This is a genomic window from Sphingomonas paucimobilis NBRC 13935 (assembly GCF_000739895.2).
GTDB classification, from domain to species: Bacteria; Pseudomonadota; Alphaproteobacteria; order Sphingomonadales; family Sphingomonadaceae; genus Sphingomonas; species Sphingomonas paucimobilis.
In genome coordinates this window covers 1-42,251 of sequence record NZ_BBJS01000009.1, presented here as the reverse complement: position 1 = coordinate 42,251, position 42,251 = coordinate 1, and the positions used below count along the sequence as shown (strand labels likewise).

Here is a 42,251-nt window from a genome sequence, read left to right as displayed (position 1 = left end):
ACAGGGGAGGAATAAGGGTCAGGCCGCCATGGTGAACGGCTCCAGCCCGGCGAGGCGGGTGACGACCGGCGGGGTCGGGATGGTGCGGGGCTTCATGCCCTTCACCTTGTCCGCGATCGCCTTGATATGCGCGGGCGTCGAACCGCAGCAGCCGCCGAGCACATTGACCTGCCCCTCGACCGCCCATTCGCCGACCAGGCCCGCGGTGGTCACCGGCGCCTCGTCATAGGCGCCCAGCTCGTTGGGCAGCCCGGCATTGGGGTAGATCATGATGAGCGTGTCGCAAATCTCCGACAGCGTCTTGACGTGCGGGCGAAGCTGCTCCGCCCCGAACGAGCAGTTCAGTCCGATGGTCAGCGGCTTGGCGTGGCGCACCGCGTGCCAGAAGGCCTCGACGGTATGGCCCGACAGGTTGCGGCCCGACAGGTCGGTCAGCGTCATCGACAGCATGATTGGGATTTCGCGGCCGAGCGCCTCGCCCGCCTCGATCGTGGCCATGATCCCCGCCTTGGCGTTCAGCGTGTCGAACACCGTCTCGATCAGGATGAAGTCCGCCCCGCCCTCGACCAGCGCATCGATCTGTTCGCGGTACACGTCCTTGAGGTAATCGAAGTCGATCTCGCGATAGCCGGGATCGTTGACGTCGGGCGACAGCGACAGCGTCTTGTTGGTCGGCCCGATCGCGCCCGCGACAAAGCGGGGGCGCCCGTCCTTGGCCTGGAACTCATCGGCGATGCGGCGGGCGAGCTTGGCGCTCTCGACATTGATCTCCCGCACCAGATGCTCCGCGCCGTAATCGGCCTGGCTGATCCGGTTGGCGGAGAAGGTGTTGGTCTCGGCAATGTCCGCCCCCGCCTCGAAATAGGCGCGATGAATCGCCTCGGGCACCTCGGGCTTGGTCAGCGCGAGGATGTCGTTATTGCCCTTCTGGTCATGGGTCAGGCCCAGCGTACCCGCATAGGCCGCCTCGTCCAGCTTCCAGTTCTGGATCTCGGTGCCGAACGCGCCGTCGGTGATGAGGATGCGCGTGGCGGCTTCGGCGAGGAATATGTCGCGGGTGGTCATGGTCTACTCCTGCCCCTCCGGCGAAGGGCGTATTGGCATTCGTCTAGGGCGGAGAGGTTACGCAGCCGCTACCGTCTCGGCCTTCTTGCCGCGCACGCCCAGCATATGGCTGATGGCGTAGGCCAGCTCGGCGCGGTTGAGCGTGTAGAAGTGGAACCCCTTCACCCCGCCCGCGTAGAGGCGACGGCACATCTCGGCGGCGATCGTCGCGGCGACGAGCTGGCGCGCGGCGGGATGATCGTCCAGCCCTTCGAACAAACGGTCCATCCAGTCGGGGATGCTGGCGCCGCACATGCCGGCGAATTTGCGCGTCTGCGCGACGTTCGACACCGGCAGGATGCCCGGCACGATCTCCGCCGCGATCCCCGCCGCGGCGGCGGCATCGCGGAAGCGGAAATAGGCTTCGGGCGAGAAGAAGAACTGCGTGATCGCCCGGGTCGCGCCCGCGTCGATCTTGCGCTTCAGATTGTCGATATCCGCCTGCTGATCGGCCGAGTCCGGATGGCATTCGGGATAGGCCGCGACCGAAATCTCGAATGGATGCAGCTTCTTCAGCCCCGCGACCAGATCGGCGGCATTCTCATAGCCGCCCGGATGGCTGACGAAGCGTGCGCCCTCGGCGGGAGGATCGCCGCGCAGCGCCACGATATGCCGCACGCCCGCCGCCCAATATTCCTGCGCGACCTGATCGATCTCCTCGCGGGTTGCCTCGACGCAAGTCAGGTGCGCCGCAGCCGCCAGCGTGGTCTCACGCTGGATACGCGCCACCGTCGCATGGGTCCGCTCACGGGTCGAGCCGCCGGCGCCGTAGGTCACCGAGACGAAGCGCGGATCGAGCGGCTCCAGCGTGCGGATCGCGTCCCAAAGCTGCGCATCCATCTTCTCCGTCTTGGGCGGGAAGAATTCGAAGCTCACCGCGATATCGCCGCCGACATCGGCGAACAGCGGTTCCTCATGCGCCAGCGCGGCCTCGGCCTGCGTCAGGATCGTGTTCGTCATGCCGCCTTTACCCTATTCGTCTCGACGGGCCGAAGCCCCTTCTTCACACCCAGCCAGAGCTTGACGGTCAGTTCGCCACCCTCCAGCGTCTCGGTCTGCGCCAGCGTCAGCCCGGCGGGACCGAACCAGCCCGCAATCTGCTCATCGGCAAAGCCCAGACGGCTATGCGCCGCCTTTTGCCGCAATTCCTCGCGATCGTGCGGCGCGAAGTCGGCGATCAACAACCGCCCGCCCGGCCCCAGTACCCGCGCCGCCTCGGCGATCGCCGCGCCCGGCTGCTGTGCGAAGTGGAGGACATGGTGCAGGATCGCGATATCGGCCGCGCCGTCGCCCATGGGAAGCGCATAGAGGTCCGCCTGGCGCAACTCGGTATTGGCGCGCCCGTGCAGCTTGGCCCGCGCCAGTCGCAGCATCTCCGACGAGCGGTCGATGCCCAAGGCCGCGTCGGCACGATCGCCAAACAACTCCAACATGCGACCCGTACCGGTACCGATGTCGATCAGCGTGCCGAGATGGCCTTCGCCGATCACGCCCGTCATCGCCTCTTCGATCTCGCTGTCGGCGACATGGAGCGAGCGGATCGCATCCCACTCGCCGGCATGGTCCTCGAACCACGCCGCCGCGCTGGCCGCCCGGTCCGCGCGCACCGCCGCGAGGCGCGCCACGTCGGCGACGACCCAGGGGTCGGGCGTCTCCGCCGTCCAGCGGTCGAGCGCCGCCATCACCGGCTCCACCGCGTCGCGATCACCCAGCGCGACGAAGACCCAGCTACCTTCCTTGCGCCGCTCGGCCAGTTCGGCGTCGACCAGGATCTTTACATGGCGGCTGACCCGTGGCTGGCTCTGGCCGAGCACCTGCGCCAGCTCGCCCACGGACAGCTCCATCGAGCGGAGCAGCGCCAATATGCGCAGCCGCGTCGGATCGCCCAGAGCGCGAAAGATTTCGAGCGCATTCGCCATGGATCACGATATAAAGATATCTTTATATGCGGTCAACGGAAGGAAGAGATTTCGGCCGACACGGACCCGAAACGGATAATCTGCGTTGGCACGCCGATCATATGTTTGAAACGGGAGTGTTTGCCATGAAGAAGGCCCTGATCCTCGCCCTGACCGGTGCCGCCGCGATCTCGCTGGCCGCGTGCAGCGAAAACAGCCGCACCCAGACGGAGCAGGCCGCCGACGCCATCGCCGCCGATGCCAAGGCAACGACCCAGAACGCCTCGGACGATGTCGAGGCCGCGACGGCTCGCGCGCTGAACTCGGCAGAGAACACCATCGACCGCGCGGGCGACAAGCTTGACCGGGCCGGTGATCGTGCCGCTGTCCAGGCCGATCGCGCTGGCGACAATATCGATCGTGGCCTCGACCGGGCCGGCGACAAGATCGAGCGGGGCGCGGACAATGCGCGTCAGGCGACCGGCAACGCGCTGGTCCGCGCCGGCGAAGACGTCCGCCGCTAATCGCGCCACTGCATGAAAAAGGGCCGGTCGTGGAATGCCACGACCGGCCCTTTTTTGTGATCGAAACCGATCGACTTACAGCGCCAGATCGGGATGGCGGTTGGGGCTGACCCGCGTTGCCTCGGGGCGCGGGGCCTCGGTGGTCGCAGGGCTCGACACGGCCGGCGGGGCCATGGCGAGTTGCAAGGTCTCCGCCGTCGCCGCCCATTCATGCGCCAGCAGATCGCGATCCTCATTGAGCGCGGTGCCATAGCTCGGCACGATCTCGCGGATCTTCGCCTGCCAGGCGGGGGTCGCCAGCCGGTCGGGGAAGACCTTCTTGATCAGGTTCAGCATGATCGACGGCGCGGTCGAGGCGCCGGGCGAGGCGCCCAGCAACGCGGCGATCGACCCGTCCTTCGACGCGACGATCTCGGTACCGAGCTTCAGGACGCCGCCCTTATCGGGATCGCGCTTGATGATCTGCACGCGCTGGCCCGCCTGCCATAGCCGCCAATCGCCGTCCTTGGCATTCGGGAAATATTCCCGGAGCGCGTTCATCCGGTCTTCCTGGCTCATCATCAACTGGCCCGCCAGATATTCGACCAGCTCGAACTCGTTCCAGCCGACCGACAGCATCGGCCGGAAATTGTCGAGCGTCACCGACTTGGGCAGATCGAAGTAGGAACCTTCCTTCAGGAACTTGGTCGAGAAGGTCGCAAAGGGCCCGAACAACAGCACCTGCTTGCCGTTCAGATAACGGGTGTCGAGATGCGGTACCGACATGGGCGGCGATCCGGTCGCGGCCTTGCCATAGACCTTGGCCAGATGACGGCGCGCGATGGCGGGATTCTCGGTCACCAAGAACGATCCGCCGACGGGGAAGCCGGCATAATCGTCGCCTTCGGGGATACCCGATTTCTGCAGGATGGGCAGCGCACCACCGCCCGCCCCGGCGAAGACGAAGCGTGCGGTGATGATCCGCTTGTCGCCCGTCTTCATGTCGCGCGCGGTCACGCGCCACGTGCCGTCATTGTTGCGCTCCAGCGAGCGGACCTCGTGACCGGTGGTCAGCGTCACGCCGGGCTTGCCCTGCATCGAGCGGATATATTGGCGCGTCACCTCGCCCCATTCGCAATCAGTGCCGAGCTGGGACCGGGTCGCGGCGAGCTTCTGCCCGCCCTTGCGCCCTTCGATCATCAGCGGCACCCATTGCGCGATCTGGCGCGGGTCGGTGGTGAACTCCATGCCGGAGAAGAGCGGGCTGGCGAGCAGCGCGGCGTGGCGCTTCTGCAGGAAGGCGACATTCTCGTCGCCCCACACCAAGTTCATGTGCGGGGTCGAGTTGATGAAGCTGCGGGGGTTCTGCAGCACCCCGGTGCGGAGCTGGTGACTTAGGAACTGGCGCGTGACCTGGAACTGCTCGTTGATCTCGATCGCCTTCTTGATCTCAACCCGCCCGTCGGCCTCGTTGACCGGCGTATAGTTAAGTTCGCACAGCGCCGAATGGCCGGTGCCGGCATTGTTCCAGCCGTTGGAGCTTTCCTCCGCCACCTTGTCCAGCCGCTCGACCATCTCGATCGTCCAGCCGGGCTCCAGTTCGCGCAGCAGCACACCCAGCGTCGCGCTCATGATGCCGCCGCCGATCAGCAGCACGTCGACCTTCTGCTCGGACGCCGCCGCCTCCGCCACGAACGGCGCGACCGAAGCCGTGCCCGCCGCCAGCGCGGAACCCATCATGGCCCGCCGGGTGATCCCGTCCTGGCCAACAGGTTCGGGAGCACGCGCCCGGCCCCGCTGGTTTCGATCGTCACTTCGCATGTTCGACGCCTTTTCGATTGGGGTCATCCGCGCTGTCAGCAACCTATGGTTGCCACGAACGGCATGACCGCGATGTCCAAAATCGGGCGCAGCCCTTCCGCCAGCCGCGATCACGCGAGCGGAAAAGCGGCCGCAACCGGCCTTCCGTTCCTCACCCAAATGTTTGATTTCATGTACCAGCCATTCGCATAGCCGACTCTTATCGGCTGTCCATGCCGGCCAAAGCCGCTGTTCGACGGCTTTGTCGGGGCAGTCAACAGAGCGACCTTTCCCAAGTCTGCATGAGCTTATCGATAATGCATTGCAATATATGCAATGCTGTCAATGGTGTGCAATTTTCCGCTCACCGCTTTGGACGATTGCCGCACCGTTGTTCGGCAAACCGCTCAAAAAGCCGCTTGTGCCCGGCTTGCGCGGCCGATTTTATTGTCCTACAAATCGGCTTATAAAAATTTCAGGAGAGGCCGTGCCCGCCGTGCCAGCAGACGTAACGCCCGCCTATCTTGCGATCGACTGGGGTACGACCAACCGCCGAATCTATGTGATCGCCAACGATGGCACGATGCTCGACACGATCCGCGACGACCGCGGCGTGCTCGCCATGGCGGCGGGAGAGTACCCCTCGGAGATCGCGGCCATCCGCGATCGGCTGGGCGATCTGCCGATCATCGCGGCGGGCATGGTCGGGTCGACCCGCGGCTGGCGCGAAGCGGCCTATGTCCCCGCCCCCGCCGATCTGGCGACGCTGGCCGGTGCCGCCACCCGGATCGAGGAACAGCGGGTCACCATCGTCCCCGGCGTCTCGCTGCTGACCGACACCCGTGCCGATGTGATGCGCGGGGAAGAGGTGCAGGTGCTGGGCGCAATCGTCGCCGGCTTGGCCCCGGCCGACGCGTTGTTCGCGCAGCCGGGCACGCACAATAAATGGGTCCATACCCAAGGCGGCAGGATCGCCGACTTCGCCACCACCATGACGGGCGAACTGTTCGCGCTGGTCAAGGGGCACGGCATCCTTGCGGGCATGCTCGACGGCCCCGTCGCCGACGGCCCCGCTTTCCGCGACGGCCTGTCGCGGGGCAGCGGCGCGTGCGATCTGACGGCGGCGCTGTTCGGGGTACGCGCCTCCGTCCTGCTCGGCCGGATCGCCGCGGAGGACGCCGCCGCCTATGCCAGCGGGCTGCTGATCGGCAATGACATCGGTGCGGTGCCCGACATGGAGGGGCAGACCGTCTATCTCCTGTCAGGCGGCTTGCTCGCCGACCTTTACACCATCGGGATCGAACAACGCGGAGGCCGCGTCGTCGCGCTCGACAGCCATGCCGGTTTCCTCGCCGGCCTTCACGCCATTCGGGAGCATTTGTCATGACCGACCCAGCCGCACGGTTCGCCGCCGCCTTCGCCGCCTGCCCGCTCGTCGCGATCCTGCGTGGACTGACCCCCGCCGAGGCGATCCCCGTCGCCGATGCGCTGGTCGAGGCTGGCTTCACCCTGATCGAGGTGCCGCTCAACTCGCCCGATCCGTATGACAGCATCGCCGCCATCACCGCCCATGTCGGAGACAAGGCGATCGTCGGTGCGGGCACCGTGCTGACCACAAACCAAGTCGACCAAGTGAAGGCGGCCGGCGGCAGCCTGATCGTCTCACCCAACACCGATACGGATGTGATCGCGCATAGCGTGGCCGAGGGGCTGATCTCGCTGCCCGGCTATTTCACCCCGTCCGAAGCCTTTGCCGCTCTGAAGGCCGGCGCACATGGCCTGAAGCTGTTCCCGGCCGAAGGCGCCTCCCCCACCTTCCTCAAGGCGCAGCGCGCCGTGCTGCCGCGCGATGTCGCGGTGCTGGCGGTCGGCGGCATCACCCCCGACAACATGGCCGAGTGGCGCGCCCACGGTGCGGACGGCTTTGGCCTGGGCTCCAATCTCTATCGCGCGGGCAAGCCGGCGGCGGATGTCGCCGTGTCGGCGCGCGCTTATGTCGAAAAGGCACGCTGATACCGATGACCGACACGATCCGTCTCGCGCTGGTCGGCATGGGCAAGATCGCCCATGACCAGCATGTCCCCGCCATCGCGGGGAACCCGGCCTTCGAACTGGTCGCGACCGTCAGCCGCTCGCCCAATGGAGTCGAGGGCGTGCCGCATTTCCACGACATCGACGAACTGGCCAAGAGCGACATCACCGTCGATGCGGTCGCGCTGTGCACCCCGCCGCAGGTCCGCCACGCCATCGCCGCCGCCGCGCTGGAGAATAACTGGCACGTCTTCCTCGAAAAGCCGCCGGGCGCGACGCTGGCCGAGGTGGCGGTGCTGGAGGAACTGGCGGCCGAGGCGGGCGTGACCCTGTTCGCGAGCTGGCACTCACGCTACGCGCCGGGCGTCGAGCCGGCACGCGAATGGCTGTCCGCCCGCAGGGTCACCTCGGCTGCGATCACTTGGCGCGAGGATGTGCGCCAATGGCATCCGGGCCAGGCCTGGATCTGGGAAGCGGGCGGCTTCGGCGTGTTCGATCCGGGCATCAACGCGCTGTCGATCGCGACGCACATCCTGCCCGAGCCGTTCTTCATCGAGCGCGCGACGCTCGACTTCCCCGCCAATCGCGATGCGCCGATCGCCGCCGATGTGGCGTTCCGCACGACCGACGGCACGCCCGTCACGCTCGACCTCGACTGGCGGCAGGAAGGCCATCAGAGCTGGGACATCGTCGTCGAGACGAGCGACGGTACGCTGAAGCTGGCCGAAGGTGGCGCGGTGCTGACCCTGCCCGATGGCTCGACCCCGCATCATGAGGAAGGGCTGCACGGCGAATATCCGGGGCTCTACGCGCACTTCGCCGAACTGGTGCAGGGCGGCCGCTCGGACGTGGACATCGCTCCCTTGCGCCATGTCGCCGACGCCTTCATGCGCGGCAAGCGGCGTGAGGTCGAGGATTTCGTGGAGTAATTCGCCGTTCTAAGGTCATTCCCTTGGCCTTCGACTTCGCTCAGGCTGAACGGATGGGGGAATAGTAGCAGCCTCCGTTCGCACTGAGCGAAGTCGAAGTGCACGCCACGTCCAAGCCAAAAAATAAGGCCGGTTGTCCGCAGGCACGACCGGCCTTTTCAGTTCGAGGATTGGCGGGATGCCGAAGCACCCCGCCGGGGGAAGGGTTAGAAGTTGATCGTCGTCCCGATCGCGATCTGCCGGCCCAGCGCGTCGTAGCGCTGCGGCGCGGTGTTGGTGCGCGACAGGGCGACCTGGTACGAGTTCGGGATGATCGGCGGCGTCTTGTCGAACAGGTTGTTCGCGATGATCCGGAAGGCGAACTTGCGTGCGACATTCCAGGTCAGCGCCAGGTCGAAGAAGCTCTGCGGCGCGATGCGGGCGAACGTATTCTGGAACCGCTCGGGCGTGCCGCCGATATCGGCGTTGCCCGAATTGTTCGCGGTCGTCAGCGACCCGATGTAGCGCCAGTTGAACGACACGTTGAAGTCGCGATCCGGCGTGGTCCAGGTGGTGCGCAGGGTATGCTGCCATTTCGGAACCAACTGGCCGCACGAGATGCCGTTCGAGAAATAGCCCGCGCAGTTATACTGGCTGCGCAGCGGCGAGTCCTGGCCACCGGCCAGCGTCGACAGCGAGCCGTTGAAGCTCCAGTCGAAGCGCCCGGCCTTGTTCAGGTCGAGTGAATACTGCCCCTGAAAGTCCCAGCCATAGGCCAGCGTCCGGTAATAGTTGGTCGTCCCCTGCCGCACGAAGCCCGACGAGGGATTGCCCGCTGGCGCATTGCCGATCGACCCGGTGGTCGGATCGCGGACGATGCCGTTGCAGAAGAACGGGTCGCCATTCGACGCCAGACAGCCCTGCAGATAATAATCCGCGCCGTTATAGCCCAGCGAGTTGACGATCCGCACCTGATAGCGGTCGGCCGAGAAGACCAGGCCCGGAATGAAGCTGGGCTTCACGACCAGACCATAGGTCAGCGTATAGGCGGTTTCCGGGTCGGCGGTGAAGCCGCCGCTCCGCGTCGTGCATCCCTCAGTCGGGCAGAGCAGCGAGGCGCTGCCATACAGATTGTCCGCCAGCCCCGTCTTGCTGCACAGCTCGCGCGAACCGATCGGTGCGGTGGTGACGGTGCCGTCCGCCTGCGTCCGCGGAACGGGGGCGCAGAAGTCGGTCAGCGTGGTGTTGCGGCCAAAGTTGATCTGCGTCGCCTGCCGGATCTCGATCACCGTCGGCGCGCGCTGCGCCTTGTTATACGAGGCGCGGAAGGTCAGGTCGCTGACCGGCGCGTACAGGCCTTCGATCTTCCAGGTCGAGAAGGTCTTGGGGTTGGAGCTGTATTTGGACACGCGGAAGCCACCATTGGTCTGCAGCAGATGCGCGAACGGCTTGTTCTGGATCAGCGGCGCCTGAAGCTCGATATTCGATTCCCAGACATCCTGGCTCAGCCGCGCGTCCTGGTTGCCGAACTGCTGCACGAACCCGGCATCGGCGGTCGAGATCAGGCGGTCCTTGCGATATTCGGTGCCCAGCGACACCGCCAGACCGTCATCGGCCCAGGGCGTCTTGATGCCATAGGTCGTCAAATCGCCATTCACCACGGCAATGGCGTCGAACAACTGGGTTACCTGACGGCGCAGGCCCGTCGCCCCGTCCGTGAACAGATAGTTGGTCAGCGCATTGCTGCCCGACCCCGCCCGGAAGGCATCGAAGGGAATGCAGGACGGATCGGTGCCGTTGACCACCGAGCGGCAGGTCGGCGTGCCGTTGACGGACACGACATCCAGCGCGCGGTTGACTCGGTCATTCTGCGACGTCGGCCCCAGATACCATTCCTGCTGGTTGCGGGCATAGACGCCGCCCACATCGTACGACCAGGCCTCGCCGATCTTGCCCCGCACGCCACCGGTCGCGCGGAAGCCCATATTGACGAAGCGGTCGGCCTGCGACGGCTGTCCGTCGAAGCGATAGCGCACGTCGAGCGGCACATAGCCGGTGGTGCCGGTGCAGCCCAGCGCACCCGCCTGTCCGGCCGACAGGAAGGGGTTGTCGCAATTCACCTGATAGGGCGTCGTGCCCGCAACGGTGTAGGAATAGACGCGACGCGGCGTCGGGTTCTCGGAGGTATCGCGGAACCAGATGCCGTCGCCATAGATCTCGGCCTCGGGCGCGATCTTGAAATTGACGAAGCCGCCGGCCGTGTAGCGCTCGTTGGCGCGCTGGAAGGAGACGTCGTCATAGGGGTTGGCGGCCAGACCCGGCCCCGGACCGAAGGGCACGAAGCTGCGCGTGCCATCGGGATTGTTGACATATTGCGCATTGGCGTTCGGCCCCGAGATGGGCGAGACGAAGCCGCTGCGCGAATAGGTCGACAGCGGCGAGCAGGACAGCGCCGAGTCCTTCGACAACTGCGCGATCGGGCAGGCCGCATAGGAGCGCGCGCCGTTGCGGACGAGATCGGCCTGACGATAGTTGAAGAAGCCCGAGATGTTCAGCCGGTCGTCGAGCAGCTTCTTGCCGGCCGTCACCGTGATGTCCGAACGACCACCGTCATTGGTCAGGCCGCGCGGGCTGCTGAAGCCGGCCGCCGCCGCGATCGGCGTGACGATGTTGCTCGTATTGTTGTGGTTGTAGAAATTGTAGTTGCCGTCGACGCGCAGCCCTTCGAAATCCTTGCGCAGGACGAAGTTGACCACGCCCGAGATCGCGTCCGAACCATAGACCGACGAAGCGCCGCCCGACAGCACGTCGACACGCTCCAGCAGGCTGGCGGGGATGATGCCCGTGTCCTGGCCGTTCTGCGTGCCCAGACGCTTGCCGTCGACTAGCACCAGCGTGCGCTCGAAGCCCAGGCTGCGCAGCTTGATCCGCTGGCGGCCGTCGGAATCGGCATAGTTGGACTGGGCGTCGGGGGCGACCTGCGGCAGGCGATTGAGCACCTCTTCGACGTTCAGCGGTGCCTGCGCCTGAATGTCCTGACGCGTGACCGAGGTGATCGGCGCGGCGGAGGCCAGATTGGGGCGGGTGATGCGGGTGCCGGTGACGATGACCTCACCCCCGCTGGACGCCTGCGGCGTGCCGGTGATCGCGGCGGAGCGGGTGGCGGCGGCGTTCGCGCTGATCGACGCGTCGCGATCCTGATCGGTGCCACCCTGTGCGGCGGCGTCCTGGGTATCCGTCCGGCCGACCTGCTGCGCGAAAGCGGGTGCCGCGAACATCATGGTCGCGGCCGAAAGCGCCAACCAGGATGAGGATTGATGGATCTTCATAAATCTCCCCTTTGCCCCGAATGATCTCGTGTCGGGCTTGGGGAAAAAGACAAATCAGTTACGTTAATAGGTCAATACCTAAACCATACCTATTTGCGGCCAAGGCATACATTGCTGACCGACGTGACCAAAAAGCCACATAAGAAAACGATTTCAATATCTTGGATCATAGTGCCGATAGCCAATAGAGGCCGCCCGACGCTCGGAGCACCGCTGGAACGCCGGTGGGCAACGAGCGGATAATCGGATTGGTTCGCAATCGGTCTATGCCCCGCTTGCGCTCGGCCCAGCGTGGCCGCACTATCGGCGTCGAACAGCAATATCGCAGTCGGGACATGACGGGATGATGAACGGGACAAAGGATGGGCGGCGGGCATTCCTGCACGGGGCGGGTATCGTGGCGGGACTGGCGGCGGCGCCGGGCCGCGTCTTCGCGCAGGCCGCCGCTCCACGCGCGACGATCCTGTCGACCTGGGACTTCGGCGCGCCGGCCAATGACGCCGCCTTCGCCGCCGGTCGCGCGGGCGGCTCGCTGATCGACATGGTGGAAGCGGGCGTGAAGGTGCCCGAGGCCGATCCGAACAACCACTCGGTCGGCTATAGCGGCTATCCTGATCGCGACGGGCATGTGACGCTCGACGCCGTGATCATGGACGATGCCGGCGGTGTCGGCGCGGTCGCCGCGCTGGAGGATACGGTTCACGCCATCTCGGTCGCACGCGCGGTGATGGAGCATACGCCGCACACCTTCCTGGTCGGTGAAGGCGCAACGCGCTTCGCCCGCGATCGCGGCTTTCCCCACGTCGACCTGCTGACGCCCGAGGCGGAAAAGGCCTGGCGCGATTGGCTGAAGACGCAGAATTACAAGCCGGTCGCCAATAGCGAGACGGGCACCTATGGCGCGGGTCGCCCCGGCACGCCCGGCGGCGCGCTCGACCATGACACGATCGGCATGCTGGCACGCGATGCCAAGGGGCGGATGGCGGGCGCCTGCACGACCTCCGGCATGGCGTTCAAGATGCGCGGGCGGGTCGGCGACTCGCCGCAGGTCGGCTCGGGGCTCTATGTCGAGCGTGGGGTCGGCGGCGCGACCTCGACCGGGCTGGGAGAAGAAGTAACCCGGACCGTCGGCACCGCGCGCGTCGTCGCCTCGATGCGGCACGGGATGAGCCCGCAAGCGGCGTGCGAGGAAGCTGCCAAACATATCGCGGCTTTACGCGGCGACGCGATCAAGGGCGTGCAGGTCGGCTTTCTGGCGATGGACACGGCCGGACGGATCGGAGCCTTCTGCCTGTTGCCGGGCTTTACCTATGCGGTGACGGATAGCGTCGGCCGGACGCGGGTGGAAAAGGCGCCGTCGCTGTTCAAGGCGTAAAAGCTCCTCCCCGGCACGGGAGGTGGCAGGGCGTCAGCCCTGACGGAGGGGGGCTTCCCCACAGGAGGGCCATTGCGGAAAGCCCCCTCCACCACCGCTGCGCCGCGGCCCCCTCCCCGTACCGGGGAGGATTTACGCTCCCTCACCCCCATCAGCGATCAGCGCGTTCAGATCGCGCAGCGCCTTAACCAGCCCAAGCCCACCCGGCCCCGCAATGTAGCGCGGTGCCCATTCGGGCTGGAATTTCTCCTTATAGGCCCGCAGCCCCCGAAAGCCGTAGAAGCGCTCGCCATGGCGGAAGACCAAAGCCGCGACCTTGGCCCAGGTCGGGGCCATGCGCTGCCCGCCAATCCCGGACAGCGGGGCCAGTCCCAGCGCGAACCGGCCATAGCCCTCCGCCTGCCCCCATAGCATCAGTTCGACGAACAGATAGTCCATGACACCGCCCGGCGCGTCCTCGGCATGGCGCATCAGGTCGACCGACAATTCGCGCTTCTCGCCCGCCTTCCACAGATTGGCGAAGGCGACGATCCGCCCCTCCACCCGCACCACCGCACAATCGGTCAGCGCCAGATAGGCGGGATCGAACCGGCCCAGGCTGAACCCCTTCTCGCCATGCCCCTTGGCCATCAGCCAATCGTCGGACACCGATTTCAGCTCGGGCAGGATGGCCGGCACCTGCGCGGCGGGGATGATCGCGAAGCTGGCATTCTCGCGCGTGCGGAAACGGTTGAGCGTCTGGCGAAGGGTGCGCATCCGTCCGCCCTCCAGCGCGAAGCCGGGCAGATCGATCAACGCTTCCTCGCCATATTTTATGATCTGCAGCCCCATCTCGATCGCGATTTCGAGTGTGTCGGGGGTGATCTGATAGAGCATCAACCGGCCTTGTCCGGCGTCGGCGAGCGAACGAAGCTGCCACAACAGGTCCGCCCAGGCCGGGCGCGGACCGACGGGATCCCCCATCGCGATCCAGCTCGTGCCCCGCACCTGATACATGACGAAGGCATCGCCTTCGGGCGAGAAGAGGAAGCGTTTGTCACCCAGCAGAGCGAGCGAGGCATCGGTGCGCTCGGCCTGTTCGACGACGCTCAGCACCTGTTCGATCGGGGGATGATCCGCCTCCCCCGGCGGCGCCGCCAGGAACAGCCGCCACAGGCCGGCGCCGGCCAGCATCACCGCCACGCCCAGCCCGGCGCGCAGGAAGCGCGAAGGGTCGTCGGACAGCGCGAACCGCCACCAGAGCGATTCCTGATAATCGACATGCTTGTACGCGAAAAAGCCGATCCACCCCGTGCCGACGACGACCACCGCGACGCTGAACAGCCAGGCCGGCGACAGCGGCCGCGCGACAAGCGAGGTGCGGCGGTAAAAGGCCTTGCGGCTCATCTGGAGGAGCAGCGCGATCGTCAGGCAGACCGCCGCCTCCTCATAATCGATCCCTTTGGCCAGCGAAAAGATCGCGCCGGCGACCAGCAGTGCACGCGCGGCCAGGCTCGCCCCGTCGAGCCGCCGATACAGCCCCGGCGCCAGCAGCAGCAGCCCCGTGCCGACCAGGCTGGCGGCGAAATGCGATGCCTCGATAAAGGGTAAAGGAACGATATGAACCAGTTGGTGCACGCGCTGCGGAATGGCGGGCAGCGATCCCGACAGCAGCAGGATCGCGCCGCCACCGAAACAGGCCGCCGCCAGGATCGTCGGCGCGATGCCGAGCAGAACGCGGCGGATATCGCGCAGCGCCTTGATCGGCCGCCGCCGTGCCTCGTCCCAGGCCAGGAGCGCGATGCCCAACGCCAGTGGCAGCAGGTAATAAAGGACACGGTACGCGATCAGCGCGGCGAACAGCTCGGTGCGGTTGGCGGGCACGGTGGCCAGCACCACTGCCTCGAACACGCCGATGCCGCCAGGCACATGGCTGATCAGCGCGACGATGATCGCCAGGGCGTAGGCCAGCACGAAGGCGGGCAGCAGCGCCGGCGAGGCGCCGGGCAGCAGGACGAACAGCGCCGCGCTGGCGCAGGCGAGATCGAGCGTGGCGATACCGATCTGGGCCAAGGCCTGTCCCGGTGTCGGCAACGGCACGCTCCAGGCGCGCCAGCCGACTCGCTGCCCGGGCCGGAGCGCGCATAGCAGGATCAGCAGCAACGCGCCCGCCACCACCGCCACGCCCAGCCAGCGCACCACATCCTGGCTCAGGACCAGCGCCTCGATCGTGACCGGCCCGTCATGCAGCGCCAGCCCAATGCCGGTGACGGTGAAGACCCCGAACCAGAAGGTCGCGCTGGCGATCGCCACCACGCGCGCAATGTCCGGCCCGTCCAGCCCCGCCGCGGCATAGACGCGGTAGCGCGCCGATCCGCCGGTCAGCAGTGCGAGACCCAGATTATGGCTGAGCGTGTAGCTGGTGAAGGAGGCCATCGCCGCCGTCCGCCAGCGCAGTGGTCGCCCGATGACGCGCAGCGCGATGACGTCGTAAAAGGTCAGGGCGATATAGCTGGCGATGGTCAGCAGGACCGACAGCCCGATCTGGTGCGGATCGATCGCATAGAAGGCGGCGCGGACATCGGCCAACCGCACCTGCCGCGTCAGATGATGCAGCGCCGACAGGCCCAGCGCGACCAGCAGGATGACGGTCCCCACCGCCAGATAGCCACGCCGGGCCTGGGCATAGGCGGTGATCCGTGCCACCCATCCGGCGATGCCGGTCCGCTCAGCCATGAAGGACAACCTCGGCCTCGCGACGTGACGGTTCGGCCGGCGCAAGGGCCGCCCTTGTCCACCATCCTGTCGAAGCCGTCTTCCTACCCTTCATCACCACGCCCCTCTCCCGCTTCACCGCCCCCGCAAAGCCGACGGTCCGGCCATAGGACCGGCATCGCCGCTGAGGGATTTCAGCAGCATGACAAGTTCGTCATCCGCTATAGGCGCCAATGATGACAGAAGCGTCATGCACCGCCCACGCTTCGCTCAGGTCGTGTCCGGTAGAGAGGCAGGGTGAAAGGATGGATGATGCCCGCCGTGACCGACAAGCGATCGTCGCACCGAGCCGCCGCTCCGCTTCGCCCGTGAAGGGGTTGCGGATCGTCGGCTGGAGCGCAGCGAGCGCGGCGTTGCTGGGCTGCGCGGCGATGGCGATGCTGGTCGGGCATATGCCGCTGCACGCCGGCGGCCAGCAGAAGCCGACCCTCTATGGCGCGACCTTCGCTCCCGCCGGCGGGGATCGGCCGGGGCTGGTCGTCACCAGCCTGCGCAGCGATATGGCCGATGGCAAATCGCATGTCGCTCAGCCGCCGCTGCGCGTCGGCGATACCGTGCTCGCCATCGATGATCGCCCCGCCACCTCCTTTTCCCTGTTGCGCGACGAAGCCGTCCGCCATTCCGATTCCCCCGTCCGCCTTCGCATCGCGCGGGACCATGGTCTCGTCACGATCACGCTGCTAAGGACCGGATCGGGAGGACTTCGTGGCCAACAGGATCTTATTGATTGAGGATGATCGCTCGACGGCGGATTACATCGCCAACGGGCTGCGGGAGGAAGGTTTCCTCATCGATCATGCCGCCAACGGGCGCGACGGCCTGTTCCATGCGACCGATGGCAGTTACGACTGTATCATCCTCGACCGGATGCTGCCGGGTATGGATGGCATGGCGGCGCTGGCCGCGATTCGCGCGGCAGGAATCGCCTCGCCGGTCCTGATCCTGTCCGCCCTCTCCTCGCCCGAGGACCGGGTGGCGGGGCTGACCTCGGGATCGGACGATTATCTGACCAAGCCCTTCGTCTTCGCCGAGCTACTCGCACGGGTCCGCCTGTTGATCCGGCGCGGCAGCGTGACGACCAACGCGCCGCAAACCAAGCTGGTGTGCGACGACCTGGAAATGGACCTGCTCGCCCACCGCGTCCGCCGCGCAGGCAAGCCGATCGACCTGCAACCGCGCGAATACCGGCTGCTCGAATATCTGCTCCAGCATGTCGATCAGGTCGTGACGCGTACCATGTTGCTGGAGGGGGTCTGGGATTTCCATTTCGATCCCAACACCAACGTCACCGACGTGCATATCAGCCGGCTGCGCAAGAAGATCGATGAGGGCTTTGCCCGCCCGCTGCTCCATACGGTGCGCGGCTCGGGCTATAAGCTGGGCGTCGAGAAATAACGCCGGGCTTCCTCCGTTCGACCACGCTGCGCTTCGCGCTGCTGGTCTTCGCCCTGCAACTGGTCGGGGCAGGCGCCATGGTCGCGACCGTCCGCCATCTGACCCGCAGCGAGATCGCCGACCAGGCCGAGGACGCGGCCAGCGACCTGCGCGATGAGCTGGCCGGTGTCTGGCTCGCCGGCGGGCGAGAGGCGGTGCGCCAGGCGGTCGTCCGGCGGCTGACCACCGACCGGGTGCCGTTGTCGGTCATCCTGCTGACCGATCCGAATGGGCGATTCGTCACCGGGAATATCGCCGAATGGCCGCCCAATGTGCCGCTGCCGGGTGCCGCGACGATCGAGATCTTCCGCATCGGCCATTCGCAGCCCGAGCGGATGCGCGTCATGTCGCTGCGCCTGCCCGATGGGTCGCGGATGCTGGCCGGCCATGTCGTCGAGAGCGAGCTGCGCGTCGCGCTGGCGATGGAAGAGGCGATGGCGGTCGGCATGGCGGCGGCGATCATCCTCGCCGCGCTCGCCGCCTGGATCGCGGCGCGGATGATCGAGCGGCGGCTGGAGGATACGGTCGCGACCGCGCATGCGGTGGCGGCGGGCGACCTGTCGCGCCGGGTGATCCCGAATGGCGGCGACGATGCCTTCGACGCGCTGGCGCAGGCGGTCAATGCCATGCTCGACCGCATCGCGCTGTTGATGACCGAGCTCAAGATCGCGACCGATGGGCTGGCGCATGACCTTCGCTCGCCCCTTACGCGCTTACGCGCCACGCTGGAGCGTGCGCTGGCCGAGTGCCAGGATGAAGCCACGCGGATCGGCGTCGCCCGCGCGTTAGACGAAGGCGACCGGTTGCTGGCGATGCTCGACACCGCGCTGCGCATCAGTCGCGCCGAGGCGGGACTGGGCCGCGACGCCTTTGTCGAGGCCGATCTGGCGGCTATGGTACGCGATGTGGCGGACATGTTCGAGCCATTGGCCGAAGATCGCGGCATGACGATCCGGGCGGATGCCCCCGATACGCTGGTCGCGCTGGTCCACCGCGAATTGCTGGGCCAGGCGATCGCCAATCTGGTCGACAATGCGCTGAAATACGGGTCGGGACTGGTGACCATCCGGGTCGAGCCGGGCCCGGTGCTGATCGTCGCCGATGACGGCCCCGGCATCCCGCCCGAACGACGCGAGGAGGCGCTCAAGCGGTTCGGCCGACTGGACGCCGCCCGCACGGAGAGCGGCGCGGGCCTGGGCCTGTCGCTGGCCAGCGCGGTGGCGCATCTCCATGGCGGCACGCTGATACTGGAGGATCATGCGCCGGGATTGATGGTGCGGATGACGTTGGGTGGCCAAGGCTGAAGGGGCATCACCGCAACCGGTGACACCCCTCCGTCAGCCCTATGGGCTGCCACCTCCCCTTACAGGGGAGGAAATATATCCCTCCCCCGTTCAGCCTGAGCGAAGTTGAAGGCCACGCCCGACCTTCGACCCATGCGCGTCCCTCATCACGCCGCGACGTTACCCGTCCGCTCCAGCTTGCCCCAGCCGACGATCCACCCGCCGATCGCCGAGGCGATGGCGCGGATCACGACCCAGTACATGATCTGGCGATAGACCAGCCGCTGCGCGACCAGCAGATGCGCCGGATAACGCGCGCGGTTGCCATCGAGGCGATAGGCCAGCCAGCCGCACAATATGTCGACCGAGGTGAAGATCAGCCAATAGGCCGCCATCTGCCACACATCGGTGCTGGTCTGGGCCCAGCCATGCTGACCGACGCGGACCGCCGTGCCGATGATCGACAGGATCAACGACAGGTCGATCAGCGGTGAGATGGCGGCGAACAGGATTTGGAACAGCCAGGCCTGTGGCAGACCGATCCGCGCTAGGCCGGCGGGCTTGCCGGTGCGCAGCACACGGCGATGCTTCCACAGACATTGCAGCGTCCCGAACGCCCAGCGGTACCGTTGCTTGGCCAGCGCCTTGAAGCTCTCGGGCGCTTCGGTCCAGGCGACCGCGCGCGGATCATAGGTGACGCGCCAGCCGGCCCGCTGGATGGCGATGGTCAGGTCCTGATCCTCGGCCAGCGTATCCTCCGGATAACCGCCGACCGCGTCGAGCGCCGCCCGCCGCCATGCGCCGACCGCGCCCGGCACCACCGTCATCGCATCGAAGCCGGCAAGCGCACGGCGTTCGAGATTCTGCGCGGTGATATATTCGACCGCCTGCCAGCGGGTGACCAAGTTCACCCGGTTACCCACGCGCGCATCGCCCGCCACCGCACCCAGTTTGGGATCGGCGAACCAGCGGGCGAGCTTGGCGATCGTCTCCGGCTCGAACTGGGTATCGGCGTCGAGCGCGATCACCACCTCGCCAGTCGCCTCGCGAAGCGCGCGGTTGAGCGCCGCCGCCTTGCCGCCATTGGGCAGGGTCAGCAACCGAACGCGATCCTCGCCGGCAAAGGTCTCGCGGACCACCGTGCTCGTCGCATCCTTCGATCCGTCATCGACCACGATGACCTGCAGTCCCGGATAATCGCTGGCCAGCACGCGGCTGACCGACTGGGCGATCACGCGTTCCTCGTTGAAGGCGGGGATGATCACCGACACGCTGGGCGTATATTCCGGCGGCACCGGCTTCGACCGACGGCTCTGGAACCAGGCGAGACCCGCCATCACCACCGCCCGCGCGATGCCGAGCGCGATCGCCAGATAGAAGATCCAGGCCAGCGTCTTGGACAGGAAAGCGAGGATGACGAAGATCGCAACGTCGGTGCGCACCGCCAGCAGGTCGCGGCCCTCGACCCGGGGCATCGCCTGATCCCGGCTGATGCCGACCAGTTGCGAGGAGGGAACGAAGCGATAGCCTTCAGCGCGCAGCGTCTGGATGATGCGTGGCAAGGCGTCGACCGTCTGCTGGCGATCACCGCCGCCATCGTGGAGCAGGATGACATTGGCCGAATTCTCGGACGTGGCGCCGTGCACCTGATCGATCACCTGCTGAACGATTTCGTCGGTGCCGGGCCGCTGCCAGTCATTGGGATCGACGTGCAGGCCGACGACCGTATAGCCCAGATTCTGCGCGAGCAGCGCCGGCCCGATTTCGTCCGCCGTGGTCGGCTCCGCGTCCCCGAAATAGGGCGCACGGAACAGCGTCGTCGAGCGGCCGGTATAGGCCTGGATCAACCGCTGGGTCGCGTTCAGTTCCAGCTTGGTCGTCCGCTCCCCCGTCGTCGCCAGATTGGGGTGGGTATAGCTGTGATTGCCCAGTTCGCTGCCATCGGCCACGATCCGGCGCAGCAACTGGGGATGCTCCAGCGCATTCTCGCCGATGACGAAGAAGGTCGCGGGCACATGCTCACGCTCCAGCACGTCGAGGATCTTGGGGGTCCATACCGGGTCGGGCCCATCGTCGAAGGTCAGCGCCAGCGTCTTCGGAACGGCGCCCGCGCGCTGCACGACATAGGGGGTCGGATAGGCCTCATAGACCTCGTTCCGGATGATCGCGTCCTTGTCATATTGCAGGGCACGGCGACCATCGGTCGGCTGCGCGGTGATGCGCAGGATCTCACCGGTGCCCTCGACATCGACGTTCAGCGGCTGGGCGATGGTGTTCAGCCTGGGGATGACGCCGCGCGCCATGCTGTGAAAGGCGGCGAAGTCGTTCCACAGGCCAGGGTCCTCGGTGCCGAGACGCCAGAAGGCGACATCGTCGATCCCCAGATGCTTGAGCGCCTGCAACTGGTTCCAGCTCGTCGCCGCATCCAGCATCCAGACGGCATGATGCTCGCCATCCTCGTCATAGGCGAAACCGGCATTGCCGCTGGCCTGGTCGAAGCTGATCTTCGCCTGGCTGTCATGCGCGATCAGCCACGCCTCTTCGATCGACAGCGCATCGGCGCCCTGCCCGTGCCAGTCATAGGCATAGCTGCCCAGCGCGACGATCAGGCGGTCGCGCCCCACGCGGCGGATCGCATCCTCGACCGCATGGAGGAACCAGGGCTGCGACGCGATCGGTCCGGCGGGGCCGGTCTCCCAATGCTCGTCATAGGCCATCAGCATGACGCGATCGACCACCTTGGCCAGCCGGTCGAGCTGCCAACTTTCGTCATCGGCCGGTACGGTCACGGCCAGCACCGCCCCCTTGGGCAGGTGCGCCTTGATCCGCTGGAGCAGCCGGGGATAGCCCGCCATGGCGCTCGCCGGCAGGTTCTCGAAGTCGATGACCAGGCCCGACTGGCGGTTGGCCGTCACCGACTGGCCGAGCTGGGTTGCCAACCGCTCCGAGGCGGCCGGGCTGGCGATGATACGCGCTATCGTGGCACCGTCCCAGTGATCGGTGGCGAGATTCTGGACCATCGGCAGCAGGCGTGGCGGCTTGGCAGCCCCAGCCAGCAGGCTGGCCAGCTTGGGATCGTTGCTGACCTGAAGGTCCGCCTTAGGCCCGGTCACATTCATCAGCGCCGGGACCAGCCAGTCGATCTGGCCCATATGCGCGTGCAGCGAGCCCAGACCCGCCTCGTCGCCCGGCTGATAGAAGGCGACCGTCAACGGGGTGTGCGCCGGTGCCGCCGCCTTGCGCGGCAACCAGTCGCCGCGCCGTCCCTTCAACTGGGCGGTGGGCTCCAGCGTCATCGCCTGACGCCGGGCGAACGGCAGGGGCAGCAGGCCCGAGCGCGGCACCGCGACCAGCGTCGTGGCAAAGGCGATCGCCGCAACCACCACCGCCAGGATCAGGACCGCGACGGCCCGCCGCGCCCAGGCGCCCCGACGGCCGGTCGGATCGAAGAAGATCGGGTTGGTCACAGTATCAGTCCCCGGCAATGATATCGATGCGGGGGCCGGCCGAATGGCCCGCCCCTTGCTCCACCATCCCCCGATGGCAGATGATGCGCGTAAAACGCGTGTGCGCCGCATTACAGATTTTTCATGAGCAGTTCGTAAACCGAATGCCTGTGGCATGGCAGAAAAGGTTTCCCTCTTCAGGATTGGCCATGGCAGCTCTTCTTTCCCATCTTCATCGACAGCGCCGCCGTATCCTTGCCGGACTGATCGGCATGCTCATTCTAGCGCCAGTCATCATCCTGTATTCCGGCAATTATTTCGCACGTGACCCGATCGTCCGCTTTCCTGCCCAAGGCCGACCGGCGCCGATCCTGGTCCTGTCCTTCTCTGGCGACATGGGACTGCGCTATGGCATGGGCGGGGTGATCGCGCGGGCGCTGAGTGCCTCGGGAATCGCCGTAACCGGCATCAACTCGCCCGTGCTGTTCCGCACCAAGCGCTCTCAGGCGGAAATCGACGCGATCGTCGCCGACTTCGTACGCCGCGCGGCGATGGAGGCGGGTGATCGCCGGCTGGTGCTGCTCGGCCAATCCTATGGCGCCGACGTTCTCCAGACCGGGCTGGCGCATCTGCCCGAAAGCCTGCGGGCGCGGGTGTCGGGCATCGTGCTGGTCGTACCGGGCGAGACGGTCTTCTTCCGCTCCGACCCCAGTGGCCTGGCCTATATGGGCAAGCCCGACAGCCTGGGCATCACCACCGCGCGGACGATCGACTGGGCGCCCTTCACCTGCATTTACGGGATGAAGGAGAAGGACAGCCTGTGTCCGCTGCTGAAGGGCGGCCCCGCGCATATCATCGGGCTGCCGGGCGGTCACTATCTGGACCATGACGATGCCGCCTTGGTGTCGCGGGTGGAGGCGGCGGTGAGCGCCGCCCCCTCCCCCGTTGCGCATACGCGGTGACGGGGGAGCCGCGACCGGTCAGGCGCTGACCGGCGCGATCGGCGCGCGGCCGCCAACCTCGGTCCGCCAGATCGCCGCGATACCCTGGCTATAGGGCTTGGCCAGCACGGTCGACACGGTCATGAACCGTGCGGTCGCGGTGTCGCGCGTCAGCGTCAGGTGGAGATAGCCCTTGGCATCCTGATCGCAGAAGCGGACGACCTTAGGATTGGCGGCCGCGATCTCGCGGCCGATGCCGGGCATCAGGTCGCCCCAGGACGGGCTGGTGATCGCGGTGCCGCCAAATTCCGCCGCGACCAGTTCGCCCTTGGCATTATAAAGGTCGTTGGCCCAGGCGGCATGGCTGTCACCCGACACCACCACCGGATGGCTGCCCGCGCGGGCGAACGCCGCGTAGAGCCGCTCGCGCTCGGCCGGATAGCCGTCCCAGCTATCGAAATTGAGCGGCAGGCCGGCGCGATAGGACGCCTGCGCTTCGTGCAATTGCCCGCGCTCCGCCTCTGACAGGCGCTCGGTCAGCTTGGCATAGCCGGCCGGCCCCATCTGCTTTTCCAGGTCCGGGCCGTCGATCCGCGCCATCACCACCTGATTGCCGATCACTTGCCATGGCCGCCCCGCCTTGACCGAAGCGCCCAGCGTCCGCTCGACCCAGTCGAGTTGGCCGGGGCCCAGCAGCGCCCGGTCGGGCCGCGCGCGCTCGGCCATCATTGCCGCATATTCGGACGGCTCGGGTGCGTCGCCCTTGGCGCGAACCTGTTTCGAGCGGGCGAGCAGCCGCGATTCCAGCATGACGATCGTCGCCAGATCGCCAAAGTCGAAGCTGCGGTTGATCGCTTCCCAGGGCTGGCCGGGGCGCGGGTCGCGGATCGGCATCCATTCGAAATAGGCCTGCATCGCGGCCGCCTTGCGCTTGCCCCAATCGCCTTCGGTGGCGGGCTGGTGATTTTCTGCACCACCGATCCAGTCGTCATTGGCGACTTCGTGATCGTCCCAGACGCAAATGAAAGCGGCGCGGGCATGCGCGGCCTGCATGTCGGGATCGCGCTTCACCTGCGCATGGCGCTGGCGATAATCGGCGAGCGTCACGATCTCATGCACCGGCTCGGGGAGACGGCCGAGCTGATGGCCGATCTTCGTGCCATAACCATCGGCGCCATATTCATAAATATAATCGCCCAGATGCAGCACCGCGTCGAGCCGCTCGCTCTTCGCGATCGCGTCATAGGCATTGTAGAGCCCGCCGGGATAGAGCTGGCACGATACGACCGCCAACACGAGATCCTCGACGGCGCCGCGCGGCAGGGTACGGAACCGACCCTCGGGTGAACGCTCGCCGGTCGCCGCCTCGAACCAATAGCGATAGTCGCGCCCCGGTTGCAGTCCGGTCACTTCGACCTTTGCGGTGAAGTCCCGCGCGGCGCGCGCCGTCACCCGCCCGGTATGCAGCCCCACCGCATCGCCGCCGTCGATGGGCGCAACATGCCAGGTCAGCGCGATATCGCCCACCATAGCCGCCTCGCCCGGCGTCGCGCGGGTCCACAGGATCGCCCCGTCGGCCGCCGGATCGCCGCTCGCGACGCCATGGTCGAAACGGACGGGCAGCGGCGTCGTCGCCTCGGCCAGTCCTGCGGGCATCGCCAGCGCCGCCCCGCTTCCCATCAGGGTCATGGCGCGGCGTCGGTTCATCATGGTCATCGTATCGGGTCCTTTCATCGACGCGCAGCGCTATCCCCGACCCGCGACAGAGCGATGGCGCGGCCATGACGGTTTCGCGACAGTTTCCGCCTATCGTCACGAAAGCGAAACATTCAGGACACCAACCGGTAATGCATGCTGCCTAAGCGGCTTTCAAACGGATCTATCGGGGGACAATCCATGATCACCAACCTGCGCCGCCTGACGGTGGCCGCGCTGCTCGCCGGCCTGTCGCAAGCCGCCATCGTCCAATCCGCCCAGGCGCAGGCGATGATCCAGCCGCAGGACGACGCTCGTGACGCCGATGACGCGGCCGAGGTCATCGTCACCGCGCAGAAGCGGGAGCAGCGGATCGAGGACGTGCCGCTGACCGTCTCCGCCGTGACCGGCGCGCGCATGGCCAATCTGGGGGTCAACTCGCTGGCGGAGGTCGCGCAATATATTCCCGGCCTTCAAATCCAGGAGCAGAGCGCCAACAATCCCGGTTTCGTGATCCGCGGCATCACCTCGGACTCGGGCTCGGCGCAACAGGGCGCGCGCGTCACGCTCTATTATAACGGCATCGACATCAGCCGGACGCGCGGCGCCTATCAGGACCTGTTCGACATCGAACGGATCGAGGTGGCGAAGGGCCCGCAGGCGACACTGTTCGGCACCGCCGCCGCGGTCGGGGCGATCAGCATCATCTCGGCCCGCCCCCGGGCCGGGACCGAGGGCGGGATCGTCGCCTCTTACGGCAATTTCAACCGGACCCAGGTGTCGGGCTATCTCAACGCCGGGACCGAAACGCTCGCCGGCCGCCTCGCCTTCGCCTATAAATATCGCGACGGCTATGTCCGCAACATCGCGGGCGACCCCGATATCCCCAACCAGAATCAGGGGCGGGTCGACCAGGACGATCTGAATGGGCAGGACCAGCGGGGCGTGCGCGGTTCGCTGCGCTGGCAGCCCAACGGGTCGGTCACCGCCGATCTAATCCTGACCTATGACGGACAGCGCAATCCCGGCACCGCGTTCAAGAGCCGCGCCTTCGCCCCCACCAGCGGGCAGACCGGCGATTATGGCTATGCCGAACTGTCGGGCTCTCCCTTTTCCGCCGAGATACTGGGCGCGCGTAAGCTGGGGCTGCACCGCGACGTCTATGACGCCAATCTGACGGTCGCGGTCGATGTGGCGCCGGGCATCACCTTCACCACGGTCAACGGCTATCGCCGGTTCGACTCGCGCGAAGTGTTCGACGCCGATGGCGGCCCAGCCTGGTATCTGGAGTTCGGCGAAGACGCCAAAGGCGATCAATGGAGCCATGAAAGCCGCTTCGCCTTTGACGGCCCACGCTATCGCGCCTCGTTCGGCTGGAACGCCTTTTTCGAAAATGGGCAGCAGCGCGTGCCCTTCTCGACCGAGGAAGGTACCTATCTCGCCTGTTCGGTTACCCCGGACTTTGCGCCGATACGCCAATTGCTGAATATGGCGGGCATCCCGACCGGCACAGCCTGCGTCGCGGCCAACGGCACGATCCCGGCGACCCGCGCCACCGCCATCCTGTCGCGAGGCGCGCTGACCAGCCTGCCCTACAGCGCCAGCTTCGCCAATTACGGCAACAACGACACCTATTCGGTCTTTGCCGATGCGACCTGGATTCCGACCCCCGCCCTTGAACTGACCGCCGGCGCGCGCGTTCTGATCGAGGATCGGCAATCGGGCTTCAGCTCGGTCATGCCCGACAGCCGGTTGCTGGCCGGGGCCGGCATCTTCACCAGCCTGCTGGGCGCCGCCAATACCAAGGGGCAGAAATTCGTCGCCGAGCGCAGCTACGCCGCATTCCTGCCGCGCTTCAACGCGCTCTATCGGCTGACCAACGATGTGAACCTCTATGCGACGGTCAGCAAGGGCCGCCGCTCGCCCGTCGTCCAGCTGGAAGGTCAGCGGATCGTCCCGCTCAGCGTCGCCAATTCGGGCGCCATCCCCCGCTTGCAGATCGTGCCGGAGGAAAATGTCTGGAATTACGAAGGCGGCATCAAGGGGCGGGTAGGCCCGTTCACCGGCGCGGCCTCGGTCTTCTATCAGCGGTACAAGGGCTTTCAGGTCTCGGTGATCGAGAATGGTGCGACCATCACGCGCAGCGCCGGGTCGGCCAACAATGTCGGCGTCGAGCTGGAGGGCAATCTGGCGGTCCATCGCTGGCTCAGCCTGTTCGCGACCTTCGCCTATATCGATGGCGGCGTCGCCAACGATCCCGCCAATGGCGTGTTCGCGGGCAATCGTTTCCGCCTGCAGCCCGATACCACCGCGTCCGGCGGCGCGACGCTGCGTGTGCCTGTGGGCACGTCGGCCACCTTCTATGCGACGCCCAGCGCCACCTATCGCTCGAAAGTGTTCTTCGAACTGCCCAATCGCGATGCGATCTCACAGGGTGGCTATACGCTGGTCAATCTGCGCGCCGGGCTGGAATTCGGCGAGCAGGGGCGTTTCCATATTGGCGGCTTTGCCCGCAACCTGACCAATGCCCGCTATCTGATCGACGCCGGCAATACCGGCGGCAGCTTCGGCGCGCCGACCTACATCGCGGGCGAGCCGCGCTTTTACGGCGTCGAACTCGGCGCACGGTTCTGATCTGAGAGGGGCTCGGCCATCGCAGCCGTTGCCGTTACTTAACCGCTTCCTAACCCTGCCCCCGTAGGACAGCCGCATTGTTCACGGGGGCAGGACTCGGATATCGTGTGGCGGTGGTGGATGTTGGTGGCGACGCTGGCGATCGCGACGTCGTGCACGCCCACGCACCGGGCGCCGCCGCATGTGACGCTCGACATCCCCCCACCCACGCCGCGCACGCTCCTGCGCCAACTTGCGCTCGACGTGCCCGACGATGCCGTGCCCGATCGGCCCATCGCCGACACGCCGATCGAAATGGCCGCCGCGCCGGCCTTTAGCGGGATCGCGCGCACCGCCCGCGACGCCGCGCGCGCCGCCGAATGCCTGACCGCCGCCATTTATTACGAGGCCCGGTCCGAGCCGATCGACGGCCAGCGCGCCGTGGCGCAGGTCGTGCTCAACCGCGTCCGCGACCGCGCCTTTCCCAAGAGCATCTGCGGCGTCGTCTATCAGGGGTCGGAACGCTCGACCGGGTGCCAGTTTAGCTTCACCTGCGACGGATCGATGCTGCGCCCCCGCGACCCCGCCGCCTGGGCCCGCGCTTCCGCCGTGGCGCAGGGCGCGCTGGCGGGACTGGTCTATGCCCCGATCGGCGCGGCGACCTTCTATCACGCCAGCTATGTCCTGCCCTGGTGGGCGTCCAGCCTCAGCCGGATCGGATCGGTCGGCAGCCACATCTTCTACCGCTGGCGCGGTGCCCTGGAGCGCGACCTGTCCTTCCGCCAGGATTATGCCGGGGTGGAGCCCGCCATTCCGGTGCATGTCGCGGCGGCGAGCACGGACATGACCCCCTCGATGCCAGAGGCCGCGCACGGCGTGGTGATCCATCGGGGCGAACTGGATCGCGGTCCTTCCGCATCCGCACCGGTGACGATGGCGGGGGTGCGTATCCATCGTAACGGCATCGCCCATGATACTGCCGATGCGGCGCAGGAGGTGGTCGTCGGCGAGGAAAGCGATCCGAGCTGAACCGCTCGTCAATTCTCCCCCTGATAGGGAGGATAATCAACCACCGATCGCGTCGATCCACGCCGGCAGGTCACCCAGCCGCGCCAGCCGGGAGAAACGCGGATGATCCATCGGTTCCTCCCCCGCCTCATGGCTCCAGGCAAGCGGCTGCGGAATATAGGCGGCCCATGCCCCCGCCTTCAGCGCCGGCAGCACGTCCGAGCGCATCGAGTCCCCGGCCATCACCGCCGCCTCGGGCTCGACACCGTGGCGCGCGAAAATCTGGCGGAAGGTGTCGGGGGTCTTGTCGCTGACGATCGCGACATCGGCGAAATGCGCGCCCAGCCCGGAGGCCGCGAGCTTGGCTTCCTGGTGGAGCAGATCGCCCTTGGTCACCAGCACCAGCCGCCCCCGCTCCGCCAGTTCCGCCATGGTGTCGGCAATGCCATCGAGCAATTCGACCGGATGCGCCAGCAATTGCCGCCCCGCCTCCAGCACCCGCGCGATCAGGTCGGTCGGCAGGGTCGGCCCGGCCAGTTCCACCGCCGTTTCGATCATCGACAGGGTGAAGCCCTTCGCGCCATAGCCATAGAGGCGAAGATTGCGCGCCTCGCACGTCTCCAGCGTCGCACGTGCGACCCGCGCCTCGGCAAAGGGGGCGAGCAGGCTCACCAACGCTTCTTCGGTCGCGACGAAGTGCCGCATATTGTGCCAGAGCGTGTCGTCGGCATCGAGGCAGATCAGTTCGATCGCCATGGTCATTCTCCCAGTCGGCGCGCCACTGCCATCACAATTCGCGGATCAGACGCAAGCCCAAACGTGGCCGGAACGGCTCGCCGCGCGCCCGCTCGCCACCGACGCCGCCTTGCAGGCTCAGCTTGCCGAAACTGCGATGGGCTTGCGGCATCACCAGCCAATAGGCGCCGTCGCCGTTCTGACGGTTGAGTTCCACGCCCAGCACCGTGTCGCGATTGAGGTCGTAAAAGGTCGAGTGATTGACCACGAACCCCGTCCGATTGCCTTCGCGCAAGGTGACGTCGCCCACGCCGAGCATCGTCATCGTGCTCCACCGCTCGCCGAAGCGATTGCCCAGCAGCCAGAGAAGGGTCGACTGCCACTCCCCACTCTCACGATCGTACAGCCCCAGATACTGGACGCCGTGGATGCCGCGCCCGCCACGAAACGTCCCCAGCTTGCCCTGAAGCCCCATCTTGTACTGCACGACGCGCGTGTCGATCAGCGGCAATTCGAGTTCGACGGCAAAGCCGTCGGCCACCGCCATCTCGATCTCGGGCGCCCATTCCACCTCACCGCGCGGGCCGGACAGGTCACGCTGGACCAGCGTATTGACCTCCACCTCGCCGCGCTTGGCGGTCAATGGGCGGATCATGTCGAACACCATCGGTTCGGGAATATCGGGTCCGTCCTGCGTCGGGGCCGCAGCGGCTGGACCGGCTATCGCCGCCATGCCCAAGAGGAAGACACTCAGGCCAGCGGATCGATGTCGCAGTTTCAAAACAGTCGCACTCCGGTCGTTGCACCTCCTGCGATGCCGGACGCCCGGCGCAGGCCCTCAGCGCGCAGGGGGATCGTACCGCCCGCGCTGATGCCCCATCGCCGCCTGCACCCCGGTGACCAGCGCATCCACCGTGAAGGGCTTGGTCAGCAACTGCATCCCCGGCGCCAGATGGCCGCTGTTCAGCACCGCGCTTTCCGCATAGCCGGTTACGAACATGACATTCAATTCATGTCTGATTTCCCGTGCCGCTTCCGCGAGTTGGCGGCCGTTCATGCCGCCCGGCAAGCCGACATCGGTGATCAGCAGATCGATTCGCCGGTCCGAACGCAGCAGCGCCAGCCCCGACGCGCTGTCGACCGCCTCGATCACCTGAAGCCCCATGTCGCGCAGCACATCGACGACCATCAGCCGGACGGTGGACTCGTCATCCACCACCAGCACCGTCTCCCCCGTCGCGCGCGCTCCATCGGGGGCGGAGGAACGCGAAGGCATGTCCTGTTCGGCGGGGCCGTCATGGCGCGGGAGATAGAGCGAGACCGTCGTCCCCTCCCCCACGGTGGAGGCGATGCGGACCTGGCCACCCGATTGCCGGGCAAAGCCATAGATCATGCTGAGCCCCAGCCCCGTACCCTGCCCCAGCGGCTTGGTGGTGAAGAAGGGATCGAACGCCTTCTCGATCACTTCGGGCGTCATGCCGGTGCCCGTATCGGTGACGCTGAGCATCAGATAGTCGCCATCGGGAATGTCGCGATGCGTGTCGTCCGGGTCTCTTGAGGAACGGTTGCGGATGGCGATCGCGATCCGGCCGCCATCGGGCATGGCGTCGCGGGCATTGATGCACAGATTGAGCAGTGCGTTTTCGAGCTGCGGCGCATCGACCAGTACCGTCCACCAGTCATCGGGCGACGGCGTTTCGACGGTGATGCCGGGGCCCACCGTGCGGCGGATCAGATCGGCCATGCCGGCGACCAGCGCGGCAATGTCGGTCGGTCGCGGCGCCAGCGTCTGCCGCCGGGAAAAGGCGAGCAGCCGGTGGGTCAGCGCCGCCGCGCGCCGGGTGGCGCCTTGCGCGGCGTCCATATAGCGATCGATCTCGCCGGCGCGCCCCTGTGCCAGGCGCAGCGCCATCAATTCCAGCGATCCCGAAATCCCCGCCAGCAGATTGTTGAAGTCATGCGCCAATCCGCCGGTCAATTGGCCGACCGCCTCCATCTTCTGCGACTGCCGCAATGCTTCCTCGGCCCGCATCAACTCGGCGGTGCGATCGGCGACGCGCTGTTCCAACTGGTCGGTCAGCGCGCGCAACTCCGCGATGGCGCTGTCCCGCTCGGCCTCCAGCGCGCGGCGGACGCCGACATCGATCAGGACGCCGGGAAAATAAAGGGGCGTGCCATCGGGCGCGTGCTCGACCCGGCCATTGGCCTCCAGCCAGTGATAGCAGCCATCATGGCGGCGGACGCGATATTGATGGGCATAGGCGCCGCCCGAAGCGATGGCCGCATCGATCGCCTCGGCCAGAGCGGCGCGGTCATCGGGATGGACCGTCTCCACCACCTGCGCCAGGCTCAATCCTTCATGGCCCAGCGCGGGGTCCAACCCGAAATTGCGCGCGAACGGCTCATCGACGGTGAAGCGATCGGAGGGCAGGTCCCAGAACCAGGTGCCGATGATCGCACCGGCCTCCAGTGCCACTTGTACCCGCTGGGCGTTCAGCCGTGCCCGTGCCTCGCTCTCCCGCAACTGCTGCTCGATGCGGACGCGCTCGGTGATATCGAAGCTGACGCCCGGAAAGCGCACGCAGCGCCCGGTCTCGTCGGGGATGCAGCGCCCCTGCGCCGAGACCCAATGGACCGTGCCATCGGCCTGTACCAACCGATATTCGGAGACGAAGCGATGCGGCGATCCGCCCGCCACCACCTCGGCCATCGCCGCCTGGATCTCGTTATTGACGCGGTCGCGATCATCGGGGTGGATGCCCCGAAAGAAATCGGCGATCGGCATGCCGCCCTCGGCGACGGCGGGATCGACCCCGTACATGGCGGCGAACCGCGCGTCCGAGCGGACCGAGTCGTTCAGCACGTCCCAGTCCCAAAGACCGACATGCGCACCCGAACTCAGCGCCAGGTCCAGCCGCTCGTCCGAAGCCCGCTGGCGCCGTTCCGCCAGCACACGGTCCGTCGTCTCGCCCGTGACGCAGATCATGCCCGCAATCCCGCCCGCATCGTCGAAGACGGGCGAATAGGAAAAGGTCCAGTAGCTCTCCTCGGGCTGTCCGCTGCGCGCCAGGTCGAGCCGCATGTCGGTGACCTTGGCGACCTGTCCCGACAATGCCTTGTCGACCAGGGGTGCGATCTCGTCCCAGATGCTGCCCCACAGAATGCGGAACGGCGTGCCCATCGCCGCGTCGGCGCGGTAGCCGAGGATCGGGCGATAGGCATCATTGTAGAAGGAGATCAGCTCCGGCCCCCAGACCATATACATGGGCACCGGGCACGCCAGCATGGTCGCCAACTGGCTGCGCAGCGCGATCGGCCAGCTTTCGGGCGCGCCAAGCGGAGTCGCTTGCCAGTCCAGCGCGACGATCTCGTCGACCACCTGTCCCGATAGGCCGTGGAGGAAATCAAAAGACGTGGGAGATGCCATCATGCTATTCTGCAACAAGGAACATCCGATGGCCAGAAGGTGATAGGCCGTTGGATTACCGGGATAAAACTGCCCTTTTCGGGATTCGGACTTCGGGCTTTCCGTAAGACCTGACATGTCCGGGTGACAAGCCCGATCGCAGGGTTTAGGCCTTGCGCCGTGACGGCCATCCGCAGCCTTATCGCGCAACGCCATCTGGCCATGCTGCTCTGCCTGGCCGCGCTGCTGATGAAGTTCGTGGTCCCGACCGGCTATATGATCGGCGAGGCGCAAGGGCGCTGGGCGATCATCCTCTGTCCAGCCACCGCCCCCGTGGCGGAGGTCCTGTCGCATGATACCGCCCCCGCCATGACCATGGCGCACGCTATGGGCCACGTCGCCATGCCCGATCATGGCCGGACCGATCATCCCGAAGGGCAGCATGGCCGGGCGGAGATGCCCTGCGCCTTTGCCGGCCTGTCTGCCGCCATGTTGGCGGCGGTCGATCCGATCCAATGGGTGGCACTGCTCGCCTTCGTGCTGGCCACCGGGTTCGTGGCGATCACCGCGACCGTCCGGCCCGCCCCGCCCTATCTGCGTCCGCCCCTCCGAGGACCGCCCGCGCTTTCCTGACCGTGCTTCATCCGGCGTCCCGCTTGGCGACGCCGCCCTGATCCTCGTCCCCGCGGCATCGGCGGGGCCGGTCGAAAGCCTGTTCCCATGTCTCTTTCCTGCATGCCGGACACCATAATGTCCCGGGCGGCATCTGCTTCTGCCATCCTCCCCCTCAAGGACGCACAAACGCCGCGAGGCCTCACCACGATCCTAGTCCCACTCCAGCAGGCACGTCGCGACCTGTACCCCGCACGCAAAGCATTTGACGGCGGCGGCGCGATCGATCCGGCATCGACCGTCTATCTCGGCTCGTCGCGATCCTTGGAGCGCGCGCTGGCGGCTTGGCTGTGAGGGCGGCGACGATGACAGCCGCGCCACACAAAGCCGCCTTTCACCGGACCATCTGGCGCTGGCATTTCTGGGCCGGGCTGCTGGTGCTGCCCGTGCTGCTGATGCTCAGCCTGACCGGCGCCATCTATCTGTTCAACGACGAATTGAACGATGCGATCTATCCGGAGATGCGGCTGGTCGCACCACATGCCAGGCAGGTGCCCATATCGCGGATGATCGAAGCCGCGCTCGTCGCCTATCCGGGCACCGCCTCGCGCGTCGACATGCCCGGCCGTGCCGACCGATCGGCAGTGATCTTCGTCAACCCCGATCAAGGCGAGCCGCGCCGCGTCGCGGTCGATCCGGGCACGGGCCGCGTGCTGGGCAGCGTGGTCTATGACCGGACGCTGGTCGGCTGGGCCGATGCCATGCACCGCTCGATGCTGCTGGGGATATTTGGCGAGCGGCTGGTCGAGCTGGCCGCCTGCTGGGCGCTAGTCCTGTTGGCGACGGGCATGATCCTGTGGTGGCCGCGTGGGGGCTGGCGCGCCGGCGGTACATTCTGGCCGCGCCTGTCGGGGCGAGGACGGCGCTTTTGGCGCGATCTGCACGGCCCGGTGGGTCTATGGACCGGCGCGCTGATCGGCTTTCTGGTGCTGACCGGCCTGCCCTGGGCGGGTGTGACCGGGCCGCTGCTGCACCGGGTCAGCGGGGCGGCGGGAGTCGGTTACCCATCCTCCTATCGCCAATATAACATCCCCTATAGCGTACCCGCCAAGACCGCGCTGGGCGATGCGCCATGGACGCTGGAGGACGCCCCGATGCCCCGATCGATGGCACCGGGGCCGACCATGGCGGGACATGGCCATGCGATGATGGCTCCGGACGAACATGCCGAGCACCGCGAGCATGGCCCCGGCGCCCCCGGCGCAACGCGCGACCCGGCGGTCATTCGCGGCACCGACCAGGTCGCCCGGATCGTCTCCGGGCTGGGGTGGAAGAGCAGCTATCGCCTGTTCCTGCCCGGCGGGCCGACCGGGGTCTATACCGCCTTCACCTATCCCGACCGGCCACAGGGGCAGCAGACCATTTATGTCGATCGCTACTCGCTGCGCCCGATCGGGCCGGAGGTTCGCTTCGCCGATTATGGTGCGGTCGGCCGCGCGGTCGAATGGGGCGTGCAGGTGCATATGGGCAATTATTTCGGCCGCGCGAACCAGTTGCTGATGCTCACCGCCTGTGTCGGCGTCTGGCTGCTGGCGATCAGTGGGATCGCGATGTGGTGGAAGCGCCGTCCGGCCGGCCGCGTGGGTGCGCCGCCGCCGCTGTCGGGCGCGCGGGTCGGTGGGCTGCTCGTCTCGCTGGGGATCATGGCGTTGCTGCTGCCGCTGTTCGGCGCCTCGCTGCTGGTCGTCGCGGCGCTCGATCGGGCGGTGGGACGACTCCTCGGGCGGCGAGCGACCGCATCCTGACGGAAACTTGCGCATGGCCAGCCCGTTGGGACGGCAAGGCGGCAAGCCATGCGGAAGGACAGAACAGGCGATGGACGGAAAGGCAAAGGGCATGTCGCCCTGGATCGCGGGCGGTATCGCCATTGGCGTGCTGGGGCTGAGCGCGCTGGTCGGGCGGCGCAACGCCCCCGACCCGTCACACCCCCATATCCGCCACTGGTATCGCCGGCTCGACAAGCCCGGCTTCACGCCCCCCGACCGGGTTTTCGGCGCCGTCTGGCCGGTGCTGGAAAGCCTGGCGGCCTTTGGCGGCTATCGTCTGCTTCGCCAGCCCGCCTCGCCCCGTCGCCACGCCGCCATCGCGCTATGGCTGGGCAATAGCGCGATGATCGGCGGCTGGACCGAGTTGTTCTTTCGCGAGCATCGCCCCGATGCCGGCACCGTGGCGGCGGCGGCGATGACCGGCGGCACGGTCGCGCTGGCGGCGACCGCATGGCCGCTCGACCGGCCGGCGGCGATCAGTGTGATCCCACTCGCCGGCTGGCTGGGCTTCGCCACCGTGCTGGCGGGTGAGGTCTGGCGGCGTAACGGATCGGCCCCGCCCGTCGCAGTATAATTATCCGAAGTTATAATTTAGATGACGGCAACGTGAACCGTTTCGCCACCGGAGCGTTCGGGCGGAATGAGGGGGAACCACGTCGCCATCGCCGTCCTGCCGGCATGCCTGTTATCGGCATGCAATCGGCATCAATCGACCCTGGCGCCGTTCGGGGCCGATGCCGCCGATATCCGCCATCTGTTCATTATCATGCTGGTCGGTGCGGTGATCATCGCCGGTGCGGTCGCGCTGCTGATGCGGCACGCCGTCCGTGCGCCCGAAGGTGCGATCAGCCATCAAAAGGGCATGCGCATCGTCCTCTGGCTGGGCGGGATCATCCCCACCATCGTGCTGATGGGGCTGCTCGCCTATTCGCTGCCCTATATGCGTCCACGCCCGGTTGCGCCCGCCGACCTGCAGATCGCTGTCGATGGCGAGCAATTCTGGTGGCGCGTCACCTATCGTCCCGCCGGTGCCGCGCCGGTCGATAGCGCCAACGAAATCCGCATCCCGACCGGACGCACGGTCGCCTTCCGCCTGGGCGCGGGCGATGTGGTGCACAGCTTCTGGATACCCGGGCTGGCGGGCAAGATGGACATGATCCCCGGCCGCACCAACGACCTGATCGTCCGCGCGGACAAGCCCGGCCGCTATCGCGGGCAATGCGCCGAATTCTGCGGGCTGAGCCATGCGCTGATGGCGTTCGACGTCATCGCCATGCCGCCCGCCGCCTTCGACACCTGGCTGGCGGGACAGCGACGGCCGGCCCAGGCCGGCGATGGCGAAGGCGCGCGCCTGTTCGCCGCCAATGGCTGCAATGGCTGCCATGCCATTGCCGGGGTGACCGCCCCGACGCGGATCGGCCCCGACCTCACCCATTTCGGATCGCGCCGCACGCTGGCCGCCGGCATCCTGCCGATGACGGAAGGCCATGTCGCCGCCTTCATCCGGCACCCCGAAAAGACCAAGCCGGGTGTGCGCATGCCGTCCTTCTCCCAATTGTCGAATGACCAGGCCTTGGCCCTCGCCCGCTATCTGCAAGGCCTGAAATGAGCCTCCACGCCCAGGACGATCCCGCCCTCCGCGCCGCGCAGGAGGAGAGGCTCCGCGAAGTGTGGAAGCCGCCTAGCGGCCTGTTCCTGCGCTGGACCGATACCAACAACAACCGCGTCGGCGTGTGGTACACGCTGACCGCGTTCGGCTTCATGCTGTTCGCGGGCGTGCTGGCGCTGATCATGCGCACCCAGCTGGCGGTGCCCGACAACGACCTCGTCTCGGCGAACACCTTCAACCAGCTGTTCACGCTGCACGGCTCGGTGATGATGTTCCTGTTCGCGGTGCCGATGTTCGAGGCGGTATCGATCATTCTCCTGCCCCAGCTGCTGGGCGCGCGCGACCTGCCCTTCCCGCGCCTGTCGGCCTTCGGGTATTGGAGCTTCCTGATCGGTGGCGTGTTCGTCGCGGGCTCGATCTTCTTCAACGCCGCGCCCGATGGCGGCTGGTTCATGTATCCGCCGCTGACCACCCGCACCGACCTGTCGGGTCTGGGTGCCGACATCTGGATGCTGGGGCTTTCCTTCATCGAGGTGTCGTCGGTCGCCGCCGCCGTCGAGCTGATCGTCGGCGTGCTGAAGTGCCGGCCGCCGGGTATGCGGCTGAACCTGATGCCGCTCTACGCCTGGTATATCCTGGTCGTGGCGGTGATGATCCTGTTCGCCTTCCCACCGCTGATCGCGGGCGACCTGTTGTTCGAGATGGAACGGCTGCTGAACTGGCCGTTCTTTGATGCCGCGCGCGGGGGCGATCCGCTTTTGTGGCAGCACCTGTTCTGGATCTTCGGCCACCCGGAAGTCTATATCGTCTTCCTCCCCTCCATCGCGCTGTTCGCGATGATGATCCCCACCTTCGCTCAGAGGCACCTGCTGGGCTATCCGTGGATCGTGCTGGCCGCCGTCGGCACCGCCTTCCTGTCGTTCGGGCTGTGGGTCCACCACATGTTCGCGACCGGTCTGCCCAAGATCAGCCTGGCCTTCTTCTCCGCCGCGTCCGAGGCGGTCGCCATCCCGACCGGCGTACAGATTTTCGCCTTCATCGCCACGCTCTGGGCGGGCAAGGTGAAATGGTCGACGCCATTGCTCTATGCGAGCGGCAGTCTCGCGGTGTTTGTCATCGGCGGGCTGACCGGCGTGATGGTGGCAATCGCGCCGTTCGACTGGCAGGCGCACGACACCTATTTCGTCGTCGCGCATCTTCATTACGTGCTGATTGGTGGCACGCTGCTGCCGCTGTTCGGCGGGCTCTATTATTACTGGCCGCTGATTACCGGCAAGAAGCTGTCCGATCGGCTGGGGCGCATCGCCTTCTGGATCATGTTCGTCGGCATCAACCTGACCTTCTTCCCGATGCACCTTTCGGGGCTGGAGGGCATGCCGCGCCGCGTCTTCACCTATCCGGCCGAGCTCAATATCGGCTGGCTCAACCTCGCCTCGACCGCCGGCTCCTATCTGTTCGCCGCCGGCGTGCTGGTGCTGGTCATCGATCTGGCGCTATCACCCACTCGCGCCAAATCGCCGCGCAATCCGTGGAACGCCGGCACGCTGGAATGGCTGGCGCTGCCCGATGACGAGGATTGGGGCATCCGCTCGGTCCCGCTGATCGAAAGCCGCTATCCGATCTGGGACCAGAAGGATTTCGTCGCCAAGGTCGACGAAGGCCGCTTCTTCCTGCCCGATGCCGAGGAGGGCCGGCGCGAGACGATCGTGACCTCGGTCCTGGATGCCAAGCCCGTCTCGGTGATCCGTCTGGGCGGGCCCAGCGTCAAGCCGATGATCACCGCCGTCGCGCTCGGATCGGTGTTCATCCTGACCACCTATCACCTCTATCTGCTCGCGGCGCTGGGCGGGGTGGCGACGCTCGCCTGCGTGCTGTGGTGGCTGTGGGACACCGCCGAAATCCCTGAAAAGCCCGAAAAGCCGATCGGGCACGGCATGCATCTGTCGCTCTATCGCTCGGGGCCAGCGGCGCCCGGCTGGTGGGCGATGTTCATCACCATGATGGCCGATGCCACCGCCTATTCGGGGCTCGTCTTCGGTTATTATTTCTACTGGACCGTCCATCCCGATTTCGGCGATGGCTTTGCCGGGCCGGAGATCGCCGCGCCGATGATCGCGCTGGCGCCCTCGCTGGCCAGTTGGGCGCTGACGCTGATCGCGCGCGAGGTTCATGCGCGAGGCGGCGTGATGCTCGCCCGCCTGCTGCTGATCGGCGGCGCGGCGATGGCGGTCGCGGGGCTGTTCGCCGGCCTGCGCTGCCTCGACGGCCTCGATCCGCAGGCCAATGTCTATCCCGCCATCATCTGGGTGCTGGTGATCTGGACGGTCGCGCATGCCGCCGTCGCGGTCGTCATGCAGCTCTACACACTGGCCCGCAGCCTGGCCGGAAAGATGGACCCCACCCATGACGCCGATCTGCGCAACATCACCGTCTATATGCACTTCTTCGCGCTGACCGCGATCGTCACCTATATGACCATCGGCTGGTTCCCGGAGACGGGGCTGTGAAGCGCTGGCTGCAACGCGCCAGCCGGCTGCGTGTCACGCTGTGGACGCTGATCGTGCCGCCGACCGTCTGGGCGGTGCATTTCCTGTTCTCCTATCTCTGGGCGGCCATCAGTTGCGAGAAGATCGGGGAGTGGGCGCTGTTCCCCACCGCCTTCGCCATCGGCACGGTCGTCGCGCTGGTCCTGATCGTCGCCTCGGGCGTGATCGCCTGGCAGCAGTCGCGTACGCCCGGTGATCCGCCGCCGCATCAGGAGGGCACCGACATCGATCGGCTGCGCTTCCTGGCCTATTCGACGATGCTGCTGGCGGGCCTGAGCTTCGTCGCGGTGATCTTCACCGCGTTGCCGGTGATCATGCTGGGCGATTGCCGATGAGGCGCGCCAACCTGTTCGCGGGTCTGGCCCTGCTCCCTCTCGGCTGGTCGCTCAGCCGCTGGGGCATGACGGGGCATATGGCGGCGCATATGATCGCCGTCGCGGTCGCCGCCCCCTTGCTGGCGGTGGGGATACAGGGGCATCGGTTCGACCCGGCCGAACGCTGGCCGCGTTTCGCCTCGCCCCTGGTTGCCGCCATGGTCGAGGCGGTGATCGTGTGGGGATGGCATGTGCCCGCTCTCCGGCGGCTGGCCGATCATCAGCCGCTGTGGCTGGTTGCCGAACAGGCGAGCTTCCTGGCCGCCGGCCTGCTGCTCTGGTCCGCCGTGCTGGCGCCGCGTCACCGTGCGGCGGGGGTGATGGCGCTGCTCGTCACCTCGATGCACATGACCCTGCTCGGCGCGCTGATCGGCCTGGCCCCCCGCCCACTCTACAGCCATCACGGCGCGGGCGCGCTGGAGGATCAGCAGATGGCGGGCGTGGTGATGCTGCTGGTCGGCGGCATCGCCTATCTCGTCGGCGGGCTGGCGATGCTCGGCCGGCTGCTCCAGACCCGTCAGGAGGCGCACGCATGACGATCCGCATCACCTGGAAACGCGTGATCGTCACGCTGATCGGCCTGTTCGCGCTGGGCATGGCCTTTGCCTGGTCGGGGGTCATGAACCTGGCCGCGTCGAGCGGACACTGGGCGATCACCGACTGGTTCCTGCACTGGGCGATGCGGAATTCGGTGAAGACCCATGCCGCCTTCACCGCGCCCGACGATCCCAGCGACGCGACCGGGCTGGTCAGCGCGGCGGGCCATTTCGCCAATAGCTGCGCGGTGTGCCACGGCGCACCAGGTCAGAAGCCGGCCCCGGTGATGCAGGCCGCCACCCCGCCCGCACCCGATCTGGCGGTCAATGCGCGCGAATGGACCGACAAGCAGCTGTTCTGGATTCTCCAGCACGGCGTCAAATATACCGGCATGCCCGCCTGGGCGGTGCAGGACCGCCAGGACGAGGTGCGCCGCATGGTCGCCTTTGTCCGCCGCCTGCCCGACATGACCCCGGCCCAGTATCGCGCGCTGGTCGCCGAGGGCTCGCCCGCCACCGATCCCGACAATTGCACCGGATGCCATGGCACCGACGGGCGGGGGCGCGGGTCCCCCGACATTCCCGTGCTGGGCGGTCAGAACCCCGCCTATCTGCTCGCCGCGCTACAGGGCTATGCGAACGGCACCCGGTCGAGCGCGGTGATGCAGCAGGTGGCGATGCGGATGGAGCCCGCCGAAATGGCCGCCGCCGTGCGTCGCTTCGCCGCCATGCCGGGGCTGGGTGCGCGGCCCAACGGCAGCGCGGAAGCCGCCCGCATCGTCGAGCGCGGCCTGCCCGAAAAGCAGTTGCCCGCTTGTGTCAGTTGCCACGCCCCCGGCAAGCCCTATCCGGTCCTCGCCGGCCAGCGCGCGACCTATATCGCCGAGCGCCTGCGCCATTGGCAGGGCGACAAGAATGTCGTCGATGCCCGCAAGAGCCATGCGACGATGCCGGTCATCGCGCGCCGCATCCCGAAGGACATGATCGACCCCATCGCCCGCTATCTGGCGGGCGACGGGGCCGCCCCGCCGCGATCCTGAGCCCCAAGTCTTCGCTTGCAACCCGCTCCATTTGCCTGACTAATAGACGCAAAGACATGCGGGAGCGGATGAATGCAGGACAAGGGGATCAACCGGCGCCAGGCGCTGGCCGGCGCAGCTTGGACGGGCACGGCGATGCTGGCGGCGGGGGGAGCGGCGGCGCAGGTCACGCCCGCCACCCCCGGCCTGCTCGCGCCGCGCCCGCCCATGGGCTGGAATAGCTGGAACAGCTTTGCCACCACTATCACCGAAGCCCAGGCGCGCGAGACCGCCGCGATCATGCGCGAGAAGCTGCTGCCCTTCGGCTATGACATCTTCACCGTCGACATCCAGTGGTATGAACCCAATGCCAGCAGCTATGAGTACAGCGCCAAGCCGATGCCGGCGATGGACGGCTATGGCCGGCTGATCCCCGCGCCCAACCGCTTCCCGTCGAGCGCCGATGGCTCGGGCTTCACCAAGCTGGCGGCCGATGTCCATGCGATGGGGATGAAATTCGGCATCCACCTGATGCGTGGCATCCCGCGCCTGGCGGTGCAGCGCAACCTGCCGATCCTGGGGACCCGCTATCATGCCTCCGACATCGCCGATATGTCGAGCATCTGTTCGTGGAACCCGGACATGTACGGCGTCGATATGACCAAGCCCGGCGCGCAGGCCTATTATGACAGCGTCTTCCGGCTCTATGCCTCGTGGGGCGTCGACTTCATCAAGATGGACGACATGAGCCGCCCCTATGATGCGCATGCGCCGGAGATCGAGGCGGCGCACCGCGCCATCCAGAATAGCGGCCGGCCGATGATGCTCAGCCTGTCACCGGGCGAGACACCGGTCATTCGGGGCGACCATGTCCGCCGGCATGCGCAGATGTGGCGTATCTCCGACGATTTCTGGGATGAATGGTCGATGCTGGCGGCGCAGTTCACGCGGCTGGAGAATTGGAACCCGTGGCGTCGGGCGGGGGCATGGCCCGATGCCGACATGCTGCCGCTCGGCCGGCTGGCGCTGGGCAAGCGCGACACCAAATTCACGCCCGACGAGCAGCGTACGCTGATGACCCTGTGGTCAATCGCACGCTCGCCGCTGATCATGGGCGGCGATTTGCGCCATCTCGACGCGCCGACACTGGCGCTGTTGACCAACCGCGCGGTGATTGCAGTGAACCAGGCCTCGACCGACAACCAGCCGCATTTTGTCGAGGACGGCGCGCGCATCTGGTCCGCCAAGCCCGAGGGCGCGCCGAATGATCGCTATCTGGCGCTGTTCAACACCAGCGACAAGGCGAAGGAGGTGGGGCTGTCGCTCCGCTATCTGGGCCTGACGGGTACGGTCGGGGTGAGCAACCTGTGGGAAAGCCGTGACCTGGGCCCCGCGACCGGCCGTATCGCCGCCACCCTGCCGCCGCACGGCGCGGCACTCTACCGTCTGCGGGCATGACTATTCCT

Annotated in this window: 31 protein-coding genes; 20 read left to right on the top strand and 11 right to left on the bottom strand. The window is 66.8% G+C overall.

Features of this window, described 5'->3' with window-relative positions; all coding sequences use genetic code 11:
- Window positions 1-18 precede the first annotated feature (18 nt).
- Genes SP6_RS02510 through SP6_RS02500 form a run of 3 tightly spaced genes read right to left on the bottom strand, consistent with a single transcriptional unit; the run spans window position 19 to window position 3,023 of the window.
- Window positions 19-1,065: a homocysteine S-methyltransferase family protein gene (locus SP6_RS02510; protein WP_007405891.1), complete on the bottom strand. Its 1,047-nt coding sequence runs from the start codon at window positions 1,063-1,065 to the stop codon at window positions 19-21.
- 57 nt (window positions 1,066-1,122) lie between these two features.
- Window positions 1,123-2,064, bottom strand: a complete 942-nt coding sequence (gene metF / locus SP6_RS02505; protein WP_007405892.1) for a methylenetetrahydrofolate reductase — start codon at window positions 2,062-2,064, stop codon at window positions 1,123-1,125.
- Complete coding sequence (locus SP6_RS02500; RefSeq protein ID WP_007405883.1) at window positions 2,061-3,023, bottom strand: ArsR/SmtB family transcription factor; 963 nt, start codon at window positions 3,021-3,023, stop codon at window positions 2,061-2,063. The genes metF and SP6_RS02500 overlap by 4 nt, the downstream gene beginning before the upstream one ends.
- Before the next feature lie 125 nt (window positions 3,024-3,148).
- On the opposite strand from SP6_RS02500, the gene SP6_RS02495 reads away from it, so the two are divergent.
- Entirely contained in the window at window positions 3,149-3,526 is a 378-nt protein-coding gene (locus SP6_RS02495; protein ID WP_037569235.1) for a hypothetical protein, read from the top strand.
- A gap of 75 nt (window positions 3,527-3,601) precedes the next feature.
- Here SP6_RS02495 and mqo read toward each other — a convergent pair whose 3' ends face one another.
- Window positions 3,602-5,326 carry a malate dehydrogenase (quinone) gene (gene mqo / locus SP6_RS02490; RefSeq protein WP_037569278.1) on the bottom strand — a complete coding sequence of 575 codons (1,725 nt, stop codon included), beginning with the start codon at window positions 5,324-5,326 and terminating at the stop codon, window positions 3,602-3,604.
- Between the two features lie 475 nt (window positions 5,327-5,801).
- On the opposite strand from mqo, the gene SP6_RS02485 reads away from it, so the two are divergent.
- From SP6_RS02485 to SP6_RS02475, 3 genes are read left to right on the top strand one after another with little or no spacing between them, the layout of a single operon-like run.
- Complete coding sequence (locus SP6_RS02485; RefSeq protein WP_007405909.1) at window positions 5,802-6,692, top strand: 2-dehydro-3-deoxygalactonokinase; 891 nt, start codon at window positions 5,802-5,804, stop codon at window positions 6,690-6,692.
- Complete coding sequence (locus SP6_RS02480; protein WP_007405927.1) at window positions 6,689-7,318, top strand: 2-dehydro-3-deoxy-6-phosphogalactonate aldolase; 630 nt, start codon at window positions 6,689-6,691, stop codon at window positions 7,316-7,318. The genes SP6_RS02485 and SP6_RS02480 overlap by 4 nt, the downstream gene beginning before the upstream one ends.
- 5 nt (window positions 7,319-7,323) lie before the next feature.
- On the top strand, window positions 7,324-8,265 hold the full coding sequence (locus SP6_RS02475) for a Gfo/Idh/MocA family protein (protein WP_007405919.1): 942 nt from the start codon (window positions 7,324-7,326) through the stop codon (window positions 8,263-8,265).
- Between the two features lie 206 nt (window positions 8,266-8,471).
- Here the strand turns inward: SP6_RS02475 and SP6_RS02470 are convergent, their stop codons facing one another.
- On the bottom strand, window positions 8,472-11,573 hold the full coding sequence (locus SP6_RS02470) for a TonB-dependent receptor domain-containing protein (protein WP_007405860.1): 3,102 nt from the start codon (window positions 11,571-11,573) through the stop codon (window positions 8,472-8,474).
- A 343-nt stretch (window positions 11,574-11,916) separates the two neighbouring features.
- Here SP6_RS02470 and SP6_RS02465 point away from each other — a divergent pair, with 343 nt between their 5' ends.
- On the top strand, window positions 11,917-12,948 hold the full coding sequence (locus SP6_RS02465; RefSeq protein ID WP_007405867.1) for a glycosylasparaginase: 1,032 nt from the start codon (window positions 11,917-11,919) through the stop codon (window positions 12,946-12,948).
- A gap of 132 nt (window positions 12,949-13,080) precedes the next feature.
- Here SP6_RS02465 and mprF read toward each other — a convergent pair whose 3' ends face one another.
- On the bottom strand, window positions 13,081-15,663 hold the full coding sequence (gene mprF / locus SP6_RS02460) for a bifunctional lysylphosphatidylglycerol flippase/synthetase MprF (RefSeq protein ID WP_007405871.1): 2,583 nt from the start codon (window positions 15,661-15,663) through the stop codon (window positions 13,081-13,083).
- 284 nt (window positions 15,664-15,947) lie between these two features.
- Between mprF and SP6_RS02455 the strand changes: the two genes are divergently transcribed.
- From SP6_RS02455 to SP6_RS02445, 3 genes are all read left to right on the top strand, one after another.
- On the top strand, window positions 15,948-16,433 hold the full coding sequence (locus tag SP6_RS02455) for a hypothetical protein (RefSeq protein ID WP_007405880.1): 486 nt from the start codon (window positions 15,948-15,950) through the stop codon (window positions 16,431-16,433).
- Window positions 16,408-17,097 (top strand): winged helix-turn-helix domain-containing protein, encoded by a 690-nt coding sequence (locus tag SP6_RS02450; protein ID WP_007405869.1) that lies wholly within the window; start codon window positions 16,408-16,410, stop codon window positions 17,095-17,097. Before SP6_RS02455 ends, SP6_RS02450 begins: the two co-directional genes overlap by 26 nt.
- Before the next feature lie 77 nt (window positions 17,098-17,174).
- Window positions 17,175-18,440: a sensor histidine kinase gene (locus tag SP6_RS02445; RefSeq protein WP_007405889.1), complete on the top strand. Its 1,266-nt coding sequence runs from the start codon at window positions 17,175-17,177 to the stop codon at window positions 18,438-18,440.
- A gap of 146 nt (window positions 18,441-18,586) precedes the next feature.
- On the opposite strand, the gene SP6_RS02440 is transcribed toward SP6_RS02445, so the two are convergent.
- Window positions 18,587-21,886 (bottom strand): trifunctional glycoside hydrolase family 18/polysaccharide deacetylase/glycosyltransferase family 2 protein, encoded by a 3,300-nt coding sequence (locus tag SP6_RS02440; protein ID WP_007405929.1) that lies wholly within the window; start codon window positions 21,884-21,886, stop codon window positions 18,587-18,589.
- Between the two features lie 188 nt (window positions 21,887-22,074).
- On the opposite strand from SP6_RS02440, the gene SP6_RS02435 reads away from it, so the two are divergent.
- Window positions 22,075-22,827: an AcvB/VirJ family lysyl-phosphatidylglycerol hydrolase gene (locus tag SP6_RS02435; RefSeq protein ID WP_007405859.1), complete on the top strand. Its 753-nt coding sequence runs from the start codon at window positions 22,075-22,077 to the stop codon at window positions 22,825-22,827.
- 18 nt (window positions 22,828-22,845) lie between these two features.
- Here the strand turns inward: SP6_RS02435 and SP6_RS02430 are convergent, their stop codons facing one another.
- Window positions 22,846-24,522 (bottom strand): alkaline phosphatase D family protein, encoded by a 1,677-nt coding sequence (locus tag SP6_RS02430; RefSeq protein WP_227876659.1) that lies wholly within the window; start codon window positions 24,520-24,522, stop codon window positions 22,846-22,848.
- 180 nt (window positions 24,523-24,702) lie between these two features.
- On the opposite strand from SP6_RS02430, the gene SP6_RS02425 reads away from it, so the two are divergent.
- Together SP6_RS02425 and SP6_RS02420 are read left to right on the top strand one after the other, a co-directional pair.
- Window positions 24,703-27,135, top strand: coding sequence for a TonB-dependent receptor (locus tag SP6_RS02425; protein ID WP_007405913.1), 2,433 nt, complete (start codon window positions 24,703-24,705; stop codon window positions 27,133-27,135).
- A gap of 120 nt (window positions 27,136-27,255) precedes the next feature.
- Window positions 27,256-28,143: a cell wall hydrolase gene (locus SP6_RS02420; protein WP_007405928.1), complete on the top strand. Its 888-nt coding sequence runs from the start codon at window positions 27,256-27,258 to the stop codon at window positions 28,141-28,143.
- Between the two features lie 36 nt (window positions 28,144-28,179).
- On the opposite strand, the gene SP6_RS02415 is transcribed toward SP6_RS02420, so the two are convergent.
- The 3 genes from SP6_RS02415 to SP6_RS02405 all read right to left on the bottom strand — a co-directional run bounded on the left by SP6_RS02415 (window position 28,180) and on the right by SP6_RS02405 (window position 32,284).
- Window positions 28,180-28,878, bottom strand: a complete 699-nt coding sequence (locus SP6_RS02415) for an HAD family hydrolase (protein ID WP_007405864.1) — start codon at window positions 28,876-28,878, stop codon at window positions 28,180-28,182.
- Window positions 28,879-28,909: 31 nt separating this feature from the next.
- Window positions 28,910-29,512: a hypothetical protein gene (locus SP6_RS02410; RefSeq protein WP_227876660.1), complete on the bottom strand. Its 603-nt coding sequence runs from the start codon at window positions 29,510-29,512 to the stop codon at window positions 28,910-28,912.
- Between the two features lie 183 nt (window positions 29,513-29,695).
- Window positions 29,696-32,284 (bottom strand): PAS domain-containing protein, encoded by a 2,589-nt coding sequence (locus SP6_RS02405; protein WP_042468397.1) that lies wholly within the window; start codon window positions 32,282-32,284, stop codon window positions 29,696-29,698.
- A gap of 159 nt (window positions 32,285-32,443) precedes the next feature.
- On the opposite strand from SP6_RS02405, the gene SP6_RS02400 reads away from it, so the two are divergent.
- The 9 genes from SP6_RS02400 to SP6_RS02355 all read left to right on the top strand — a co-directional run bounded on the left by SP6_RS02400 (window position 32,444) and on the right by SP6_RS02355 (window position 42,243).
- The gene (locus SP6_RS02400; RefSeq protein WP_037569231.1) at window positions 32,444-32,896 is read left to right on the top strand and encodes a hypothetical protein; all 453 of its coding nucleotides are present in this window, start codon (window positions 32,444-32,446) and stop codon (window positions 32,894-32,896) included.
- A 344-nt stretch (window positions 32,897-33,240) separates the two neighbouring features.
- Complete coding sequence (locus tag SP6_RS02390) at window positions 33,241-34,680, top strand: PepSY-associated TM helix domain-containing protein (RefSeq protein ID WP_007405879.1); 1,440 nt, start codon at window positions 33,241-33,243, stop codon at window positions 34,678-34,680.
- A 70-nt stretch (window positions 34,681-34,750) separates the two neighbouring features.
- Window positions 34,751-35,275 (top strand): TspO/MBR family protein, encoded by a 525-nt coding sequence (locus tag SP6_RS02385; protein ID WP_007405887.1) that lies wholly within the window; start codon window positions 34,751-34,753, stop codon window positions 35,273-35,275.
- A gap of 66 nt (window positions 35,276-35,341) precedes the next feature.
- Entirely contained in the window at window positions 35,342-36,310 is a 969-nt protein-coding gene (gene coxB / locus SP6_RS02380; RefSeq protein ID WP_007405921.1) for a cytochrome c oxidase subunit II, read from the top strand.
- A complete protein-coding gene (gene ctaD / locus SP6_RS02375; protein WP_007405918.1) occupies window positions 36,307-38,817 on the top strand; it encodes a cytochrome c oxidase subunit I in 2,511 nt (836 codons plus the stop codon). The genes coxB and ctaD overlap by 4 nt, the downstream gene beginning before the upstream one ends.
- Complete coding sequence (locus SP6_RS02370) at window positions 38,814-39,191, top strand: hypothetical protein (protein ID WP_007405908.1); 378 nt, start codon at window positions 38,814-38,816, stop codon at window positions 39,189-39,191. Before ctaD ends, SP6_RS02370 begins: the two co-directional genes overlap by 4 nt.
- Window positions 39,188-39,766 (top strand): cytochrome c oxidase assembly protein, encoded by a 579-nt coding sequence (locus SP6_RS02365; protein ID WP_007405861.1) that lies wholly within the window; start codon window positions 39,188-39,190, stop codon window positions 39,764-39,766. Before SP6_RS02370 ends, SP6_RS02365 begins: the two co-directional genes overlap by 4 nt.
- Window positions 39,763-40,806 (top strand): c-type cytochrome, encoded by a 1,044-nt coding sequence (locus SP6_RS02360; RefSeq protein WP_007405870.1) that lies wholly within the window; start codon window positions 39,763-39,765, stop codon window positions 40,804-40,806. The genes SP6_RS02365 and SP6_RS02360 overlap by 4 nt, the downstream gene beginning before the upstream one ends.
- A gap of 72 nt (window positions 40,807-40,878) precedes the next feature.
- Window positions 40,879-42,243, top strand: a complete 1,365-nt coding sequence (locus SP6_RS02355; RefSeq protein ID WP_007405902.1) for a glycoside hydrolase family 27 protein — start codon at window positions 40,879-40,881, stop codon at window positions 42,241-42,243.
- The last annotated feature ends 8 nt before the right edge of the window (window positions 42,244-42,251 follow it).

Bases quoted from the DNA above. Each gene is read 5' to 3' on its own strand.
- SP6_RS02415 (WP_007405864.1), bottom strand. From the start codon at position 28,878: ATGGCGATCGAACTGATCTGCCTCGATGCCGACGACACGCTCTGGCAC.
- SP6_RS02425 (WP_007405913.1), top strand. From the start codon at position 24,703: ATGATCACCAACCTGCGCCGCCTGACGGTGGCCGCGCTGCTCGCCGGC.
- SP6_RS02475 (WP_007405919.1), top strand. From the start codon at position 7,324: ATGACCGACACGATCCGTCTCGCGCTGGTCGGCATGGGCAAGATCGCC.
- SP6_RS02430 (WP_227876659.1), bottom strand. From the start codon at position 24,522: ATGACCATGATGAACCGACGCCGCGCCATGACCCTGATGGGAAGCGGG.
- SP6_RS02510 (WP_007405891.1), bottom strand. From the start codon at position 1,065: ATGACCACCCGCGACATATTCCTCGCCGAAGCCGCCACGCGCATCCTC.
- SP6_RS02355 (WP_007405902.1), top strand. From the start codon at position 40,879: ATGCAGGACAAGGGGATCAACCGGCGCCAGGCGCTGGCCGGCGCAGCT.
- SP6_RS02385 (WP_007405887.1), top strand. From the start codon at position 34,751: ATGGACGGAAAGGCAAAGGGCATGTCGCCCTGGATCGCGGGCGGTATC.
- SP6_RS02435 (WP_007405859.1), top strand. From the start codon at position 22,075: ATGGCAGCTCTTCTTTCCCATCTTCATCGACAGCGCCGCCGTATCCTT.
- SP6_RS02470 (WP_007405860.1), bottom strand. From the start codon at position 11,573: ATGAAGATCCATCAATCCTCATCCTGGTTGGCGCTTTCGGCCGCGACC.
- SP6_RS02405 (WP_042468397.1), bottom strand. From the start codon at position 32,284: ATGGCATCTCCCACGTCTTTTGATTTCCTCCACGGCCTATCGGGACAG.
- SP6_RS02480 (WP_007405927.1), top strand. From the start codon at position 6,689: ATGACCGACCCAGCCGCACGGTTCGCCGCCGCCTTCGCCGCCTGCCCG.
- SP6_RS02365 (WP_007405861.1), top strand. From the start codon at position 39,188: ATGAGGCGCGCCAACCTGTTCGCGGGTCTGGCCCTGCTCCCTCTCGGC.
- SP6_RS02445 (WP_007405889.1), top strand. From the start codon at position 17,175: ATGGTCGCGACCGTCCGCCATCTGACCCGCAGCGAGATCGCCGACCAG.
- mprF (WP_007405871.1), bottom strand. From the start codon at position 15,663: ATGGCTGAGCGGACCGGCATCGCCGGATGGGTGGCACGGATCACCGCC.
- SP6_RS02500 (WP_007405883.1), bottom strand. From the start codon at position 3,023: ATGGCGAATGCGCTCGAAATCTTTCGCGCTCTGGGCGATCCGACGCGG.
- SP6_RS02360 (WP_007405870.1), top strand. From the start codon at position 39,763: ATGACGATCCGCATCACCTGGAAACGCGTGATCGTCACGCTGATCGGC.
- SP6_RS02420 (WP_007405928.1), top strand. From the start codon at position 27,256: ATGTTGGTGGCGACGCTGGCGATCGCGACGTCGTGCACGCCCACGCAC.
- SP6_RS02495 (WP_037569235.1), top strand. From the start codon at position 3,149: ATGAAGAAGGCCCTGATCCTCGCCCTGACCGGTGCCGCCGCGATCTCG.
- mqo (WP_037569278.1), bottom strand. From the start codon at position 5,326: ATGCGAAGTGACGATCGAAACCAGCGGGGCCGGGCGCGTGCTCCCGAA.
- SP6_RS02465 (WP_007405867.1), top strand. From the start codon at position 11,917: ATGATGAACGGGACAAAGGATGGGCGGCGGGCATTCCTGCACGGGGCG.
- ctaD (WP_007405918.1), top strand. From the start codon at position 36,307: ATGAGCCTCCACGCCCAGGACGATCCCGCCCTCCGCGCCGCGCAGGAG.
- SP6_RS02410 (WP_227876660.1), bottom strand. From the start codon at position 29,512: ATGATCCGCCCATTGACCGCCAAGCGCGGCGAGGTGGAGGTCAATACG.
- metF (WP_007405892.1), bottom strand. From the start codon at position 2,064: ATGACGAACACGATCCTGACGCAGGCCGAGGCCGCGCTGGCGCATGAG.
- coxB (WP_007405921.1), top strand. From the start codon at position 35,342: ATGAGGGGGAACCACGTCGCCATCGCCGTCCTGCCGGCATGCCTGTTA.
- SP6_RS02455 (WP_007405880.1), top strand. From the start codon at position 15,948: ATGGATGATGCCCGCCGTGACCGACAAGCGATCGTCGCACCGAGCCGC.
- SP6_RS02390 (WP_007405879.1), top strand. From the start codon at position 33,241: ATGACAGCCGCGCCACACAAAGCCGCCTTTCACCGGACCATCTGGCGC.